Raw genomic sequence first — 57,671 nt, 5'->3', positions numbered from 1 at the left:
ATGCCGACATCGGAATAGTGGCCGGTTCGCCGCAACGGGTTGTTGATCAGTTCCAGTAATTCGTTTTTCAGATCGTTGATGGATTCGTAACGACGCTCGGGGTCGGACTCCAGCATCTTGGTGACAATCCGCGCGATCTGTGGATGCAGCGCCACCAAAGACTCACTCACCGCCGGAAATAGTGTGCCCCACTCGGCCTCCACGAGGTCGGCGGGATTGGTACCCGTCAGCAACTGAAACCAGATGGCTCCCAGCGAGTAGATATCCGAGCGAGCATCGATGGGCAGTTCGTAGATTCCCATCTGCTCAGGGCTCGAGTAGCCCGCAGTGGCCCCGATGGTGGCCTCCGCGGCCAAGGGCAGGACGACGGCGCGGTGGAAACCCGTCAGGCGCACCCGCTGATTGTCAGGCGCCACGACGATGCAGCGCGGGTGAAGGTCAAGGTGGAGTATCTGCCTTCGATGAAGCTGGCTGATCGATTGACAGAGCTGAATCATCCATTCCAGCGATTGCTGCACCGTCACCTGATTCTGGGTCATGTAGTAGCCCAGATCCCGGCCTTCCAATTGCTCGATGATCAGGTAGGCCCGTCCCTCGTTCTTGAAGATGTCCAGAGCCTTCACGACCGTGGGATAGCTGACCGAGCGCAGAATCAGGAACTCACCCTGATAGGGATTCCCGGCACTTTGCTCTGCCCACTCTCCGCCCTGTAGTTGCGTGAAGGCTTTCATCGCGTCCGGCTGTTCCTTCACGATCACCACGTAGTTGGTGACCGTGTCGATCGCCCGGTACATGTTCGAACCGTGCTTGAATTCCAGAAAACGTTCGACCCGATAGCGATCCGCCAGCATCGCGCCCGCATCAAGCGGCTGGAGTTGGTCAACAAGCATGGCATTCCGTCCTTTGATGGCTTGCAACGGGAAGGCGCACGGCGTTCACATTCCGGTCAGGCGCAGGGAAGTGTAGCGTCCCGAACGAACTTCGAATAGTTCCATAGGACGCCGGGCTTCGCCATCGCGATTGAGATGCAAGGGGCCTATCAGCCCTCGGTGACCGTTCTGCCCCAAACTGAGCAAGGCATTGCCCAGCGCGTCACGATGGGGCCCCACTCGGTCGAGGGCCTGGACGAGGTAGGCCAGGGCATCGTAGGTGAGGGAGGCCATCCAGCCCGGCTCGGTCTGGAAGCGATTGCGAAACTCCATTTCGTAATCGCTGGAACCGGCCATTCGGTGGTCCACGGCGTAAGGGACCAGGCACGTGAGGCCTTCGGCCGCCGCCCCCAGCCCGGCCAACCGTTCAGGCTGGTAAGCGAGCGGGCCCGCCAGCAGAGGGGCCTTGCTTCCTGCACTCGCGAGGTCTGATTTGATTCTCACGGCGTCCTCCAGATTGCCGGCCCACAACAGCACCGTCTTCGCCTGGGGCTTGAGCTGGCTGAGAATGCTCGCTGAATTCTGTGCTTCCCAACTCACCGTCTCATACCCCAGGCCCTTTTCGACGGCCCAGCGACTCACATGGGTTCCCATTGCGCTGCGTCCGCTCCGCTCGTCACCCGACTCGAGCAGGATTACCTTGTCGGCCCGCCACACCCGCTTGGCCTGGTCGATCCAAGCCGCTGCCCAGTCTGCTTCCCCACCGGCAAACCGCACCAAGGCTTTGGGAGCATCCAGGGCGTCCCAGGAGCCCGGCACCAGCGTGATGACGGGAACACCGCCGTCAGCGTAACGCTTCAAGGCCGCCTGGGTCGTCTGGGTGCCGAGATGCCCCAAAACACCTACCAGGCTTGGGTCGTGGCTGACCAGATCGGCCCCTTCCAGCGCCCGCAAGGTCGACCCAGCATCGTCCAGCAAGGTCAGTTGAATCTTGGGAAGACGTCCCCTGGCGTTGGCCTGTTGCTGGGCCAAAGCGGCCCCTCTCAGCATGTCCTGCGCGAGAGGAGAGCGCTGTCCGGAGAATGCCCCGGCGATCGCCACCTTCACGCTATCCGCCTTGGCCAGGCGCACGTGAGCATTTTGCAGGTAAATGCGGGCTTCGCCATCCGCAGGTGTCTGCTCGATGGCACGCCTGTAGGCATCGACCGCCTGAACGAACTGGCCGCGGGCAAAGGCCGCCTGGCCCTCTGCCTTGGCTGGACGGTCTCCCGGCATAAAACAGGTCTGGCCCTCGCTCGTGATGGGCTCGGGGCGAGAGTTCCACCATTGCCAGCTCAGCCAGCCAGACAGGGCGAGGCCGGCGGTCAGGACGGCGCCGAGGGCCAGCGGCGACACGCGTCGCAGCGAGAAATCGACCCGACCGGTGGGAACGGCCAGCACGGTGGCGGTGGCGGAGCGGTTGCCAGCCACCAGGCCTGCGGTGCGCCCTGCCGCCTTGACCTGATGGTATCCCGCTGCGTCGGTCATGATCGTGCCCGTGCCGTCTTGCGGCTTGAGCACGTGGGCCTTTTTCGAAATGTATTGCTTGCAGTTCGGGCAGAACTGCCTGGTCACTGAGGAGCGGTGTCCGCAATGGGGGCAATCGCGGACGAAATTGGTTTCATCCCCACCGATGGCCATCAACTGCCCCAGCATTTCATCCGCGCTGGCAAAGCGATTGTCCGGCTCCGGATCAAGCGCCTTGAGAATCAGCATCTCCATCTCAGGCGACACCGAAGCGTTCAAGGTGCTGACGGGCGGGAAGCTGAAGGGCGCCTCGTTTTGAGGGTCGCGTCCGGTCAGGAGGTAGTGCATGGTGGCGCCCAAGGCGTAAATGTCCGAGCGGGGGTCCACCTGTCCCCGATACTGCTCGGGCGGGGCATACCCTTGGGTGCCAATCATCGTGCCGCGGGTCACGGGATTGAAAAACCTCGCAATGCCGAAGTCCACCAGGTACGCCTTGCCCCAATGGGTCGTGATGATATTGGCGGGCTTCATGTCGCGGTAGATGATGGGAGGGTTCTGGTGGTGCAGGTAGGACAGCACGTCACAACATTGAATCGACCAATCGATGACCTCCTTCTCCGTGAAAGGGAGCCCGTTGTCGAGCAAGCGTTGCTCTAGATCCACCCCGTTGATGTATTCCATCACCAGATAGTGTCGGTTGGCCTCGGTGAAACGATCGTAGACTTCCGGGATACCCGGATGTTTGAAGGTGGCCAGTAAATCGGCTTCGCGGTGAAAGCTTTCGGTGGCCTGCGCCCGCTGTTCCGGATCGTTGAAATGGTCCAGCATTTCCTTGATCACGCAGGTCCGGGAAGAGAAGCGCGCATCGCTGGCCAGATAGACCGCTCCCATGCCCCCCTGCCCCAGCAGCTGCGTGATGCGGTAGCGGTTCTGCAGCACGCTGTCAGCTGGCAGCAGGCCACTGCCGACGGGGTGATCGGTGGCGGGCGAGGCCACCGGGGGCGGGGGGGCGTGGGTAGGAGCCGTGGCGTGGGAGAACAGCAGGGCCGTCGGATCACCCTTGAACGCGTGACCACAGGCCAGGCAGACGAGGCTTTTGGCCTCATTCTCGGCGTCGCATTCAGGACAATAAATGACGGGGGGCATCGGCATCACCTAAATTGCGCGCACGGCAAATTACCAGGACAAGAGGCGTTCAACCAGACGGAAATTGTCGCCGTCAGCGAGGTTGGGTTGTCCATCCCGGTCGCTGTCTTCATCCGTGAAGCAGGAGGTATCCCCCACCACAATCACCTTGCCGGCCTTGAAGGGACCACCCACCAGGAGCGATTGCGAGGCCGTTTGAGAGGACGATTGCAGCCGGAACGCGTCTTTGGAGGTTTCGGCCAACGATTGGAGCGGCCATAGCCCAAACACCGAACTGGCACCGTATACACGCCAGGAGCGAACTTCGGCCACGCTGGGATGCGAGCTCAGGAAGCGCTGCACGGTGATCCAGTTGGGATTCTTGGGATTGACGAAGTCGCGGACCAGATCAGGGGCCAGATGAGCGCCCAGTCCGTGCAGCAGGGTATTGGCGGCTGACGTGCGGAAACCTGCACTTCCTCCCCATTCCCCCAGCACAATCAGCTTGCCGCCTTGCGACACAAAGTCGGTCAGACGTTCGATCTCCTGGCGGGTCAGGTCGCGTGCCACGCCCGCCAGGACCCAGACCGTGGCCGGTTCCGCAGGGGCCTCCTTGATGGTCCAGCCACTCGCCGCCAGTTGCCGGCTCAACCCCCGAAACCGATCATTCCAAGCCAGACGCTGCGTCTCATTGGCTGCCAAACTCGTGTCCAGCGTGAGGGTCGCCGGGGCGGGAGACAGGCTGAAGTCCGCCACCGCCGGGACGGTTGCGCTGACGGCGATGGTCTGGTTGGCGAGCTGAAAGCGGGGCTTGCTCGCGGTGAGCCGCACCTGCCCTGGCGCGACGCCGGGCAGTTCGTATTCGCCCGTGGGGTCGGAGACGGCGCTGTTGAGTCCGTCACTGACCACCGCGCCTGCCACCCCTTGCCCATCAGCCACGACTCGCCCCCGCAGGCGTCCCGCCGCTTTCAGTTCGAACCGCTGCGTCAAAGTGTCCGTGCTGTTGGCTTTCAAGGTGAAAGGGTTCGAGATGACGGTTTGCAGCCCCGGCGTGGTGATCCAAAGCCTGTAATCGCTGCCCGGCAGGATGGGCGAGAGCGTCAATTGTCCGTTCGCTTTCGTGCCACCGGCCGCCAGGGAAGGCCCGAGCAGGCGGACCCAGGCCCCTTCCACGGGCTTGCCGGCAGCACGGACATCGATCAGCAACCCGCCCCCGTGTACCTCGAAGCCCAGGTCCGCGTAGACCGGGGCGACCGGTTGGGACGGGCGAAGCGGCTCTAGCGCGGCCACGCTGGGCGCCGGGGACGTCGGCGTGGGCCAGACGATCGGAGAGGGCCGGGTGTCCGGAAACGTACACGATTGGACCGTTGCCAGTGCCCACAGGCCGCCCAGCAGGAGTCGGGCCGTGGGGGTCAGCGGCACGGGCCGCGCGGCAGAGGTCTTGGGGCGAACGGACACGCAGAACCTGTTCATCGTGGGAGCGATGCTCCGCCGAAGCAACCAACGGCGGACGCTTCCAGCGCTCGCATTATACCCAGGCGAGCGCACCTTATTGGTCCGTTCGTTCCGTGACGGCGGCCTCGGCGTTCAAGGCACCGAAGCCAGTGTTGGCTTCCCAGCGTTGCGCCTGTCCCTCATTGGCGGTGGCGGCCAAGCGGGTTCTGACTTGGGGGGCCGATAGCTCGGGGAAGCGGGCCATCACGAGCGCCGCCGCGGCCGATACCAGTGGGGCGGCCATGGAGGTGCCGGCGAGGGTGCCGGTGCCATTGCCGGCGCGCGCACTGCTCGAACCGAAGGCCGGGTAGGTCGGCATCGTGGAGAGCAAGGGGCTGCCCTCTCGGCCACCGGTCTGCCCTCCCCCGGGAGCCACGATGACCAGCCCCTCTCCTCGGCAGGAATAATCGGCCACCTTGCCGGAGTCGGTGATGGAGCCGACCGCCACCACGCCTGGGTAGGCGGCTGGAAAATTGACCCGGCCGCCATCGTTGCCGGCCGCAATCACCGGGAGCGCCCCCTTGAGAATGGCATAGTTCAGCGCCTCCAGAAGGATGGGACTGGGTTCGGGACCGCCGATCGACAGATTCAGCACGCGTGCTCCCTGGTCGACCGCATCACGGATGCCTTTGGCGATGGTGGCGTCATCCGTCTCGCCACTCAGGGGCGTCACCTTGACGGGCAGGATCTTGCTCTCAGGCGCTCCGCCCGAAATCGACCCGTCGGGACGGGTCACAGCAGCGATCAGACCACTGACGTGGGTGCCGTGACCATGGCTGTCCATCCCGTCGAAGTTTTTGCCGTCGATCACGTCTTTCCGCCCCATGGCGGTGACCTCGTCAATCAGTGGGAGCAGGTTGGCCTTGAGATCAGGATGGTTCGGATCCACCCCCGAGTCGATCACGGCCACGGTCACCCCTTTGCCCCGAGAGGCCGCCCAGGCCTGGGGGAAACGAGCTCGACTCAGGTGCCACTGGGAGAGTGGGGGGCTTGCCTGCAAGCGAAAGGCCAGTCCGGGCGAGGCCGGGGGGGGGAGCAGCGAACGCCGTTGGTTGGGTTCCACACCGCGCACGAGCGACGACTGGCGAACCTGTTGGAAGGTTCCTGGGGGCGCCAGCCAGAGTTCGGCGTGGGGGGTCAGGGGGACCGACTGGGCCGGCGGTAGAGCCGTGCGTAGCGCCTGACGCTGCTGGGAGGTCGCGGTGGGCTGCCAGAAGACGACCGCTTCACGGACTGCTCCAGCCTCTGAATTCGACGCCGCGCCCACGGGGGAGCTCTGACAACCCAGCATCGGGGCGGTCAGGCCAACCATCAGGACGCAGGTGCGGAGTGCTTGGCTCCTGCCGGGATGATATCGCAAGGCGTGTGTCCTTTCCTCGAACCTGCCGGGGCGTAAGCCTCCCGCCACAGCATACCCATCTCCCAGACAGCAAGCACTTGTGAGGACTTGTGGCCTCGGTCAGGTTCCCCCATGCTCCCGGAGAAGGTGACTTTGCCACAAGGTGCGCTCGCCCTGGCCTGACCCTGAAAAGAGGAAGAGGGCCGTTCCGGGAGGAACGACCCTCGTTCGGTTTATCGGACTCCGACTAGACCGCGGAGGTTTCAGCCGGCACCACGGTGCCGTCTGAGGCGGCTTCGATGGTCACCGCTTCCGTCTTGCCCGCGGCGTCGGTCACGACGGCCGTCGGCGCACCTTCCTCGGGCAGGGTGACTTCGGCCGTCTCCTTGCCGTCTTCGGCCTTGGCGACTTCCTTCTTCTCGCTGCCGCTGAGCGTCAGGTTGATGGTCTTGAGGGTTTCTTCGCCCTTCTTGACCACCAGAGTGCCGGTGCCGCTCACGGCGCCGTCTGCCGAGATGGTCTTCTCCCAATCGGTGACCCGGGTCTTGCCGTTCGGCAGGGCCATTTCGGCGTGGAAGACGACCTTGTAGCTGCCATCTTCCTGCAGGGTCTTGCTGCGGTTCATGGTGTAGCTGCCGCCTTGCGGGCCCGTGTGCGAGAAGGTGGCGACCACGCTGGTCAGCACCTTGTCCTCGATGCGACGGGTCCGCTCCATGGTCCGCTTACCGGCCATGCTCTTGCCATTCGCGGTGCGATTGGTGTCGATGGTGACACTGGTGGTTTCCGTACCATCTCCATTGTCCACCCATTTAGCCGCCTTGACCGCTTCCTTCATCTTGCCACGGGCGTCGGCCATTTTCTCCAGGCGTGGCTTGGCTGACGCCTTGCGGGCTTCGAGACGTTGGTCCATCTTGGCCTTGACGTCGGCCTTCAACTTGGCCTTGAAAGCGGCCTTACGCAGGTCCGCCACGCGCTGCTGATGGCGCGCCAGGGCGGCGCCGGCCATCGCAGCCTTGACCAGTTCTGGCTTGTCCTTGGCGGCAGCGGCTTTGTCCTTGACGTCGTCGAGCATACCGGTGATGCCGACCTGGCCTTCCTTGGGCTTCTCAGCGCCCACCACGAGAACGCGGTACTTGGCGGCCTCACCCTCGTCAGCCAGCAACACCAGGTCTTCCGCTTCGCGTTCGGCGCTCAGCGCGGAGGCCAGCTCGGTGCCGGCGTCCGCCACGGCCTTCGGCGCGGCTGCGGGCGCGTTGGTGCCCGGCTTGGTCTCGGCGGCAGCGCCTGTGGTCGCTGTCCCGGAGGTGGCCGGCGCGGTGGTGTTCGCGGCCGGCGTGGACGGCTTGGCCGTCGAGGGCGACGAACTGGCGCTTCCCGTCTTGGCGTCGGTGGACGGCGTGGCGGGGGTCTGGCAACCAGCCAGCGTGGAGAGCGTGAGCGATGCCGCGAGCATCGCACCCATCAGTGGAAGTTGTTTGAACACGGGATTCCTCCTGGGGTTCTTGGTGGACCACCTCGTCGGCGGTGCCGGGTCGCAACGAGGTTCATGGTGACAGGCCACGATGACACGGGTGCTGACATGAATGCCGCTCGTTTTCAAAGTGGATCTTACAGGACCCCCTCCAATTGAGGGAGAGGATTCTGTTCTGCGACTGAAAAACGCCCTGCAATTCGGAGGCAGAGGGCCTCAGCGACGCGGAGCGGCTTCCGAAACCACCCGGTAGGTGAACGACACGATGTTCATGTTCGGCGCCTCCACCCCGGCCGGCAGGTTTTGCGGGAAACGGACGCCCCCCACGGTGTCATAGAGGGTCTGGTTGATCGGGCGCGTCAGGATTGGAAACGAGAAATTCTGGACCTGGCCCCAGCGATCAATCACGAAATCGCGAGACCAGCGCGCATTGCCGCGCAGGGCCACGGCCAGATTGGCTTCCCATTGGGGAGGGTCCTCGAAGTCTGAGGGTTTGCCGGGTTCCCGGATCAGGGTGAAAGGCAAGGTCAGTTGCAGCGTTTTGTTGTCTTTGATCGTCCACTCTCGTCCCTGCTGCAACTGGCGATCGCGCTCGTTGATGGTGCCGTCGGCGTTCGGTCGTCCCTGCCAGAGGACGAACTGGCCTGCTTCCTCATAGAGGGCGAAGTAGGTGGACCACACCGAATTGGGCACGGCCACGGGTTCGCGGTCCAAGATGGAACGCTCGTCGCGGACGAAGGGAAGGTACGCTCGCGGGTCTGGATAGGGAAACTGGAGCGGAGCCGGGCCGTTCACCAGGGGAGCGTCTTCGGGATTGCCGTTCGTGTCGATGACCAGGTAGTAAGCCCAGTTCGGGGAGGGCACCAGGCGATCGCCCTCCACGCTGAATTCCGCGATCAGCATCTTGGGTGGGGCCAGACCGGTCGCGTTGTAAGCGCAACCAGGGGCTGCCAGCAGGGCGGCCCCCAAACACGCGATGAGCGCCGGTAGACCGCCTGGCCCTGGAAAACGGCGGAAGTGGCTGTCACCGGGAACTCGCTGGAGGCAGGATGGAAGGGACACGGCGGGACCTCGTAGGGGTCAGAATCCTGGCAGGCTCGGCATCGCACCGAATGCGGCTCCGCCAGCACCTGAACGGCGATCGAAGGTGTTACTGGTGAAGTTGAGCGGTTGAGACGGGAAGGCCAGCATCGTGAGGGACACGGAATAAAAACTGGCCAGACGGTCGTACTGAGCCGTCAGGACGAAGTCGTGGAGGTCTTTGGTGATGCCGATCTGGGAAAACTTGTATTGCTTTTCCGTCAGGTCGTAATAACCGCCCAGCACGAATTGCACGTGGTTGGTCCAGTGATTGCCGAAGGTCATATACAGGCGATTGACCAGACTCTGCCAGAGCCCCTTGTCGAAATCGTAGGCCAGCTGGCTGTCGATCTGCCAACCGGGCTCGATCTTGTCGGCCCCGTAAGCCCCGCCAAATATTTCCGGGGTGGAGCGCAAGGTCAACGTCCCTTGCATGGGCAACCACTTGCCGGCGATACCGTAGGTCGGCAGCTTCGGTAACCAGGGCATGTCGAGCGTCTTGTGCTCGAATTTCAGCCCTCCTTCTTCATTCTCCTGAATGTCGTACTGGCCGTTCAGGGAAAGGCCCAGGGGCAGACCGAAGGGAGCCGTGCGCCAGGTCAACTCGGAGCTCAGGTTGTCGTAGAGCTTGTTGATGTAGTCATAGCCACCCCGGAACGCGAAGCGGAACCAGGGGTCGCGGGCAGCGTCCAGGGAGCCGGTCAGACGGGTTTGTTTCGACAGGGAGAGCCGGTCCAGGTTGAAGGGGGAGTTGTTGACGTACTTGTCGAGTCCCTTGGCAAACTGCTCCGCGACATCCGGCGTGATGTTGTTGGTGTAGTTCAGATTGGAACTGACCCCTTCGCCAAACTGGGTGGTCAGGCGCAAACGCTGGTCAATCGAGTATTGCGCGTCGCGCGTGCTGTAGAAGAACTGACGATAACCGGTCCCACCGAAATCGAGTTTGCTGTTGAGCCCGATGTCGTGTGACTTACTCCCGAGGCTGATTTCAGGATTGAAGCGGTTGATGTAGTCGCCGGGAAAGTTTTTGTCCAGTGGCTGGCCGACCCGCCCGGCCGGCAGCTTGAAGGAGGCGTACTCGAAGTAACGGCCGTACCCCACCCGCATCGTGACAGGTTGCCACTCGCTCAGGAACGGATCAGCCGTCAGCGTGAGTTCCGGCAACTTGTCGAATTTTCCGTAGCGTCGAATCTGCTCCTCGGCCTGGCTCGTCGCCTGCGTGGGGGTCAGGGAGGGCGCCGTGACCGGAGTGACGGTTGGTGCCTCCTGAGTCAGGTCCAGGAATTTTTGGGCCTGCACCTGCAGGGTGCCGATGCCCTTCAACTTATGGGTGAGGTCAAGTTGGGGTTCTGCCTGCTGGTCCCACGGGCTTGGCGTGGCCACAGGCGTGTTGGGCGCCGGAGAGGCGGTGGGGGGGGGAGACTCCCGGAACTGCACCCGGTAAGGCACATTCAGGGTGGCATTGGTCCCCTCTCCCAGGCGGGAGGAGGCGTTCAAGGCATTGGTGATGTTGGTGTTGGCCACCCCGGGTTCGTCCTTCACTTCGAAGGTGGGAATCGCGCCTGCCGGCAAAGCCTCTCCCCCTTCCGGGGTGACGGCTTTCACGCTACGGTTGACCTGCTGATTGCGGTCGAACTGTGAACTGAGCCTGAAGTCGGTGTTGAGCACGGAGAAACTCATGTTGCCCCGGGCCCGGTCCGAGTGGCTCTGCGAGAGCTTGTCCGTGTTGCTCTGATTGCCTCGCTGGCGGGTGCCGTCATAGCCCACGTCGTAATTCAGACCGAGGCCTTCGAGGCGGTCTTTCAGGCTGACGCGCGAACTCTGGCGGTTGACCCGGAAGTTGTGGGACATCGGGTCATAGATGTTGTGGTCTTCGAAGCGCCCGTCGAGTTCCACGTCGCCAAACAAGCGTTGCTTGTGCTCGATGCCCCACTGGCGGTCCTGGAAGGGTTGACCGTTGAGGCCAAACAGCGCATAGCCCTGCCTGATGGCGCGTTCCGCTTCGGCTTCGCCGAGGGTCTGGGTCGGCGGTAGAAAATTGCTGCGATCGGGGGTCAGCAGCCCATAGAAGAAGGCGTAGGTGGCGCCGTCGTAGCCCCAGGTCGCGGTATGCTCCACGCCGAGCCCGACGGGCTTTTTCTCGAACAGGTTGGCGGTGAGCCGTCCGGAGTTCAACCAGTACCCCTGGTTCAAGCTGGGAAGCGTGTAGGCGTAGGCCGAGCGGAGGTAGAACCCCTCCACCTCACTTCGGCCGATGTTCAGGTCGTTCTGCTCCCGCTTCAGGGGTATCACCCAGACCGGGAGCCAGAAGGTGTATCGACCGTTCAGGTAGACGCGGTTGTCCCAGGACACGATCTTCTCGCCGGCCTCGTACTGGATCAGCCTGGCCTCGACGTGATAATGCGGCACCTGCTCATCGGCCAACTCGGCACAGGTGCTGAAGACTGCGTGACTGGCCTCCCAGCGCGACTGCCCGGAGCCGTGCAGGTCTTTCGCTCGGATGTGGACGGTCTGTCCGGCAAATTCCGCCGGAGCCGCCACGTTCGCCGACTTGACGTCGGCTTCTTGGGTCTCGTAGTTGTACCGCAGCCCGGTCCCCGTGATCACCTGCCGCCGCGTGGCGTCCTTGGGGTCCGGTTGCACGAGGGTGAAGCGGGCATCCGTGAACACCACCTTGGCCTTGGCATCCACCGACAGTTCTTCACTGTCGATCAAGGTGGCCCCGTACTCGACGTGAACATTGCCGCGAAAACGGGTCAATCCCTTTTGGCGGTCGAACGAGAGGGTGTCACCGCGCACCTTGACCCGAGGCCCCTCAGGGGTCGGGGAAGACTCCGGTACTCCAGGCGCCGGCGTGCCGGGCACGATCGGTCGAACCGGCTCCGGGCTGCGCTGGGCATCCGGGCCGATGGCAGACTGAGCCGCCACCTGCTGCGGTGCGAAACCCAGCCACGCCAGTACGGTCGCGGTGAGCGCCCACCCTGTCCGATTCAGCGGTCGATCCGCCACAGCAGAAAGGCTCCCACGACCCCAAACAGGTAGTTCTGAATCCACGCGCCCGTGATGGGGTCCAACACGCCGTTGTTCCCCATAGAGCGCGCCACAGACATCACCACGTAGTAGATGAACACCAAGATGATGGAGAAGACCACCCCGATGTAGCCCCCCATCCGCGAAAACTGCGCGCCCAGGGGGGCCGCCAACATGGCAGAGAAAAAGGTGGCCAGGGGCAAGGAGAACTTCATATGATAGTCGACTTCCATGGCCTTGGTGTCCGTCCCCCCCCCGCGCAAGGTGTCGATTTCTGAAGCGAGTTCACTGCTGCTCTTCTCCTGCGGGCTTCGTTCCCCTGCGGCAAAGAAGGCGTCAGGATTGAGGGCCACGACGACGGATAACTCCGTGAAGGCCTCCTCGCGATCGACGGCTCCCCACTCGTCATAGTGGGAGATCACCCCGTTCTTGAGCAGCCAGGTATCGCCTACCCACTGGGCTTCGTTGGCAATCGTGACGGTCTGCCCACCCGTCCGCTTATCGAAAATGAAGACGTCATACATGTAATTGGTCCGCCGATCGACCTGGCGGACATAGAAATAGCGGTTCTCCTTGGCCCCCTTGAAGAAGATGTTCTCCTTCAAAACCGGCTTTCCCTGATGCAGGACCATCTCGCGAACCAGGTCGACGGTCTGACGGTTGGCCCAGGGCACGACAGCATCGTTCAGCCAGAAGGCCGCGTAACTCACCACCAACGAGACGCCCAGAATGGGCATCAGGATGCGGCGAAAGCTGATGCCGACCGAGCGCATGGCGGTGACTTCACTGTCTTTCGACAGCCGGCCGATCGCCAGCAAGGTCGAGAAGAGGTAGGCGACCGGGAAGGTCACCACGACGATGGCGGGCAGGTTGTATCCCAGCAACTTGGCCACCACTTCGACCGAAACCCCACTGTGGACGATGAGTTCGGCGTACAGGTAGAGCGTGTTCGCCAGCATGATCACGACAAAACCGATCACGCCCAGCAAAAAAGGGCGGATCAGTTCGGCAATGATGTAGCGGTCAAGCAGCAGCATGGGGGACCAAGGGCCCATTCTAAACACAATAGGTCCCGTCCGCCATGCGCAAGGAGCCGGAAATCACGGCGGTGTGCTGCCCATTTTCGAGCCGAAGCAGCAGTTCTCCGGCGGGCCCGAGACCCTCGCTTCGGCCGCGGAGGCCCTCCACCTCCACTTCGTGACCGAGGTGGGCGCACGCGGCCAACCAGTCACTTCGCACCCGTTCGGTGCCGAACATTTCCCAGGTGAGCAGCCGGTCATCCAGCGCGCTGAGAACCGCTACTGCCAGCTGTTTGGCTGAGGGGGGATCCGGGTGCAAGGCCTCCAGTCCGATACCACCGGGCACGTCGGGCGTGTGGAGGTTCACGCCGATGCCCACAATCGCCCGGCCCCGCACCACCTCGACCAGGACCCCTCCCAGCTTTCCCCGACGCGCCACCAGGTCGTTGACCCACTTCAGGCGAACCTCTTGGGTCCAGTGACGCAGGGCCTCGCAGACCGCCAACCCTGCAGCCAGAGGAAGTAACGTGGGGGGGGCCGGCAAATCGACCAGCACCGAAAGATACATGCCGACGTGGCGGGCAGAGCCCCAACTTCGTCCGCGCTGCCCATATCCCGCCGTCTGCTCATCGGCGAGGACAGCGGTGCCGGTCTCGATCTCGCCCAAGGCCAAACGTTTCAAGTGGGCGCTGGTTGAATCCACCGACTCCAGATGAATCAGGCGCTGTCGGCGCGAATCAGGCTCCGGCGGCACCCTACCAGCTCACGGCCGCAAGACGGGCCGTGGCCTCTTGTAAACGTTCCGGTGGAACGATCAGCGACATCCGGACGTACCCCTCACCGCAGGCCCCGAACGCGGTGCCCGGGGTGACCACCACACCGGCCTCATCAATCAGGCGAGAGGCAAAGGTGGCCGAGGTGTAGCCAGTCGGAACGGGCACCCAGACGTACATGGTGGCCCGTGGACGTTTCACGTCGAAGCCGATCCCCCGCAGGCCGTCCACCAGAATGTCGCGGCGGCTTCGATACATATCGACGATGGACTGCACCTCGCCCGCCGGCAGGCGCAATGCGGCCATGGCTGCGTGTTGGACCACCGGGAACAGGCCATAGTCCATGTTGCTCTTCACCTTGAGCAGGGCCTGAATCATGCGGGCATTGCCCACCACGAATCCCACGCGCCAGCCCGCCATCGAAAAGGTTTTGGAAAAGGTGTGGAACTCGACCCCATAGTCCCGTGCGCCCGGAATCTCCAGCAGCGAAGTGGGGCGAAACCCGTCAAAGGCCAGCTCAGCGTAGGCCATGTCGTGTACGAGCAGGGTTTCCGTGTCGCGTGCGAAGGTGACGGCCCGTTCGAACAAGCCTCGCTCAGCGGTCGCAGCCGTGGGGTTGTTCGGGTAATTGAAGAACATCAATCGGGCGCGCCGTGCCGCATCCATAGGAATCGCATCGAAGTCGACCTGCCAGTCCGTCTCTGCCGAGAGAGGCAACGTTTCGATATGGCCGCCGGCCAGAATGGTGCCGCGCGTGTGCACGGGATAAGAGGGGCTCGGGACCAGCGAGACGTCTCCCGGGTTGATGTACGCCAGCGCCAAGTGCGCCAACCCTTCTTTGGACCCGATGAGCGGTAAAACCTCGCGCTCAGGGTCCAAAGCAACCCCGTAGCGAGCCTGGTACCAGGCCGCGATGGCGGTTCGCAATTCCTGGCGCCCGTCGAAGGTCGGGTATCGGTGATTCGCAGGGTCCTGGAGGGCCAAGCCGGCGGCTTCGAGCACCGCGGGTGGGGTGGGGCGGTCGGGGTTGCCCATTCCGAGGTCGATCACATCGACCCCACGTTCCCGCGCTTGGGCTTTCAAAGCATCGAGCTGCGCGAAAATGTAGGGAGGAAGTGCTTGCAACCGCGCCGACTCGACGTAACGATCGTGGTCGCGCGACACGGTGGAGATGGGCTGTGGCATGGGTGCTCCTGGCTCGTCTTTGCGGCAGGCCCCCATTGGCCGCCGAGACATTTTGCGATCTTAGCCCAGCGGGATCGGCCTGTCAAACGCCAAAGATGACAATTCAAGCCGTGTTGCAGGCATCCGTGGGGCAAGCCAGGGCCGTCCGACCCAGGGCTCCGGGGGCCTGATGCGTGTGGTAGGATTCCCGTCATGACAGCCGCTCGTAGCTTGAGCGCCGGGTTGGCGTGGGCCTTGTTGGGCGTGGGAGTGACGCCAGGCGCTTACGCGGCGGTGGAAGAGACGCCTCGCTGGGTCGTCAACCGACGACCAGGAGGGGCCTTGCCTCCGCTGCCGCTGTCCCCTCCTGCGGGGTGGCGGCTGGGGCTGGTCACCACCGCGCCGCAAGGCTGGGGCCTCACGCTGGGCTACTTGCTGCCCGCCGAGCCGATGGCCCTTAAACTCGGCGCCAGTTGGGGCATCTGGGCTCCAAGCGGTTTCAATTGGAATCCTGCGGACCACTACCGCTTCAGTGCGGGTGCGCTGTACTACCTGGTGCCCGGGGGGCAGAGTGGTCCCTATGTCGAGCTGGGAGTGACAGGCGGGCGTTATCCCGCCCCGCGTGCGGACCTCCCCTGGCCTTTCGTGCCCCACGCCGCTCTTGGTGCCACCGGGCACTGGGGCGAGGCGCTGACGTGGGACCTGGCGTGCTTTGGCCTGCCCAATGGCTTGCTGGGGATCGAAGCGGGCGTGTTTCTGTAGGAGGCAGGTCTGAAATCGGGCCCGGTGAACGCCCCTGCACCCAACACGCTTGCCACGGATTCGAAAAAGTTTCGAAATAACTTGTGAACTTGTGTTTAAAGCACAGACATCGCGGGTACGCTATGACTTACGGCACAACAACGCGAGCAGAGGTGAAACGATGACACAAACGCTCGATCGCGCTTTGCATCCCGAGGCGATTCGCGCAGGGTTGCTTCAGCCTGGAGAGGTGTTCGAGACACTGATGCGATGCCGCAGTGTCCGATTTCGGGCCGAGGAATTGGCTCGCTTCCTTGCCAGGCCCCTCGATCAGGTGCTTCACGTCCTGAGCTACATGACCAGTTTGGGCTTGCTGGACGCCCGGCGTGACAATGGGGTGTGGACCTACCAACTTGCGCGTCTTGCTGAGCCTGCCTAGCTCGCCGCGCGTCGTTGAGATTGCGGGGGCATAATTTCCCCCGACCAAGGTTCGACGCCGTGGTCCCGGCGAACGTTGTAGTAGAAGCGCAGGACACCTTGCGCGGAGGTCGTGCCCCAGAACAGGGGAGCATCCGCCAGAACCGGTGCGGAACTATGTACCCCGTGAACGCGGGCGTCTGCCAGCGTCACCAGAGCTAGCTTGCCTGCGGTGACGCCTTTGGGCGAGCCCCAAGACAGCAGCAAGGTGCCCTTGTCGGGGGATACGGCACCTCGACGGGGAACCAGACCCTCAGGAAACGTGCCGTTCAGGGGCGCAGGGGGGCGGACGGGTTGGTAAGCATCGACCCCGTTCCACCAGTAGGTGGAGAGGGTCCAGCGGTCAGGCGAATTCTTGTCCAGTCCGGCCAGCCAAGTGAATCCCGCTTCCGTGTGCAGAGGCAGCAACCACTGATGGAATGGCACTGCCACTGGAAGACTGCGACCCGTGAGGGGATCCACCACCTCCCACGTGGGAGCACCCTTCGTATTCACGACTGGTTCGACCAGCAGCGCCTGAGGCCCGACCCAGCCCACCACCGTTCCCGCTCCCAGTGACTTGAACCGACGGCCCAGGTCGTGCGCCACCGTGCGGGTTTCCAGGTCGACCAGGCAACGCTCCGGGGGGCTGACACCAGGAGGCCTGTCGGATTCTACCCACAAGAAGCGCCCCATCGGCGACATTTGAGCCCTGGCGATGCGATGGTCGACCAGGCTACAGTCGGCGGCCATGTCGAAACCGCTGAAACTGAGCGGTTTCTTGTAATCCAAGCGTTCCGGCACACTCTGGAACAGGTCCCCGGCAAAACGTGAAAGCAGGCGCTGATCGTGGCTCATCTGGATCACGGTGCCACGGCTGTGGGGCAGGTGATGGAGGGTGAGGGTCAGTCCAGGCTGAGGTCGCGATGGGGAAAGTTGCATCAGCCATGCCGGGAGCGCCAACGCCAGCACGGCGCCGAATGCCAAGGCCAGCGGTAGCAACCATAGCAGGTGCCAGCGCCAAGAGCGCTGAGCCGCGACGGCCGGCCGTCCGGTGGGTACGGCCGGCGCCAGGTCGCTGGCTGGGACCTCTGCCAGCGGGCTGCTCGGAGGCAAGGTCTCCTCGGGCGGCTCGACTTCGGCTGCGGCTTCCCCACTGGCCAGCATCATCGGGAGAAGGTGCAACGGAATCGCCACGTCCAGTGAGGGCGGCGCTGTATAGGGGCTGACTCCCAGGGCCTGCAACAGCCGCCGGCCTTCGTCACTCAGTGTCAAGACCCTGGGGGTACCCAAGACACGCTCGAGATAACCCGCTGTCACCAACCATCCCAGGGCGTCGAGCGCTGCCGTTGGCCCCACGGTCCTGCCCAGCAGGCGGCTCACCAGGGTCGAGGAGAGTTGCGGGCGCGCGGACAGGAGCAGGCCCGCGGCCAGTATGAAACGGGATGCCGGGACGGGGCGTAGCCCTCGCCAAAAGCGGAGCGCCCGCTGAAGGTCTTGACCGAGGCCCAAAAATTTCCCCAGCCAAGCCGGCAGGCGGCGTCGACGGGACGGCCGGAGCCGCGCCCCCAATGCCTGAACCAAGGCCAGCCCCGTGCAACTGGCCAGCCAACCTTGGAAGGCCACCCCGAGTGGCCAGGGGCCTAACTGCCAAAGCGCCCCGATGACAAGGGCGCAAAGCAGCAGCCACAGGCCTGCCCGGCGCCCCCGCAGGCGCAGGTGCCGCAACTCCTCTTCACGTAACTGTTCGGCCCGTTTGACCAGGTGGCGAGCCAGAACCCGCCGGTCGACCGGCCGAATCGCCAGCAGCGGATGACGCGTTTGGATCACGGCTCGCCCTCGGGTGGAGCGGGCCACACCACCCATTCAGGTGAGACGCGCCGCAATGCGGGAGCAAACCGGTCAGCCAACGCTTCCCAGATCGGGGCCACCCGGCGGGTGGGCGGAGTCAGAAACCTCTTTTCCCAGGCGTCGCGGGCCGGAAATCGGGGTTGGCGGTCGAGCGCGAAGGCGTAAAAGTTCTCGATGGCTTCCTCCGCGAAGCGAATCTCTGCACGACGCGCCTGGGTGCGCTTCAGGCGATCGACGAAGGACGCCAGCAAATCCGGGGAAGCCTCGAGCAGGCGCGCAGGCCTGACGTGGGCTTGCCAAAGACGCAGGAAGATCAGGTGTGATTCCACCTGGCGCGACGTCAAACCTTGTTGAGCCAGTTCCTGGAGGAACTGTCCCAGCAGGGTGCGCGGCGGGAGTTGATTGGACATGGATTCGGACAGAGAAACTCGCCTCCTGACCTGGACAGTATATCGTTTTCACGTGCCTGAATGTGTTTGACACGCTTGCGGGCTGCCCCTACGATCGGGCTCCTGCAGGAGGAGTGGCATGGCTTCGCTCGAATGGTCTGATTTCATCACCGAGGTCCAGCAGCTTGGCGCCGAGGGGCTGACGGAGGATCGTCTCTTCGATATGGTCTGTCGGCTCCGCGTCGACGCGACCCTGCTGGATCCGCACATCCAGTTCTCCACTGAAAATTACGCGCGCCATGTCATCTATCGGGACGAGGCCGTCGAGGTCATCTGTCTGTGCTGGATGCCAGGACAGGGCACGCCGGTTCACAACCACGGCCGCTCGTTTGGGGTCGTGTGCGTCCATGAGGGGATCCTGGCGTGTACAGGCTTCCGGCGACTCGACTCCGCCGGGGAGCCTGGCCGGGCGGAACTCGAGGCCACCACGCTTGTGTATGCGACCTCCGGGACGCGGCTGTTGGACCGAGTCGGCAGTACCCATCGCCTGTCCAATCCGGCGCACCTGAATGAGCCCGCCGTCTCGTTGCATTTTTATGCGGGTCCGCTCGATTGGATGGAAGTTTTCGACTTGCGTTCGGGAACGGTCGAAGTGCGCCCCATGTTCGGTGAACCGGTCGGCCCTGGCGAACCAGACCCGGGTCTGACCGCTTCGTGACAAGCCGCTGGTTGCCGATCTGGCAGGATTTGTGGGAGACGGCGGCCGCTCACGGGGCACGCCAGGGTCGCACCCCTGCGGCCTGCCTCTGGGGAGAGGCAGGTTGCCGAGCGCTGCTTTGGCATCGGGTGGCCCATTGGCTCTGGCAAAATGATCTCCGCGGTCTCGCGCGTGGCCTGGCCCATCGCGCGCGGATGCGAACCGGCGTCGAGATTCACCCCGCCGCACGAGTGGGGCGTCGCTGCCTGTTGCTGGGATCCGGCATCGTGGTGGGAGAGTTGGCCATGCTCGGGGACGATTGCGTGCTGCACGCGGGGGTCGTGCTCACCTCGGGGGGCTTGACGCCCCTGGAGCTTGCCCGTTCGGATGCAGCGCTACTGCCTGGTCGCGGTCACCCTTCGATCGGGAACCGCGTGCGACTCGAAGCAGGCGTCCTGGTGGCCGGTGACGTGTTTGTCGGGAACGACGCGGTGTTGCAAGTTGGTGCCGTGGTGACGCGGGATGTGCCGGACGCGGCCGTGGCCCTCGGACCACCGTGTCGTTTGATGCCGCAGGCCGACCTTCATGCCGATCCTGAAGTCAGGGCCATCCGCGACATGGCCAACCGTCTGCTCGCCCTGGAAGAGCAGGTTCAGGTTCTGGCGTTTCAACTCAAACGTCAGGGCGGGCCATCTTGGGAACCCAGGAATGCGGCCACCTACGGCCCCATCACCGCCGTGGACAGGTTGGTCGACAGCAGCGGGCTGCCCTGACGGACCTGACTTCAGCGACGGGGCATCGGCTTGCCCGGCAAAGCCTTGGGTAGCCGGATCCGCTGAGAGGCCCGTCGCATGCACCACTGCAAGAGGCGCATGCCGTCGGAGCCCAGTGGCCCTGCTGGCCTGGCCCCGTCGCCGGAGGCAAACAGATGAGGAAACTGCTGCTGCGGGGCGTGGTGACTCACAGGTTTGCCTCTGAGTGGGGGCCCTCACACTGACCGGCGGGCGGCAGTCCGGGCCTCTGGCGACATGGTGACAAAGGTCTATCCCAGCTGGCGTGAGGACGCTTGCGGAGGAAGCGAAACCTTAGCCCAGACTTGGGGCCGCCTTAACCATTCGGGCCCTCCCCGCGTCGCCGCTGACGGCTCTGTGTGACCATCTCCACGTACCGTCCGGAAGCCTGGCTGACCCAGCTGAGGCGCTCTGCCGGGGGCCAGCCAAGGCGATCGCCCAACATCTCGCCCATCAATCCCGCCACCTCCTCGACAGCCCCCAGGCCTTGCGCGGGATCGGTCAGAAAAAGTCGCGTGCGTCGCTGCAAGAAATCCTCCGGCCGCGCGGCACACTCGTGACGTACGGCGTAGGCCACTTCCACGCACCAGTGCGGATGGCTGTCCGGCAAGCCGCTCAGCGGCTTCGCCAGGCTGGGAGTCTCCAGCACAAGGGCGCGCAGGGCGGGCCAGTTGGAACCGTAGCGACGGGCCAGGCAGCGCACCGCCGAAGGGTCAAGGCCGGGCGGAGGATCTGCGGCGGCCTGATCGACCCAGGCGTCCAAGCTGTGCGCCCCGAGGTCACTGCCTGAGATGGCCTGTGATTCGATTCGGCTGGGCATCCATGTCAACGAAGGAGTCGGTCGCTTCGCGAAAACCCGGTCGATGCTCTGGCGCGCCATTGTCCGGAACGAGGTCAATTTGCCCCCGGCGATCGCCAACAGGCCGGATGATGTCTCGATCACCTCGTGTTCACGCGACACCGCCGAGGCAGACAAGCCTTGCCGGGATGGGGCGATCAGGGGACGCCAACCGGCGAAGGAGGCGATCACGTCGTTCGCCGTCAAGTGGCTGCCGAAAGTCGCGTTGGTCGCGGCCAGGATGTACGCCACTTCGGCTGGCGTGGCGTCGCAATCGTCGTCGAGGTAACGTTCGTCCGTCGGCGTGACCGGATCCGTGTCCGTCGTGCCCAGCAAGGTGCAGCCCTCCCAGGGAATGGCGAACAGCAGTCGCTTTTTCCTCTCGGCGGGGTCGACCGACCTCATCAACACGGCGTGGCGGCTGAGCTGTGCGGGGATCAGCAGGTGGACTCCCTTGGTGGGCCGCAACCGGGGTTCGCAGCGCGGGTCATCCAGTTTTAGCGCGGTGTCCAACCAAGGGCCCACGGCCAGCAGCACCTGATGCGCGCGTACGGTCAAGCTTTCCTGGCCACCAGGCCAGGTGTCCCGCACTTCGATTCCATTCACTTGGCCCGATTCGTCCTTGCAGAATCCCGACAGCGCGACGTAGTTGAGGCATACGGCGCCTTCGGCGACGGCTGACTTCAACGTCTCGATCACCAGTCGGGCATCCTCCGTCAGGCCGTCCAGATAACGATACACTTCGGTCAGACGTGGGTTCTTCAGCGCCGGTTCAGCTGTTTGGGCCTCGGTCGCAGACAGTCGACGATGCCAGGGACCTCTCAGATACGTGACGTGAGAGAGGAGATCATAGAGGGTGAGCCCTGCTCGCATGAGCCAACCGCGATCGACCCCGCCGGAGAGAATCGGCAACAGGAAGTCCAGGGGCTTCGCCACGTGGGCGGCATCCAGGAAGAGGCGATTGCGCTGGGCCAGAGATTCGTAGACCAGGCGAATATCGCCCATTTCCAGGTATCTCAGGCCGCCGTGCAGCAATTTGGAAGACTTGGAGCTCGCGCCATTCGCGAAATCCGCCTTCTCGACCAGCGCGACCCGCAGGCCGCGTTGAGCCGCGTCCCAAGCGGCAGCGGCGCCCACGATCCCGCCCCCCACCACCACGAGGTCGAAGGTCTCACGGGAGAGCCTGTTAAGGATTTGAGGACGGTCCAGGGCGGAAAATCGGTTCATCGGTGGGTCAAGGCTCGGCAGACAGCGGATAGCCCTATCATACACCCCGCTCCGGCCACCCTCGCAGACATCAGAGGTCCAACTCCAGCATCTCGGACGCATCCCGAGCTGCGCTCCTCACCTCGGGGTTGGCATCCTCCAGCAGGGGGCGCACATGTTTCAGCGTGCTGGGGTCTCCCAGCAGGCCCAGGCCGCGAATGGCACACATACGGACCCAATCCGAGGGGTCTTTGAGCGCTCGCAGCAGGCATGGCAGGCCACGGCGATCGGCAATCCGACCGAGGGCATAGGCGACCTCTCCACGAATCCAGGGGTTGGCGTCCTCACTGACTTCCATCAGAGGGCCGACGGCCCTGACGTCGCCGATCGCCCCCAGCGCCTCCGCCGTGTCGCGCCGAACCCGCTCCGACTCATCGGCCGCGCCGAGCAGCAAAGGGGCCGACCGCGTCAGGTCACCCAGCGCGCGAAGCGTTCCGGCGAGTTCGGACGACACCGGGCTGGAACCGCGTAAAAGGGTAAACAGGACCGGCCACGCACTCGCCTCGGAGAGACGGGCCAGGGCCTCGGCGGCCCGCAAGCGGACGTCTTCATCCGCGTGGGACAGGTGGGACATCAACACGGGGATGGCCTCTTTTTCACCGAGGTGCCCGAGGGCCCGACACAACCTGGCCAGCCGACTCGGCGGTTGGTCTCGCTGTGCCAGTTCCAGCAGAGGCTGCAAGCTCATCGGGTCAGCCATTTCCATCAAGGCATCAATGCAAGCATCGGTCAGGGCTTGGTCGCCCGCCGGATGGCTGACGCCCGCGAGCAAGGCACGCCTGGATTCCTCGCCAGGCAGAGAGCCCAGCGCCCAGGCCGCATCGATTTGGGCGCGCGGCGAACCCGACTCGAGCAATTCCCGCAAGACGGGCGCCGCTGACTCTCCCAGCCGTAACAGAGCGTGCGCCGCTCGTCGGCCGATGCCACGCGTGTGTCCCAGGTAGCGTGCCAGCAGTTCGACGGCTTCGGTCGGGCGGCGTTCCAGAATCCAGTCGATCAGCGTGGCGAATGCTTCCTCGTCGTGACGATCAGCGGCTTCCCGGAGCGCCACCTCCAGCCTTCCAGCGGGTAATCCTGAGGGATCTCCGGGGAGTTTCATGCCGTCCCTCCCTGGCACGGATGGCCGGATACCCAATGCAACTCGCGCGCGAACGCCCGGGAGAAGGCCAGGGCAAATCGTGACGCCAAGGTCTCACACGTGGGGGGCGGTTGAACCAGAAAATCCGCCACGGAGGCCATCACGTCTGCCGCGAGTCCACAGGGGTGCAGCCGCTGGAAGGCGCTCACATCGTTCGAGACGTTCAGCGCGATGCCGTGATAGGTCACCCAGTGCTTCACCGCGACTCCCACACTGGCCAGTTTCCGCTCGCGATACCAGACGCCGCTAAAACCGTCTCGCCTTCCGGTTTGCAAATTCAGCTCCAGCAGGGTGTCGATCACCGCTTGTTCCAGGTTCCTGAGGAAGCGATGCAGGTCGCGTTCGTGAGGCGCCAGGGCCAGCAGGGGGTAGCAAACCAATTGCCCCGGGGCGTGATAGGTCGCGTCGCCACCACGTTCAACTTCGACCACGTCGACGTCTCCCGCATCCAGCACGTTCTGGCGGGCCTCCTTGCGCCTTCCCAAGGTAATCACGGGGGGATGTTCGAGCATCAAGAGGGTTTCGGGCTGGCTGCCCCGGTAAATCTCCGCAAGCAGGGTTTGCTGCAGCAACCACGCCTCGTGATAGGGCACCGTGCCCAACCAGTACACCGCGGTGGCCGCGGGGCCGTTCGGCGGCGGGGCGTCTGGCGAGGTTGGCATCACACTGATTCACCGTAAGAACAACACGCCGCATGATACCAGGGTTTCCAACCAAGTAGTGGCCGACTGTGGCGGTCGGGTATATGAGGGGGGCGCGGGCTGGTCGGCGCCCTGTCAGGACAGTCATGAGCGAGTCGGATCCACTCCAACCATTAGGCTACAAGGCGATCGCGCAGGTGGATGCGTCGCCGGGACCGTGGCGCGTCCTCGTTCCGCTGCAGGGCGGAAAGCGAATCGGGGTGCGCGAGTACTTGTCTGCTTGGGACCTGGATCCCCTGCGTTTGGTGCTGGTCCGGCAGATTTGGAACAGTCTCGCGGATCCAGCTTGCGTGCTGGCCGGCCCCATCCGACGAACCCGCACGGGCTCGATGGTCTTGCAAAGTGATTGGGTGGATGGTCCGAGCGTCGAGGAACTTGCGCCTCTCCCCGTCTCGCGCGTCCGCGAAATCCTCGAACAGCTGGCCCGCGTGCTCGACGCCCTGCACGCACTAGGTTGGTACCACGGACATCTGGCCGCCCACGCCGTCCGATTCACGGCTGAGGGGATGCCCGTCGTGCTGAACTGGTGGTGCTGCCTGCCAGAGGGGAGTGAGGTGGGGACGCTTGTCGAAGCGCTTCGCCCTGACACGCCTCCTGAGGCCTTACGAGGGGAACCACTCAGTTATCGCACGGACATGTGGGGGCTCGGTGTTCTGGGATGGACTTTGCTGACCGGGAGTCACCCCTTTGCTTCGGTTCGTGACGATGCGCTGGCCGGGTGCCTGCTGGCTGGGCCGCCTCCGGCGACTGAACTCCGTGGCACCGGTGAGGCGCAGGAACTCTTGCGGCTACTGCAGCGGTTGCTGTCCCCCGAGCCCGCTGCCCGTCAGCAGGCCTGGGAAACTTTCCTGGCGCCCCCTTCAGGCAAGCAGAAACAGGAGCGAAGTCTGACGGTCGATTTTCGGGCGTCGATGCCTCGTTCGCTTCAGGCCTCGGCCTCGGCAGGTTGGGATGCCATCCAGGTGGCAACGACGTCTCGTGGGGCCCTGCTGGAGGCTCGTGCGCCGACGGGGGGAGGGAAGTCTCGCCTGTTGCGTGTCCTGCGGGCAGACTGCCTGCGGGAAGGCATTCCAAGCGTGTGGTTCCAGGCCACGCCTTCACAGGTTCCACTGGTGGCCTGGCGGCAAATCTTGCTGGCCCTCCGCGCGGCTCTGAGCTCCAGGGACGAATCAGCCGCGGCACTCTGCAGTGACGCGTTGGCCGCCTTGGACCAGCGATGCCAGGACCCCCTGGTGCCGCTTCGCCTGGATGAGCGCCCCCTGGACCACCTGGTGGCCGCCGGGAACGGTCTGTTCGATGCCTTGGCGCAGCGAGGGCCGCTGGTCTGCTTCATCGACGGTTGGGAGGCCCTGGACGAGCCCAGCCAGAGCCTGCTGCGTGCCGTGCTGCGGGTGGAGCGTCCCGGACTGGTGTGGGTGGTATCAACCCGGGCTGGTTTGGGGGATTTGCCTGCTCGCAGCCTGCCCGTGAAGGCGCCGGATGACCACGACTTTGAAGACTGGCTGGCCGCCATTTTTCAACTTCCCCGCGTGCCTTCTCGTTTTGCCGCGGCCTTGCGCCGCCACTCAGGCGGAGATTATCAGCGAGCGGCTGACCTGCTCGCTCAGCTCACGTCGAAGCGCGTGATCGTGGAGACCCCTGGAGGCTGGCGTCTTCCGGAAACCCTCTGGCCACAGGTCCTGGATGCCTCTGCGGAGCGAGAATCCTCCGGGGAGGCTGATTCTGTGGCGGATGGGAGGGACATCATTTGCTTGGTGGCCCTGACCCACCCCGATGGGCTGCTGGATTGGGCTGGCCTGCTCGCTGCCGAGGCCCCGGAGCAGGCCCTCCGCCATCTCTCCGCGCTCTTGGGGCTGGGCCGCGCGCGCTTGTATCCAGCCGGCATCCTCCTCGCGAACGATGAACTTGCGTGGGGCCGCGAGCACCTGGCTCCGGCGACACGTCAGGCTCACCATCAGCGCCTGGCGAACTATGTGGAACTCTCACCGGTTGCCCCCTGGTGGCCGGTGACCTCGCGCAGTCTGCGTCTGGCCTACCACGAATCAGCAGCCGGAGTGGACGCTTCGAAACAATGGCATGACGCCGGATGGTATGCCCTGAGCCTCGGAGCAACCAGCACGGCCGAGACTTGTTTTTTGGCGTTGCTGGGTGGCCTCCACACGGCGATGGTGGCCATCGCCGTCCAGGAGGATGCGCTTGAAGGGTTGGCCTGGGTCGCTGCCCAGAAGGCTGACTGGCAGGCTGCGCGGGGCCAGCTCGAGCGGGCGATCGCCCTCAACGCCGGACGGCCTGGTAACACGCGAGACCTGCAACTCGCTTTGGCCATCTGCTTGCATCGGAGCGGCGGATTGCGGGAACGGGAACGCGCGCGTGAGAGCCTGGAGGTCCTGTGTGCGGAATCATCCCTCGAAAGCTTGCGCTGGGGACGGTTTCGACCTCGCCTCGAGCTCGCCACCATCCTGCTGGGGGAGCATCGCCTGCAGGAGGCAGAGGCGGTCCTGCATTCCCTGCGCGCGGAGCAAGTTGCCGTGCCTGGGGACATCGGGGCCTGGTTGGCAGCCGCCACTGCCCTGTTGCGCTGCCAGACGGTGAAGGATTGGCAAACGCCCCTGTTCGAGGAGGCCGTGACGGCCCTGCTGGACTGCCCCGATGCGCTCTCCAGTTTGAAATACGACATGTTGACTCAGCTTGTGGCACTGGCCTGGTCCCTGGGACGTTGGCGGGAATTGCGCCAGGTCATGCCAGACTGGCTTCTGCTGAGTGAGCGTAGGGAATCTGAGGAACAGCTGGCCGGCAGGCGCTTGCGCCATGCGCTCGTGCTCGCTGAATGTGGTTCGCTGGACCAGGCCTTGGAGGTATTGCCTCGCGCGGCGCTCGACCAGGCAGACAATGGGCTGCTGCTCCAACAGTCCCAAGCCCTGCAGGGCTGGGTCCTGGTGGAGCAGGGCCGCCTGGAGGAAGCCTTTGCGTTGCTGGAGCGCCTGCTGGAGGCGTATGGGGCGAGCCCAACGTCGGAACTGGAATGGCCGCTTTCCCGTCTCGCCCACGCGGCCTGTCGCGTGGGCCTGCAGGAAGAGCTGCAAGCGTGTCTCGACCGCCTGGCGGTCCATTGGGCCCCGGGCCAGCCGGATACGGCTGAATGGTTCCTGGCCCGGTCTCACCTCAGGCTTTCCCGGGGCGAGTGGGAGGCGGCCCGGGCTGATGCCTTGCGAGCCTTGCCCGCGAATTCGAATCTTGCGGCCCAAACCGAGGCACGCCTGCAACTTGCCAGCATCCGCCTGGCGGTCGGTGACGCCTCGGGGGCTGCGGACGCCTTGGCTGGGCTGGGCGAACCCTTGAAGTCGGCCGGGGCGAGACGAGCGCTCGCCTATCTGGAATGCCTCCAAGGCGAATGCTCGCTTCTGCGAGGCGGCTCGGATGCGGCGCGCCATTTTCAACTGGCTCGCCACCACGCCGACGAGATGGGATTGCCCTGGTTGACAGCGCGGGCCCTGGACGGTTCCGGTCGTTGCAACCCGCTGGCAGAAGCGGCTATTGCCAATTTCCAGGATGCGCAGCGGCTCCTGCGTCGGATGTTGGGGACCTTACCGGCTGACCGTCGGGCTCAGGTGGCTTCTCAGGAGGGGGTCAAAACCGTTCTCGAACGGGTCTGGGCGGGCGGTGGGACCTTGCTGCTCAGTGCTGAGGCCCATCAGGACATGTTGCAGCGATTTGGGCAGATCACGTCGGACTTGTCAGGCGTCACCTCTCACTATGGCCTGATGATTCGTGCTTGGGGAGCCAAGCGGGAGCAGCTCGCCACCTTCAATCGGATGGTGGCGTCCATCAACGCCTCCCTGGTGGTCGATGATGTGGCCCAGGCGGTGTTGCGCGTGGCGCTGGAGCTCACCGGAGCGGAGCGGGCCTTTGCCTTGCTGAAGTCCCAGGGCCGTTACGAGGACCTGCTGGTGCGAGCAGGTCTGGACCGGGGCGGGCGTGACATCCGAAATCAGCCCCTGTCCATGAGTGTGTGTCTCCGGGTGGCGGCCCGCCGGGAACCGGCTGCCCTGATCGAAGGTCAAAAATTGGAGGATTTTGAACCAGGAAAGTCGGTGGCGGCTTTGAACCTGAAGGCCGTCATGGTGGCTCCCATGATCGCAAAGGGACGGTGCTTGGGGGTGCTCTATGTCGACAGTCAGGCGGCTCGGGTGGCCTACTCGCTGCAGGACCTGGACCAGCTGGCGCTGGTCGCGTCTCACGCCTCGACGGCCTTCGAGAACGCCACGTTGTATGAAGGCATCGCGCGCCATACCGAGGAACTCGAAAAGCAATTGAGGGCCGTGCGTCAGGCCGACAGGGTCGCCAACCTGGATGCGCTGACTGGCCTGCGAAATCGGCGGGCCTTCCTGGCGACCGCAGACCGCGAACTGGCCCTGGCGCGCAGGCAGAATCGCGCCCTTGCACTCCTGTGCTTCGAAGTAGACCACTTTCAGGAAACCAGGGAGCAATTTGGCCCGGCCGTTGGGGATCAAATCCTGCAACGCGTCGGGCAGGTCCTGGCCGATGCGGCTCGTGAAACTGATCTGGTGGCCCGACTTGGGGGAGAGGCGTTTGTGGTTCTCTGTCCCGAGACGCCGGGGACGGACGCCCTGAACCTGGCGCATCGGGCCTCCGCCCAGATTCGCGCGTCGCACGAGCGCCAGTCGCCAGACGACCCACTTCCGCCCGTGAAGGTGTCGTGTGGCGTGGCAGACTGGCGGCCTGCGGATGGCACCATCAATGTCGTGCTGGCCAGGGCGCAAGAGGCCTTGCAGCGGGCCAGGCTGGAGGGGACCCCCGAGCCTGGTACCTGACTGGTGGAGGGAGGACTGGGGCGACATCTGGCCTCTGCGTTCGAGGCGCGGAACGTCGTCTCAGCGCTTGGCCAGAGCGGGTTGGTTGAGGGTGTGGACGGCCTCGCCGACGGCGTGTTTGACCGCTTCCATGAAGGCCTCGGGCAAGGTGGGGTGGGCGTGAATGGTCAGGCCGATGTCGTCGGTGAAGGCCCCCATCTCAAGGGCCAAGGTGGCCTCTGCGACGAGGTCGGAGGCCTGTGGCCCCACGATCCCTACTCCCAGCAAACGGTGGGTCTCGGCATGCACCAGCACCTTGACAAACCCCTCGGTTTCTCCAGTCGTCATGGCTCGCCCGGAGGCCCCAAACGGAAACTTTCCGGTCAGAACGGGAAGCTTCTGATTCGCCGCCTCAGCCGGCGAGAGTCCCACGGTCGCGATCTCGGGATCCGTGAAGATGACGGCAGGGATGGCTTGCGCGTCCCACTGAGCCGGATGCCCGGCGATCACCTCCGCCACAATTTCAGCCTCCATCGACGCCTTGTGCGCCAGCATGGGCTGCCCGGCCACGTCGCCAATCGCGTAAATGCCGGCTACATTCGTTTTCAGCTGCGCATCCACCCGGACGAATCCTCGTTCCACGGCGACCCCGACCGTTTCCAGGCCCAGGTTCTCGCTGTTGGGGCGACGGCCCACCGTCACCAACACCTTGTCAGCGCTCAAGGTTTCGCGCTGGCCCTGGCGTTCAACCGTGACGAGCGCCCCGGCTCCATCTGGCGCCCAGCCCGCTGCTTTCGCGTCTGTCAGGACCGTGACGCCCAGTGCGGCGAGTTTCTTGGCCACAACGGCTACCAGTTCTGGATCTTGGCCCGGGAGCAACTGGCTGCCAGCTTCGACGATGGTCACGGCAGCCCCCATCTTGGCGTAGGCCTGGCCCAGTTCCAATCCGATGTAACCGCCCCCGATGACCAGCAAGCGGCCCGGCACCTCTGGCAGGGAAAGCGCTTCGGTGGAACTCAGGATGGGACCGCCGAAGGGGAATCCGGGCACCTCGATCGGTCTGGAGCCGGTTGCGAGGACCATGTGAGGGGCCTGCACGCGAATGGGGCCACTCGCCGTCTCCACTTCCAGTTCCCGCGGTGACACAAAGCGCGCCGCTCCCTGCAAGAGGTCCACCTTGTTCCCTTTGAGAAGTCCCGATACGCCGCCCGTCAGTTTCTTGACGATTCCGTCTTTCCAGGATTGCAAACGGGCAAAGTCCAGATGGACGCTTTCCACCACGATGCCCATCGCGTCCGCTTTTTTGGTCTTTTCCAGGGTCTTTGCCGCGTGGATGATGGCCTTGGATGGGATGCATCCCACGTTCAAGCAAACTCCCCCCACCGACCCTTTTTCGATCACCAGCGCCTTGAGGCCCAACTGTCCCAGTCGGATTCCGCAGGCGTATCCGCCCGGTCCAGCGCCGATCACGACAGCATCATATTGTCTGGTTTCCATGCGAAAACTCCTTCGGAGCAGGGGTTGCGCGCGCACGGCCCGGCGAGGTTGCGCGGCGGGGAGAGTCGGTGACGATTCAGAGCGTCATCAACAGGGTTTCGGGGTCCTTCAGGTAGCCGATCACGGCATTCAGGAACAGGACAGCCTCCGCGCCGTCATTCACGCGGTGGTCGAAGGACAGTCCGAGATACATCATGTCCCGCGCGGCCAACGTGCCATCCTCCAGCACAACCGCCCGCTTCTGCATGTTGTTCACCCCGAGGATGGCCACCTCCGGATGGTTGATGATCGGAGTGGCAAACAGACCGCCGATGGAACCCACGTTCGAGATCGTGAAGGTGCTTCCCGAGAGTTCCTCTGCCGTGGCCTTTCCGGCACGCGTTCGAGCCGCGATGTCTGCCATGTCGCGAGCAATCTCCAAGAGGCTCTTGCGGTCCGCATGGCGGATGACCGGGACGAGCAACCCGTTATCGGTCGCCGCCGCGAAGCCGATGTGATAGTCGCGCTTGATCACAATTTCCTGAGTCGTGTCGTCCAGGCTGGCGTTGAAGCTCGGAAACTGTTTGAGCGCTGCAATCACGGCCTTGATGAAAAACGGCATGTAGCTCAGTTTGACGCCCAATGCCTCGGCGCGAGGCTTCATGCGCTGGCGCAAGCCCACCAAGGCCGTCATGTCGACCTCGTCGAAGGTCGTGACGTGCGGGGCGGTGAAGGCCGACTGCACCATTTTCTCGGCGATCTTGCGACGCAATCCACGCAAGGGGCGACGCTCGTCGCCCGGGCCGGCGGCGATGGAGATGGCAGGTGACGTCGCTGCCACGGCCACAGGAATGGCAGGAACCGAGGCGACCGGAGCGAGTGTTGGCCCTGCTGCGAAGGCCTGGACGTCATCGCGGGTCACCCGCCCGTGAGGGCCGGAACCTGGGACCAGTTGAAGGTCCACCCCCAGGTCACGCGCCAACTTCCGCGTGGCCGGCGCCGCCAAGGCCCTCTCTCCGGACGGTCGCTCCAGCACCGCGGTGCCGGCCTTGACCGACCCGTGCCCATTGCTCGAGCCTGACGCCACGGCCACGACGACTTCCTGTTTGGCCGGCGCGTCGACTTCCGTCACGGGGAGCGCCGCAGCTCCGACCGACCCCTCCGACACGATCAGAACCAACGCCTGACCCACCGGGCAGATCTGACCCTCTGTCCAGAACCGTCGGGCCACCGTCCCGGACTTGGGACTGGGAATTTCCACCGTCGCCTTGTCCGTCATGATCTCCACAATCGGTTCGTCTTCTTTGATGGCTTGCCCTTCCGCGACCAGCCACTTGACAATCTCGCCCTCCACGACGCCTTCACCAATGTCAGGCAGCCGGAATTCGAATTGGCCGGGTTGGATCTCGACGAGGGTGACGTGACTCATGGGCGACTCCTTCAATCAGACGGCGAGAACCCGCGTGAACGCAGCGAGGATTCGCGCTGTGTCCGGCAGGTATTCGTGTTCGAGTGTGTAGGGAAAGGGCGTATCGTATCCGGTGACGCGGAGCACGGGCGCTTCAAGATGCCAGAAGGCGTGTTCCGTGATCAGGGCCGCAAGTTCCGCGCCGAATCCCAGGGTCCGGGGCGCTTCATGCACGATCACGCAGCGCCTCGTCTTGCGGACGGAGGTGAGCACGGCGTCGATATCGAGGGGAATCAGGGTACGCAGGTCGAGGATTTCCGGGTCCATTCCGCGCTTTTCGGCTTCGACAGCAGCCTCCAGCACGGTGTGCGTGACGGCTCCATAAGTCAGCACCGTCAGGCCGCGTCCTTCTCGGAGGCAGGCGGCTTTACCAATGGGCGTGAGGTAGTCGTCTTCAGGGACGTCAGCCCGGGCCGCGCGATACACCCGTTTGGGCTCCATGAAAATGACGGGGTCATCGCTTCGGATGGCCGATGCCAGCAGGCCCTTGGCATCGACCGGATTGGACGGGCACACAACCACCAGCCCAGCGGTATGGGCAAAATAGGTCTCGTTGTGTTGGGAGTGGTAATGTCCCCCCTTGATGCCGCCCCCAACGGGCATGCGGACCACCACAGGGCAGGGATACTGACCACCTGAGCGGAATCGGAACTTGGCCAGTTCGTTGGTCAGTTGGTCAAAGGCGGGGTAGGCGAAATCTGCGAACTGAATCTCAGGCACCGGGCGCAGACCGTAGAGCGCCATGCCGATGGCGGCCCCAATGATTCCATTCTCGGCCAGCGGCGTGTCGAGCACCCGCCCACTCCCGAACTCTTCCTGCAAGCCCGTGGTGGCGCGGAACACACCGCCGAAGCGCCCCACGTCCTCCCCGAGCACGACCACCCGTTCGTCCCGACGCATCTCTCGCCGCAAGGCGTCATTGACGGCTTGGATGATGTTCATCGTCGGCATGCGCGATACTCCTCCGGAGGGGTCAGGGATGGGCCACGGCGGGGGATTTCCGCGCCTCGAGCATCCCCTTGATGAACAGTTCGCCGGCTCGGTAGGAACTCCGCACGAGCGGACCTGAAGCCACGTAGCGAAACCCGAGGCGTTTGCCCAGGTCCTCGTAGGCGGCGAATACCTCCGGGCGCACGTACTCTACCACAGGGAGATGCTTGGCCGTCGGCTGCAGGTACTGGCCAAAGGTCACAATTTCGCAGTCGACCGCGCGCAGGTCTCGCAAGGCCTCCGCCACTTCCGCCTCTGTCTCACCGAGGCCGATCATCAACGACGTCTTGGTCGCAATCGCGGGGGCATGCTCCTTGACCACCCGAAGCACGTCCAGTGACTGCTGGTAGTTCGCGCGTGGGTCGCGCACACGGGGCGTGAGACGCGCGACCGTTTCCACGTTGTGGGCGATCACGTCAGGCCCCGCGTCGGCCACCAGGCGGATCAATCCCCGCTCGCCACGAAAGTCAGGAATGAGCACCTCGACCAGCATGTCGGGGCGCCGCGCTTTCACCTCCCTGATCACCGCGGCGAAATGTCCCGCCCCTTGGTCGGGCAGGTCGTCACGGTCGACCGAAGTGATCACCACGTAGTCCAGTTCGAGTTGCGCCAGCATCCCTGCCACCTTGATGGGCTCCTCGGGATCGATCGGGCGTCCGACCCGATTGGTTTTGACGGCGCAAAAACGGCATCCGCGGGTGCAGGTGTCTCCCATCACCATGATGGTGGCGGTACCGCCTCCCCAGCACTCCGCCACGTTGGGACAGCGTGCCTCCTCGCAGACCGTGGCGAGACCCAGTTGGCGAAGGCGCCCCTTGATGAACTGGTAGCGTTCTCCGGCAGGAGGACGAACCTTGAGCCAGGCTGGTTTGGGGGCTGAGGTGGTCATAGACGGGTTCCGCAGGGGCACGGCGACAGCCAAGGCGTCGCACGGTGCTTCAGGACTGAATGTTCCAGCTTACGCCTGGGTTGCAAGCCCCGTCAAGTGGCCCTTTTCAGCCTCCGGAGAGCATTTGGAGCACCTCTGCTCCCTGCCTGCCCTGCGCTGTGAGGGCAGAGACCCAGGTGTCGATGATGCGAGCAGTGGCGCCCCAGATCAGGTGGGGCCCCGCTTGATAGAAGATGATCTGCCGGGCCGGCGTGCCCGCGTCGCGGGACCACCAGGTTTCCTGACGTTGCGCCGGATCCAGGAAGGTCCGCCAGGGAACGGAGAAAACCTCCGCCACCTCATCGTGCTGGATCGCAAACGGATACGCCGCTGGAATCACCGCGACCACGGGCGTGATCCGGACGGCCTTGAGGGTGCTGACGTCATCCAGGCAGCCGATCACATCGACGTGGGCGGCCGCCAGACCCAGTTCTTCCTCGGCTTCTCTCAGGGCCGTGTCTTCCGGTCTCAGTTCCCCTGGCTCGATTCGACCACCCGGAAAGCTGATCTCTCCAGGGTGGGTGTTCAACCTCTCGCTTCGCCGGGTGAACACCACCTGCCAACCGTTGGCCCCCGGCCAGAGGGCGACCAGCACGCAGGCCGGGCGGACACCCTCTGGAAGCGTGCGACGGTCGTGTTGTGCGAACCAGTTTCGGAGGGGGACGAGTGAGGTCTGCATCCGTTCTGATCACTCTGTGACAGAGATCCTATATCCAACGTGGGGGCCCGATTAGTATGAAATTGCTGGCATCGCCAGTGGTCCGAAAGGACCGGTCTACCACACACCGGTACCCTATCCCCCCCAAGGCAAGCTCCTCGTCGGCCAAGCGACGGGGGGCTTGCCGTTTGTGGGGGTAGACGCAGTGAAAGCGCCCCGGACGCGTGGCGCGCGGGGCGCTTTGAGAGGGCGGTTCAGTGTTTGCCGGCGCGCTGGCGGGCTTGCACGATGTGTTCCGTGCCGCTCCACCACGCCCGGTCGATCGGGCCCATTGACACGTAGTCAGCCGCTGGCGATTGCGCGCCGGGCGCGAGAAAGGCGTACTGCTCGCGCAAAACGAAAAGACGTTCCGGCTCGAACAGGCCTGATTCCTCGTCTGGTTCGGTCAGTGTCGCTTGCCGGCGGTTGGCATCCCAACTGGGCCAGGGGCCAAACCCCCGCAATTCCGCGGACCGATGAGGCTGGCTGGTCGCCACCAACTGGTCGGCGTGGTTTCGATGCAGCACCAGCACGCGCCCATCTTGCATCCTGATGTTGAGTTCTTGGAGGGCGGAGCCGTGTTGTTCAGCCATGGGGTCGAACTTCCTTCCTGTCACTGTGACAAGGGCCAGCGTGATGCTGGTTCCCGCTGGCGTTCATTCTATCCCGGCGATCGCCGTCCCTCAAGCGGGCGACCTGAACAGGAACGGTCCCCAACCCAGCGAAGCTCGTGTTAAGGTGTGGGTAGTCGAAGGCGTTCCCTGACCGGACATTCCGGGAATTCGATCAGGAGGCATGAAGCGATGACTTCAGCGACCGATGCACAACAGCTGACCAACCGCTTGCCAGCGCAATATCGGGGCCGCAAGGACCTGCTGGGGCAAGCGCGCCTGAGGCTGGCGAAGGCCGCCTCGGGCCTCCGAATTTCTGAAGGATTTCAGGAATGGATCTTCACGCCGAACAAGGTGATCCAAACCTACTCCCCCGTGCGACTCGATAGTGGAGAGATCACGGTCTTTCCAGGCTATCGGGTTCAACACTCCAATGTCCTCGGCCCCTACTATGGCGGGGTGCGCTTCCATCCTGAAGTCGACCTTGACGGGGTGACGGCGCTCGCCTTGTTGATGAGCTGGCAGTGCGCCTTGCTCGGCATCCCTTTTGGAGGAGCCAAAGGCGGCGTGACGGCTGACCCTTATCAGATGTCGCAGGGGGAACTGGAGCGTCTGACCCGGCGCTATACCTCCGACATGGTGACGGTCTTCGACCCGAAAAAAGACATCCCGCGGCCTGATATCAGCACCAGTGGCCGGGAGATGGCCTGGATGATGGACACCCTGAGCGTCAACCGTGGCTATGCCTTGCCGGCGGCCGTGACAGGCAAGCCGCTGGTCATTGGTGGCACCCAATTGGCCGGTGACTCGGCGGGTAAGGGGGCCTATTTCCTGCTCAAGGACTTCCTGCGAGGGCGTGGCGAGGACGTGCGTGGAAAGCGGGTGGTGATTGAAGGCTTCGGCAAGCTGGGGCGGGTGCTGTCCCAGCTGCTATATCGCGATGGTGCCATCATTGTGGGGGTCAGCGATCGCAGCGGCGCCTGGTATTCGCCGGAAGGATTCGACGTCCACGCGCTGCTGCGCCACGTCGACGCGCACCGCCTGCTGGAGGGCGTCGAGGCGGCCGTTCGGATGTCGGAAGAGGAACTGTTGCAACTCGATTGCGACATTCTTGTGCCGGCCTCCCTGTCCGCTCAGGTGACGCGCAGCAATGCGGGACTGATCCGGGCGGGCGTCATTCTCGAGTGTGCCAACATGCCCGTCACCCCTGAGGCGGACCGGCTCCTCGCCGAACGTGGAATTGTGGTGCTCCCGGACCTCATCGCGAATGCGGGAGGAGTCTTGGTCGGCTACTTCGAATGGGTTCAGGACAACAATCAGTTGTTCTGGACGGAGGAAGAAGTGACGGGCCGCCTGCGTGATCTCGTGCTCCGCACCTGGCAACAAGTGGCCTCCCGGGCTGAACGTGACGGCCTGAGCTACCGTGAGGCGGCCCATACGATCGCGCTTGAGCGCCTGTTCGAGGCGGCCTCTTTGCGCGGGTTCTATCCCTAGCCCACAGGGTCCCGGCCCGTTGTCTCTGCCCCGCGGCGAGTTTGATTGACGCTGACTGGCCCCTGCCTTTGGGAAGGTCCGCTCAAGGTTGAACGGTGCGCGCGGGAGGGAGTGGCCGCGCCACCATGAGCCCCACCTGTCGCGCGATGCCGCTGGTGTAGTCCATCAGGTTCTTTCGGCTGACCTGGACGACCTCACCGGGCTGGGGAGCGTGGAGCAAACGAACCTCGCCATCCTCCCCCCGTTCGATCAGCCCGGTATGCACGACATCGAGTCCATCGATGTCCGTCGCGAAGGCCACAATGTCACCCGATTGCAACAGGGGCATCACGCTGCTGAGTTTTGCCTTGGGAATGACCCAACGCGCCTGCTGGCTCAGGCGGCTTTCGACTCCCTGGATGGCAGCGAACGTCGCATCCGAAGCCAGATTTCGATAGGCTGCGCGGTGCGTGGACATGAAGTTCAGGGGCCGCCGGTCTTCGACACCGCCCAAACTGGCCGTGAGGTCTTGAACGATCCCGCGTCGATCATTGTCACGAAGCCATTCGCTGAAGTAATGCAAGCGACTGACGTAGCCTCGCTGATGCCCGTCACGATACCGGACCCGCTCAAGTTCTCGTTTGAATGCACTCCAGGAGCGTTCTCCCAGATCCTCCGCTCGGGCGATCGCCAGGGCGGTTTCAACCAAGGTGACGCAATCGAACCCATCGAACCGTGCCACCACCGGTTCGTCCTGGTGGGAGGGCTGGAAAGTATTCAGGCTACCAGCGAGATAGGGTTGTCCGAGCAGAGCACGTCCCACCTGATGGGTGCGGCGGCCCACGTTGGTCTCACGCGGCAAGTTGGCGACCAGTTTGGCCCACTGGCCCTGTTCGGGAGGCAAGGGGGCTGGAAAGGCCAGACTGGTCGTCGGCAGCGCGAGGATCGAAAGCAAGGCGCACAGTGAGGCAAGGCGTGACATGAGGGTAGGTTCCACGACGCTTCTGAGGTGATTCAGCGAATCAGGCGAATCCGATGGTTATCGAGGTCGACCACGTACAGACTACCATCCGGGCCCAGCGCCAAGCCTGAGGGCGTGTTGAACCTGGCGGCACTGCCTTGGCCGTCCGCAAAGCCCATCAGCGAACCAGCCAGGGTGCTGACGAGGCCGTCGGCGCTGATGACCCGGATCCGATCATTTCCGACATCCGAGATGTACAGACTGCCATCGGGTGCCAGCGCCAGTCCGTTTGGCAGAGCGAATTGTGCCTGTGCGATAGGCCCGTCGCGCAGCCCCATTTCGCCTCGCGTCAAGGATGTGACCGTCCCATCCGGGGCGATCGCCCGCAACCGGTCGTTGTAGGTATCCGCCACGATCAAGCCGCCATCCGGTCGCCAAACCAGGTCAAACGGGCTGTAGAATTGTGCCATTGTCCCCGGCCCGTCGAGGTAACCTTCCTGGGATCCCGCCAGCGTCGAGACGATTCCCTGGGGACTGATCTTGCGAATGCGGTTGTTCAAGCTGTCGGCCACAAACACGGTGCCATCGGGCGCTACCGACAATCCAACGGGCGCATCGAACTTGGCGATGAGGCCCGGGCCGTCGGCAAAGCCTGCATTGGAACCGGCCAGCGTGGACACCATGCCATCGGGCGAGATTTTTCGGATGCGGCAGGCATTGGTGTCGGTGACGTAAAGGCTGCCGTCAGGCCCGAAGGCCAGCCGCGATGGCGTCACGAAGCTGGCTGAGAGGCGGGGGCCATCCACACTGCCCAGGGTGCCACCAGCCCAGACCGAGACCTGGCCTTCCGGGCTGATTCGACAAATCCGGCGATTGTTGGTGTCTGTCACGTACAGGTTTCCATCCGGACCGAGCGCGATACCCTCCGGGCTGAAGAATCTGGCCGTCTGGGCCGGGCCCACCGCTGTCCCCGGGGCGGAACCCGCCAACGTGGTGACCTTGCCGAGCGGTGCCTTCCAGAGGACCGGGGCAGCAGGGGTGGTGGTGGCCGCCGGTGTCGGTCTGGGGGTAGGTTCCGTGCTGGTCACTGGCTTTGGAAGCGTGATCGCACCGGTCGCGACGGGGACTTGTCCCGCCGCTGATTGCTCCCCGCCGGGCACGTCTGAATTTTTGGCGTCGATCGGGGCAGTCGCAACTGGCGCGTCGCGGGAGACGGACTGGGCAGCGGGGGGAGGCGTGGGGCTTCCCGCTGGCTGCGCGGGTCGTTGCGACAGATCATTTTTAAGTTCATCGAGCGATTTTTGGACGCTCCGCAATTCATTGCGCATGTCAGCCAGGCTGTCCTCGAGGCCTTCGATACGACTGACCAGCTCGCTGATGCGGCGCAACACCGCCCTGCGGTCCGTGAGGTCCGGTATATCTTCCGGTCGCAGGTTGTCCCGCGTGGTTTCCACGGCCGTTCGAAAATCGGCCGGGTTGAAGGCCCCCAGGTCCTGTCCCGCGATCCCCCTCAGGACGCCCGCTGCGACCAGGGTGGAGGCCGCTTCGATGTTCGAGGCGACCACCATGGCCGTCGGGCGCACGATCGTCTGCAGCGCAGCGGTGCGCCCTGATTCGGTGGGAATTTCCGCCACCACCACGAAGGTGTAGTCCGGGGGGACCTTGGCGATGGTAAATTCTCCCTTGGCATTGGTGACAGCCTCGGGTAAACCCAGGATGCGCTGACCGGCTGCATCAGCCAGGTACACGCGAGCGCCAGCCACCAGCCTTTCCTCGAGGTTTGGGGCTTGAAATAGCCGGCGCGGGAACTTCTCTGGCGCCGAGATGCGCTCGGCCCCCGCGTCACCCGGGGCGAGGCGGCCCATCGCCGACCTCGCTTGCACGGCCGTCGGCCTGTCCCCCCGGTCGGAAATGATGCCGGCCGACCGCTCTGAAATGATGCCGGCGGTCCGCTCAGAAATCAGACTGACTCCCGCCGTGGGTTTCAGGGAGGCGGGCACTCGCACCGCGCCCGTGACGGTTCGCAGGGTGGCGCCATCCAAGCCGATCAACCCCCCCGCCTTGGGCGGCTTGGCGGCCGCCACCTTGCTGGTCGTCAGGTCAGGACGAGGGCCGACCTGGGAGGCGATACACGCCGACAGCAAGCTCGCCGTGAGGGATAGCGCGATTCGCTCGATATGGCTGGTCAAGGCGGGCCCTTTCAGGATGTGGCCGTCATCGCTCTGTCACCGTGGTCACTCGGGTCGCCGACGCGACATCAAACCCATACCCCGTATTCCCGCCATCCGCCTCACTCAACCGACGAGAGCAGAACACCTGTCAACGGCGCCAGGCCAAACATCAGGCCAGCCGTCTTCTCCTCCGCGTGACCAGCAGGCTCCACCCCACCATGGTCGCCGCACTGACCGCGGCCACGGCAAGACCCCAGTCAAGTCCTCCCGGCGAATAGCGCACGGTGACCAGGCCTCCCCGACCGGCGGGGATCATGACGCCCGGAATGCTTCCATCCAGAGCCACCACAGGCAGGACCTCACCCCCGAGTTGGGCTCGCCAGGCATCGCCTCCCCCCCGCATCACGCCGATGATGGCGGGGGCAGTGCCTGGAGCAACGTCAAACGTCACCACGTTCCGCCGGTGGGATATCAGGCGCGTTTCACGGGAGGCGAAGGTCGTGACGCCTTTCACGATCCGGCCTTGGTCGGAATCCACGGCGGGCCAGCCGCGGGCATCAGCCAGTGCGACGTCCCAGGCAAGGTGGTCCCGAAATGGAACTCCCTGAATGGCGCCGAAACATCGGAGCAATGGCTTGGGAGGGCCAGGACGATGCCAGATCTGTCCGTCAGGTGCGGATGCCACGTGTTCCCATCCCAGTTGCTGCAGCCTGCGGGTCGAGGTCGGCGTGAGGCGGGCCACGACCAGACCGTCGATGCCACCTCGGTCCAGCAGGCCACCCGGCGTGAGGCCCCGGGTGAACATCCAGCTGATCCGATGTGCCTGCATCTGCCCCACCAGGCTGAACCCATAAGCATATTGCGTGCCCCGGGGACCCACGGCTGAGTAACCGTTGACGAATTCAATCCCTGCCAGCGCGGGCAAGGTTCCGATCAGCGCGATCTGGCCGAAGGGCGTTTGCTGACCTTCTTTGGGATAGAGGTCCGCCAACTCGCCGATCAAGAGATATCGCCGCGTCGTCTGAAAGGCAGGGTGCCTCTGAAGGGTTGGCGCCATCCGCCAGGTCGGGACATCTTGGGCTACCGGGAGGTGGAGATGGGTGAGCACGATGACCGACGCGCAGCCGGCAAGTGGAAACCAGCGGGCCCAGTGGCGGCCTCGGCGGGCGGCCGGTTCGCTGACGGCCCAGAGTACACCAACCGCGGCGATGCCCCAGGCCAGACTGGCAGGGGCCCCGACGGTAACCCCCGCGAAGAGCTGGCAACCATACAGGGCGAGTAATCCCCACAGCGCGGGACTCTCCAGCCAGTCGTTCTGATTCCAGCTAGCTGGGCTGCGCTCCCAGTGCCACATGAGCCAATGCGACGCGGTCAGCAGCATCGCCACGTGCGCCAGAGGCAACCAACGATAGCTCCAGCGTGTGAAGTCGGGGCTCGGTGCGCAGGCCAACACCAGAGCCACCGCCAGCAGTAACAGGGGCCAGGCAACGTGGGGAAGACTGCCCCGCGGCCGTCTCAGGCAAGCCGTCAGGACCACAGCAGCGGGAATGAACCCATTCGACAATTCAACGGCGGGGCGGTACGCGTCTGCTGGCCTGATGTAGTCCGGGGACGGGAACGTGGGCAACAGGAAGCCAGGCAGAGCGGCGAGTGGAACCGAGCGAAACCAATCGAAGGTGAGGGGAATATCTGCGCGCGTTGAATCCGCGAAATGGTGCCCCAGCGTCAACCATGCGGGGGCAGCAAGTCCCAATCCGAACAGCCAGGTTTGGGCCAAGGTCAACGTTGAGCCGTTGACGCAGCCACGGTGGCAGGCGCGTGCCCACAGCCAAATGGTGAGCACCCCACTCATGGCGACCAGGTAGCGCTCTCCCGCCGTGACCACCAGCATCACTCCCAAAGCGGACGCAATGGCATAACGCCGACGGTCCGGGAAGCGCAGCGCCAAGAGCGCGGCCGCCCAGAACCACATCATCGAGGCAAAACCAGCCTGGTAGGGGAACCAATCGATGGCCGCCCAGTTCAAATTCCAGCCATTCAAGGCCACGGCCACAGCTGCCATCGCAGCCAGGGGGCGGGAGATTCCCTCCAGGCGCAAGGCACAGAATGCGCCCAGGGTCGTCAGCAGTAACCAGTAGCTGCCATAGAGAGCGGCCACCTCGGGCATGTTGCGCCCCAGCGCCAGAGCCAGTGCTTGCCCTGTCAGCACCAACGGCGAGAACAGCCCCGGCGTGTATTCTCCCAGCAGCGAGGTCCCGTGTCGGTTGTAGGGCGTGAGGATCGGCCACTCGCCCTGGTGAAATGAGCGCTCGATGTCAGAGAAGAGAGGTACCCACAGGCTCTGCGCATCGTCGTGCCAGAAAAATCCGGCGTCCCGCCAGGTCATGAACAGGCAGAATGCCAGCACGATTGAGGCCACCGTCAGCCCTGCGCCGATGTCCGCGCTGCGTTCACCCCAATTGGGTCGTTTCATTCGTGCCGCCCCCTCCGACCGGGAACCTCCGCGAACAGTCTACCGTCCCCCTCACCCTGCACGCGAGCCGCCTGCTATTCTCCCCGCGGAATGCTGGATGGGCGAATCGCCAGGATGGCGGGCCTCGCGCTCCGGCGGGCACGGGCCTGGGACCAGGCATGATATGCTGACGGCGTCTGTCTCCGGCTTTTTTTGGGACTCACTTCGTGCCCTTGCCTTCCCCGGTCGATGAGGCCATCCGCGTCCGCTACGCCGAAACCGATGCCCAAGGCATCGTGTATCACGCCAACCATGTCATCTATTTCGAAGTGGGGCGTGGGGCGTTCTTGCGAGCTCAGGGCTTCGACTACAACGCGTTCGAGGCTGGCGGCCACGTCATGGTCGTGGCGGAGCTGACGGTGAAGTACAAGGCCCCGGCGCGTTACGACGACGCGCTGGTGGTGAGGACCTGGCTGTCCGAGGTGGGGTGGACCAGCCTGGTGTTCAGCTACAGTCTGTTGAAAGGTGATACGACCATCGCGGAGGGACGCTCCGTTCACGTCTGCCTCGACCGCGCTGGTCGCCCCGTGGCCATTCCGAGTGATCTGCGTGCGGCCGTGGGGGCCGTTTCTGGCTAACGCACGATGTCGAGCGGTCCCTTTGTCTTACTCGCCATCGCGGACCGCGCCCTGCGTGCCCAGGTGGCGCGACGCTTGCATGACGCGCTCCCGTGCGAATTACGTGAGGCCCTGACGGGGCCCGACGCCCTGAACGGGGCGTTGCAGCGTATTCCTGATCTGGCCGTTATCACGACGGACCTACCCGGACTCGATGGCCTGGCTGTCTGCCATCGACTGCGTGCCCAGGAAGGCCTCGGCGACTTGCCGATCCTCATGTTGGGGCCTCGGGGCGAGCAGGACCGCAAATACCAGGCCTTCTATGTCGGGGCCAGCGATTACATGGAGCTACCGCTCGATGGGGTGGAATTCACCTATCGGGTGCGCGTGCAACTGCGCGCCTGGCTGAGGAGACGCGATACGCAACGGTCGCTGCGGCGTGGAGACATCGCGTTTGACGAGGCCCAGCGCGCCGTCCAATTCGAAGGACGCTCGATCGCGCTGACCGGGTCCGAATTCGAGATTCTGAAACTGCTGGTCAGCGAAGCTGGCTGTGTGATCGGGGTCGACCGCATCCTGCAGGACGGCCTGCGCCGCGCCGTCGGGTCGAGTGGCCGGCAACTCGTACACACGCACATTCGTAACTTGCGAAAAAAACTGGAGTCCTCACCAGAACAGCCGAAGCGCCTGATCCGGCGTGCCCTTGGATACGTCTGGGTGGAGGCGCCAGCTGAATCCACCCTCACTCTCTGACGCAGAGATTTTGACAGGCCCAGAAGCCTCCCTCGGGGCTCAGTGGGTCGTCCAGGTAAATACAATTGGGACAGTGATGCTCCGCGACTGCCGAGGAGCCGGTCTGGTCAGGCCCCTCGGAGGGGGTGTCCGAGAGCGTGGGACCGGACTGTTCCTCGGCAGGCACTCGCAACCCCTCTATGGCCTGTCCGCCGCCGGGTCGGTCGCGATGGTCAGGCTTCCTGCCGTTGTGTCCACCTGCACGCGGCAGGCGGGTGAGTGGCCGGATGAGGTCTGGGATCCTTGCAGCACCCCGACGTAGCCGTGATCCTCGGGGTGCATATCGGTGTCTTTGGTGGTCAGGTCCGAGCGGATTTCTCCGCTGACGGTGTGATAGGCCACTTCACCCATCCAGCGCGGGGAGACGGCCAGCGCGACGTGCCCCGTTCCGGACAGCACCTGGAGGTCTCCCTTGACTCCGCGGCATTGAAACCGACCGTGATGAGAGCGCAGAAAGGCATCGCCATCCAGCCCGTTCACCTCCACATCTCCCAGTTCATTGCCCGCGTCCACGCGTCCGCTGACTCCAGCCAACTGGATCGGGCCGCTCCGTGTGAACAAGTTCAATCGACCATCGGTGCCGGTGGCCACGATTGGTCCGGTCTCCTGCTTGACCTCGAGCGCCGTCTCAGGTGGCAAGATGACCCGCCAGTCCACCTCGATGTGCGGTGCCGCTGCGCTCAGGACGGCCGGGTATTGGCTGCTGGCGGCCGGGAAAGCCACCGTCGCGGAGGCCCCCCCCGTCTCGCTGGCATCCAGGTCCAGACGACCGCTGGCAAAGATCTTCTGCTCACGTGCATCCAGGGCCTGGCTGGCCCGCAGCGTGACTTGCAGGACGGCCACATTTTTCTCCCAGCGGCTGACCAGGACGCGGCCGCGCACGTTCTCGACGCGCAAGCGGTACGGCCCTTCGGCAGGCCAGACCAGTTGTCGTTCAAAGACAACCGGGGCCGGCTGGGTGATGCCTGCTCCCGCCCCACGTCCTGCCGCGAGCGACGGGGGCGTGGCTGCTTCCACGCTTGGCGTCAGGAGCGGAAAACCTAGTCCCACAGCGATGCATAGCCACAAACGGAAGGTGGTTGGCACGGTTTCCTCCGATCAGCTTTCACGCAAGCGGGGGTCCAGAACAGCGTAAGAGGCGTCGACCAGCGCGTTGACGGCGATGATGATGGTGGCCGCGAACAGAACCGTCCCCATGATCATCGGGACATCGAGCGTGTCGATGGCACGATAGGCCTGATTTCCGATACCCGGCCAGGCGAAGATACTTTCGGTCAGCAACGCTCCCCCGAGCAGACCGGCGAAATCGAGCCCGAGCAGGGTGACCAGAGGCAAGGCAGCGTTGCGCAGGGCGTGATCCAACACCACCCGCGTTTCAGAGAGCCCCCTTGCCCTTGCGGCCCTGACATAATCCTTGCGCAGTTCCTCTCCCAGCGTTTGTCTCAACACGCGGGCATAGCTCGCGGCTCCGGCGAGCCCGAGCGTCAGGGAGGGGAGAACAAGATGCCAGAGCGTGTCCGCACCGCCGAGTGGGAAGACGGGGAAACGATAAGCCAATAGCAACAGCAAAAGCATGCCGATCCAGAAACTGGGGACGGAGTAACCGGCGATGGCGAAGGTGGAAGCGAGTCGATCCCACACGGTGGCCGGGCGAACGGCCGCCAAGATCCCCAGCACTCCCCCCAGCAGAAGATAGACACAGATGGCGCCCAATGCGAGCATCAGCGTGGCGGGAAAACGTTCCAAGATGGCGGGGAGTACCGCCTGGTCCGTGATGTAGGATGTGCCGAAGTCGCCGTGAAGGGCCTGCCAGATGTAGCGACCAAACCGCAACCAGACGGGATCATCCAGGCCCAGTTGAGCCTGAATGCGCGCGACGGTCGCAGGATCGGCCTGTGGACCCGCAATCATCCGGGCAGGATTCCCTGGCACCAGGTAGGTGAGCCCGAAGGTGAGTGCGGCGACGGCCAACCAGACCGCGAAGCCACCGACCAAGCGTGCCAGGACGCGTTGCAGCATGTTCAGTTCAACTCCACACCCGTCAAATCCAGTCCCCAAACCGGATGCAGGCCATAACCCCTGACGCGCGGACCTGTCAGATGACACTTGATCGGGTGATACAGCGGCACCACCGGGGCGTCTTCGATGATCAGTGCCTCCGCCCGTCGAAAGCTCTCCCAACGCGCACGTGGGCTGGCAGTCCTCTCGGCGAGGTCAAACAGACGATCGACCTCTGGGTTACGGTAGAACGAATCGTTCAGCGAGTCCACCTCTCGGATGTTCTTGCTGTGGTAGAGCGTTACCAGGAAGTTGCTGGGATCGGGATAGTCTTGAGACCAGTTTCCACTGCCGATCTGAACCTGTCCCCGCGTTGACTTCGCTTGCAGATAGGTGGGAAAGGCCATGGGCTTGATGGTCACGTTGACCCCGATGCGCGCGAGGTCTTGCTGAATGGCCTGGGCCACCTTTCGCTGGGTGTCATTGGCCACGCAGCCGTAAGTCACGGCAAAGCCACTCGGGTAGCCGGCTTTCACCAGGGCGCGTCGCGACTCCGCCGGGTCATGGGACAAGCCCCGAAAGTCCGGGTCATAGCCGGGGATTCCAGGCGGAAGAATCCCGGCGGCGGGCGTTCCTCTTCCGTTGACCAGTTGCACGATGCGTTGCTTGTCGATCGCCTGGGCGATGGCGCGTCGAACCTCACGCCGGTCGAAAGGGGGCATCTCGGCGTTGATGGTCACGTATTGCACGGCGGCATCATTGCCCCTGAACATCCGGCACCCGGCTGGCGTCTGCTGCGACAGTCGCACGAAGTCTGCCGCCGGGATGTTTCTGAGAGCCCCGATGACATCCAGTTCGCCCCGTTCAAATTTCAGGACTTCGATGTTTTCGTGGACGCCGAGACCTACCTCGACGCGCTGGATGGGAGCTGGGAGTCGAGTTGGGGGTGGACTGGCCGGCGGGGGAGAATGGCGGACAAACACCATTTTTTCACCACGGCGCCAAGAAAGCAGGCGGAAGGGGCCGGTGCCAACCGGTTTTCGCTGCGCGTCCTTGGCCGCCACGTCTTCGGGCAGCACCGAGGCAAAGGGCATGGCCAGTTTGTGGAGGAAGATCGGGTCTGGTGTCTTCAGCACGATGCGCACGGTGCGATCGTCTGGCGCCGATATCCCTGTGGCGGCTAACGCCTTCCCGGTCAGGCAAGCGTCCGCCCCTTCGATGCCGGTGTAGAAAGTGGCACCGGGCGACCGGGTCGAGGGGGCCAGCAAGCGGTTGAGACTGGCCACCACATCGCGTGACCTGACGGGCCGTCCATCGTGAAAGTGAGCACGTTTCAGGGTGAACACATAGGTGCGGGGATCGGGTTGCCTCCAGGAGGAGGCCAAGGCTGGTTCGATGTGTTGGTCGTTGCCAAAGGTGACCAGGCTTTCGAACAGCAAATGCTCGAGCGACCAGGTGGGAACGTCGTAACCGACAGCCGGGTCAAGTGAATGGGGGTCGTCTTGCAGCGCGACGCGAAAGGTCCCTCGGGTCGCGGCTGTCTCCAGCCCGCAACCAGGTAGCCAGAGCAGGCAAAGGACTGGCAAGCTCCACCGAGGAGGCTTGCACCGGAGACCCATGGACTTCCAAGGCATGCGCGGACGCCTTTCTCGGGACAAGCGGCACCCCGTCTCAGGGACGAAGAAGCAGAACCAACAACCGTCAGGATGGCCCTCTGTCGCGGCGTGAGATGGGCCGAATTGTACCACGGTCGGCATGGCCCGGCATGGTAGAATTCCCGCGTGGCTGGCCCATCTCTTCCAAAGGAGAGACGCATGAATCCATCCGTGCCAATCCCGTCCCTGGGTCCGGAACTGACGGCTGAGATTGAGGCTGAACTCACTCGCGCGAATGCGGCACACTCCCGCCTCTTCCCGGGCGACTCGACCGTTCGCCAGCCCGTTCACACGGTCTATGGTGGGGCCCAGTTATGGCGCTCTGATTCCGTGGTGAAAATGGCGGAGCGAGCGCGGGCCGCGATGCGCGAATACGCCCCCAATGCGGTGGTTTTTGCAAAGGCCATCGACCTTCCCGGGGCGGACTCCTTGCCTGACGACCTGGCCAGCGCGGCGGCGCTGGAGGCGGCCGTGGCGGCCAACCCGAACGCGGCTCGGCAAACCCACCGCGCAGCTTGGCTGGCCTGGACCATCTATCGGCGCGTCTGGGAGAAACTCGAACGCGAGGCCGTGGAGGATTTTCGGATCGACTTTGAAGACGGCTACGGCATCCGCCCGGATGTGGAAGAGGACCTTCAGGCCGTGGCGGCTGCCGAAGAAACGGCCAAAGGTTTGGCGGCTAACACGTTACCCCCGTTTTTGGGCATTCGCATCAAGCCGTTCAACGCGGAGTTGCAGCACCGCTCCATCAGGACCCTCGACCTGTTTCTGTCCACCTTGGTCCGGACCTCCGGTGGCGTGCTTCCGGCCAATTTTGTCGTCACGTTGCCGAAGGTCGTCTCCGTGGCTCAGGTCACCGCCTTTGTGCGGGTGTTGAGTGAACTGGAAAGGGCGCTGGACCTGGCGCAGGGCAGCTTGCGTTGTGAACTGATGGTCGAGACGCCGCAATCCATCTTGGGTCCTGATGGACACTCGCCGCTGCCCGCCATGGTGCGGGAAACGGCCGGGCGTTGTGTGGGAGCGCACTTTGGAACCTATGACTACACGGCGGGCTGTAACGTGACGGCGGCCGAGCAACGCATGGACCATCCAGTGTGCGATTTCGCCCGTCATGTGATGCAGGTGACCCTGGCTGGAACGGGGGTCAATCTGTCAGATGGCGCCACCAATGTCATGCCGGTGGCCCCGCATCGCGGGGATTCCCTCAGCCTGGAGCAGCTGGCGGAAAACCGGAGCACGGTGCATCGGGCCTGGCGCCTTCACGTCTCGCACGTGCGCCATTCACTTGCCCATGCCTACTATCAAGGTTGGGATCTCCACCCGGCGCAATTGCCCACGCGCTACGCGGCGGTGTATGCCTTTTTTCTCGAGGGTCTGGAAGCGGCGAGTGTGCGACTCAAAAACTTCATCGAGAAGGCGGCGCAGGCCACGCTGGTCGGAGACGTGTTCGACGATGCGGCAACCGGGCAAGGGCTGTTGAATTTCTTTCTGCGCGGCATCAATTGTGGCGCCATCGAGGAAGGGGAAGCCCTTCAGACCGGTCTGACGCTGGAAGAATTGCGGGGACGTTCGTTCGTCAAGATTCTCGACAACCGCCGCGCCCACCCCTCCGGATGACTCCGTCACGTCGAGAGACGACCAAGGAAAATTGAGGCGAGACATGCGTACTAGGAGGCCAGTGCGGTGGGTACAACATACGCGCCGGGGGGGGCCCGGTCCCATTGACGGAGCATCGATGTCACCGCGCCCATTGCCGTCCTCGTACCGCCTGCTTCTGCTGATGCTGCTGCTCTGCGGTAGCCAGATACCGAGACCTGTCTCGGCGGCTCCCCTGCAAGTGGCTGTCGAGCAGGCCGTCGGCGCACCCGGTCTCAACAGTCCGGCGCCGAGTTCAAGACGCCCCAGTAAGATCGACCTGTTGCGCCGTCTCGCGGAGAGTGGAAACCCCGAGGCGCAGTTCAACCTGGCACTTCTCCACGACCAGGGGGAGGAATTGCCGGAAAACAATGAGGAGGCGCTGAAGTGGTATCGGAAGGCCGCTGACCAGGGGTTCACGCGGGCCCAATTCAACTTGGCCATCATGTATGACGAGGGCGAAGGCGTCTCGGAAGACAATGCCGAGGCGGTCAAGTGGTACACGAAAGCGGCCAATCAAGGCGACCCTGCGGCCATGTTCAATTTGGGCATCATGCACGCACGTGGCGAGGGGGTGCCCGCGAACAAGGCGGAGGCACGCAGCTGGTTCCTCAAGGCGGCGGAAGCCGGTGACGTGTCGGCGATGTTCAATTTGGCCCTGATTTTTGATGAGGGAGACGATGTCCAAGAGGATAACGTCCAGGCCCTCAAGTGGTATCGCAAGGCCGCTGAGCGGGGACACCCCAAGGCGCAACTCAACCTCGGTCTGATGTATGACGAGGGAGAGGGCATCAACGAAGACAACGCCGAGGCCGTCAAGTGGTATCGCCGTTCGGCGGAGCAAGGGAATGCCAAGGCGCAATTCAATCTGGGATTGATGTTGGCCAAGGGAGAAGGCGTCAAGCCGGACAAGGGCGAGGCCGCTCGCTGGTATACCCGGGCTGCGCAACAGGGCGATGTTTCGGCGCAATACAACCTGGCCCTGGCCTTTGAAGAAGGCGACGGCGTGCCCAAGGACATGGTCAGCGCCTTTGTCTGGTATCAACTGGCTGCGGACCGCGGCGATGAAGATGCCCGCAACAATCTGGCCGCCCTGAAACTCCGCATGTCGCCGAAACAGCTCGCCGATGCCGACAAACGCCTGCTGACCCAGCGGAAAGGGTCTCAGCCCTGAGGGCACCGACGGCTCGGCGATTCACGCGCGACCGCAGAGCAGTGCTCTTCGTGGGTGATGGTCTCGGGGGTCAGCTGCCCCTGTAGGTGGTGTATCCATAGGGGCTCAGCAACAGCGGCACGTGATAGTGACCGCCGGTGTCTTCCATGAAGAAGACGATCTCGACGTAGGGATAAAAGCCGGTCGTGCCCTGGGAGCGGAAATGCTCGGCGGTGTCGAAACGCAGGCGATAGGTGCCGGAGTCGAAACGAGCGCCCTCCGTCCCGAAGGCGCGCACGCGCCCGTCCGCATCGGTGCTGTGGCAACAGATGGAAACGGGTCCCGCCTCGCCCAGGCGGTCGAGAGACACGGGGATGCCGGCCGCGGGACGACCTGACGTGGTGTCCAGAACGTGGGTCGAAAGCGTGCAGGCAGTCTTCACGTGAACAATTTCTCCAGGCGCAGTCGGGTGATTCGATGCTGTTCGGTGGCGGCCAGGGGACGTTCTATTTCAAGCGGATTGTCCAGACGGGTTCGCAGCAATTCAAGCATTTCGCCGGCCGTCTTGCCCGTGGCGCAGACAATGAAGATGTGACCGAAGCGCGCCTCATAGTCGTGATTGCCCGCTGCCAGCGCTTCCAGGGTCACCTGGTCCGCACAGCGGGTTCCCCCCTGCTCCGATTCCGCCCAGTTGGCTGTATCGGCAAATTTTGTCCGCAAGGATGCCACGTCGCCGATGCGTGGGTGGTGGGAAAAGGCCTCCAGCCAGTCGCTCTCCCCACATCGAGCCCAACTGCTATCGGCCTGCGCGAGCAGGGCGGGCAGGTCGGCAAAGGGCCGCGCCTGAACCATCGCTTGGACCCAAGTGGTGGCCCCGCAGCAGCGCTGCAACGCTTCAATAGCCGCCTGCCGGGGCGCCGCGTTGAACTCGTCCAAGGTCAAACCCTTTCCTCCGTTGCGTGGCCGAACAGGCGCAGCCGACTCACGCCGCCATCGGGAAAGATGTTCAAGCGGATGTGGCTGTAAGGGCCACCAGGAAGGAGTTCTTGCGTGAACACGTGGACCTGGTCCGCTTGCAATGCTGTCGGTTTCAACAGGGGCCGCCAGTCTATCGAGAGGCTCGCGAGGAATTCAGCCGGGGCGTCATGGGGCAGACTGGCGCCCTCGATCGCGCATTGGTCGGGGAAATTTCCCTTGAAATGATGGGTGTCCACTTCGGCCCTGGTGATCCGCCCAGGGCGCCCCAGTCTCAGCACCACCCAATCGTGTCCAGGGCCGCGTCGACGTTTGGTTTCCCACCCGTCACCCATGTGAACGCCCCGGCCCGGCATGATCAGGTTGTTGCGATGACTGAAGAACATATCACTGGCCAGCAGCGCGACCCCCCCGTGCTCCACGGCCGCGAGGTCCAAGGGAGCGCCAGATGCCAGCAGCGTGGCCCAGTCCGGTCGGGCTTCCCCGTGCACGCGAAAGCGGGCGACGCCCCCGTCCGGGTAAATTCGCAGTCTGACGTGGGTGAAACGACGGGTGTCCGACACCGCGAAGAGGTTCTGGCTGCCGCCATCGAGGCGGGACATCGGCACGAGTTCCTGCCAATCCGCCTGCGTCACCAGGGCTTCACCGGAGGCCTCGGGGGAGGCCACGCAAGCATCCACGGCCGCCGCTTCCGGAAAGTTGCCCAGGAAGTGCTGCGTGTCGATATCGAAGCCGGCAATCCGTCCGGGCACACCCAGGCGTATCACACAGAAATCGTGACCGGGCCCCCGCTTTCGACGGGTTTCCCAGCCATCCATCCATTTCCCGCGTTCCGTGTACTTGTCCGGGATGAAGATCGCGCGACCCGCTTTGAGCAGGTTTTCTTTCTCGGCGAAGAATTCATCGTTGGCAAACAGCGCGGCTCCGCCCAGGCGCTCGGCTGCCAGATCGATCAGGTCGGTGAATTCCGAGGGCATCTGACCTCCTTGCTGGAATCGGTGTCCCGCATTCACGGCCTCAACAAGCGTCCAATCGGATGTTCGACGCACGCGCCGTCGTGATAGATCCGGCGACCACGCAACCAGGTCGCGTCGACCCTTCCACGCAATTCTCTACCCAGATAAGGCGTGGTCGGATGCCGATGGAACAGCCGGTCGGCCTGCACCAAGACGGGGGCATCAGGCTGCCAGGCCACCAGATCCGCATCCAGCCCGGGGGCGATCGCCCCCTTCCGGCGGCCTTGTCGACAAAATGCGGCGGGGCGCGCTGCCAGCCAGTCATATACCTGAGGCAGGGCGATGCCCCGCGCCTGTGCGGCCGTCCAGACCGCCATCAAGCTGAATTGCAAGCTGGCGATTCCGCCCCAGGCCGCCTGGAAATCCCCGAGCTCTCGTTGCTTCAGGGCTGGGGTGCAGGGCGAGTGGTCACACGCCACGAAATCGATCACACCCTCCTGCAGGGCCTGCCACAGGCGCTCGCGATTGCTCGCTTCGCGAATGGGCGGGATGCATTTGAACTCCGTCGCGCCGTCCGGGATCTCCTCTGCAGCAAAGGTCAGGTAATGGGGACAGGTTTCGACGCTCAGCGGCGCGCCGACCTCGCGGGCCTTCGCGATCACCGGCAGGGCATCAGCCGCTGACAGATGAACGATATGAACGCGGCAACCCGTCTCCAGGCAAAGGCGGGCCAGCACGGCGATCGCCGCCACCTCCATGGCGGCCGGACGCGACGCCAGGAACGTGGCGTAGTCGCGAGAAGCCGTCACCGCGGCGGGACCTGCCGACTCCAGCTCCGCGTGCACCAGCAATGGAACTCCCAAGGGAGCCAGTTCGCGCATCGCCGCCCTCAGAACCACTTCCGACGACGCGGGGAATTCCTCGATGCCAGAATCGCACATGAAGGCCTTGAAACCTAGCACGCCGGCCTCCGCCATGGGCCCCAGCTGTTCCAGATTGCCAGGCACGACGCCGCCCCAAAGACCCACATCGACCCAGCAATGGTCTTGTGCAGCGGCTTGCTTGGCTTGCAGGCCCGCCAGCGTCGTGGTCACAGGAATGCTGTTGAGGGGCATATCGACCAGCGTGGTGATGCCGCCGGCCGCGGCGGCGCGGGTTCCGCAGGCAAAGCCTTCCCATTCGGTGCGCCCTGGTTCGTTCAGATGGACGTGCGTGTCCACGACCCCAGGCGTCAGGACGGCATCCCCGACGTCATACACCGGGAGATCGGTGGGAACCTCCTCGGCGTCGCGGATGGCCGCAATGCGTTCACCTGTGACCAACACGGCGCCCGATCGCCATCCCTCAGGCGTGAGGATGCGGCGCGACAGAATGGCGTGCGACTCACTCCGGGCGGAGTCGGCGTCGAGATTTACTGAAAAAGACAAGCGGCTTATCCTTTTCTTAACGTCACTTCCGCGGCGCGTGGCCGACAAGCATGTCAGTACCCGCCCCGGAGGTTCCCTATGCGCTCGCTGGCCTCACTCACCCTCTTCCTGACGTCCAGCCTTTGCTTGACCGCTTGTGGCCGCCCGGCGCCCGCGCCGATTGTCCGACTTCCCCAAGCCGGTAAGCGCCTGGCACCGCAGCAGCCCGTTTCCGTCTCTGCCGTGGCGCCCGACCAACCACGCCTTCTGGCCGAAGACCATCGCCGCGCGAAGCAATGGGCCGCCGACGCCGTGCGTGTGATGGGGGTCTACAGCACCTCCGGCGGGCTGGCGCCGTGGACGGCCTCCGCCAACGTGTACACCTCGCCGTCTCGCGCCGCGAGTGGCAACCCCGCTGTGTTCGTGGCGCGCCATTTCGGATTTCAGGCGATCGCCCAGTATTCCGAGGTGGCCGATTACCCGCAACTGGCCGGCCAACTTGCCGCCTTGCCCGATGAGATGCCCGTGAATGCGGCCAGCGCGATCACGGCTGCGCGACAAGCTCCCTTGCCCTCGTCGACACCAGTAGGGAGCCTTCCCCGGGCTTTCACCCCCTCGCGGGCCATCTTGCTGGGCAGCCAGGGAGGGGCTCCGGAATGGCGACTCTACGATGGCGGCGTGCGCGTCACGGTGGATGCTCGCAGCAAGACGCTGTCACCGGCCGTCGCAGTCGGGAATCCGATCGACCCGCTGGCCCAAGGCATCGACGTTGACATCCAACGAGCCGCTGCCGCGTATCTCCCCTCGGGCCTGCTGGGCCCCACAGAACGTCGGGAGCCCCAAGCCTCGCGCTGATGGGGCCGCCTTGCGGAGCGAGGCATTTCAGGCCCTGTGCGTGCTGGCTTCTTGTCAGGATCGCGGTGGAGGGTTTTTAGGTTTCCCACCCAAGAAGCCGAGCAGCGCATCCTTCAAGTTCCCCGTCGCCTGCTTGATGCCCGCAAAGGCCTCCTGCACGGCCGCGTCCGCTGCCGACACTTCTGCTTGAACACCGGCTTGAGAAAGCGGTGCTGATTGGGCCTTCGGAAATCGCGCGCTGCCGATATCAGGCAAGCTCCCGGTGGCTGGCCGAGCGGCGGGTGAACCCGTCGACGGGTCGGCTGCAGCCTTTGGTGCTGGAATCAACTGGGCGAGGAGGGGATTGTCCTTGAACACCACGTGGAGGTTGGTCAGAGGGAAGAACTGGCCGCGCAGCTTCTCTAGCTGGCAGTGTTCCTCCAGGTATCGGCCGCGCGCGACCTCCGGGTAACTCAGCGCCCCCTCCAGCGCCTGCTTCAGCGTCTCCAGTCCCTGTTTGGCCTGGTTCCACTGGTAGAGGGCGACTTGCACCTGCCTTAGGGCGTTTGGTTCGCGTCCCAGCATGGTCGCCACCTGCTGGGTGAAGCCGGCCTCGCCGCTGCTGATACCCTGACACAGGCGGGACGCTTCTTGGGGGCGCTGCAAGATATCCACCGCACGTTGCAGCACCCGCAGGCGAGGTTCGAGTTTGCCGAGCAGGAGATCCCCGTTTTCAACCTCAGTCTGCACCTGCGCGGTCAATTGGACCGGGTCCAGGCTTCCCGATGCCAGGCGCCGCGTGCCCGACAAACGTTGGAGCGGGGCGGTGCGGGACGACTGGAAGGTGTCCAAACCAGCAGACTCCGGCGACAGGCGTCCTGTCCCTCCGGGTTTGGACTTCTCCGATTTCGGGTTTTCCTTATGGTAGGAGTCCACGCACGCTCCCCCAGTCCCCCTTGACTTGCGGGTGTACTGGGGTCATACCCATCTGGTTGGCGGATGAACCGAGTCGTTGCCGGACCGGGCCCGCTGCCCCAGCGCTCCCACCTTCTGTAAGGCCCTTCGTGAAGCACCCCCTGTCCCGCCTGATTGCTCGCTACGGCCGTGAACGTGGAACCTATCTGTTTGGCGAATATGCGGCGATGTCCTCCCTGGGGTTCGTCGCCTACGCCCGGCGACATTCGCCGCTGATGCTGGCAAGCTTGGAAGCTCAGCTGGCGCCGCTGAACCTGTGGCCTGAGCATCCCTGGTCGTTGGAGACCCCGGATGAGGAGATTCCGGCGGAGACGGGAATCTGGGACACTCCCCCGCTTCCGACCCTGGACGGATTGGCTCACCTGGTCGAAAAGCCGCTGCTCTGGGCCGCTGGCAGTGATCTGTTCGACCAGGAGGCTCGCTGGGCGGAACAGGCGCAGGCCCCTACGGGAGCCTGGTTTGAGGCCTCCCGGTTGAAATTGTCCGAGCAGGCGGGATTCCTGCTGCCCTCGCTGGCCACGCGTCTCGATGGCAACCTGGCGACCCACGCCTACCAGATCCGGATCTGGGGCCGCACGGTGGCGGAGGGGGTAGCTTATCCTGGCCTGGATTGTATTCTGGCCGACCTGGATGGCCCGCGCCCCCCGGTGCCCCTGGGATGGCAGATGCAACCCACGGGCCTGGGCTGGTCCGCCTGGATGCCGGTCGGCCCTCATTCCGTGCCCCCAGAGGGCCTGGAACGATTGCATTGGCTGGCCTGGGTCGAGCGCCACGTGAGTCACGTGGTGCGAAATTCGCTCGACGCTCTCCTGACGGAGGAGGCATTGGTGCCGCTCTTGTTGGAGGCGAGTCGAGCAGGCTACCAGCGTGAACTGGAACGTTATGTGTCCGTGCCGGAGTTGCTGCGCGTCTTCCGGACCCTGTTGCGTCAGGGGTTACCGCTACGCCCTCTGCCGCAGATGCTCGAGGCTCTGCAGCAGGCCGTCCTGAGTGGCTTGGCTGCGCGAACGATGTTGCCACCCGACATGGAGCGTCTGGGCCGGCGTTTGCCATTCTTCTCCACCCAACAACTCGTTCGGATCGTTCGGGTCGCGCTGGCCCTGCCCCCGGATGGCGAGATCGAATGAGCCTCTGACTGGTTTACAAAGGTTCTTCAATCGAGGACATTGGGGAATACGCTCGGGTCGGGTGAGATCGGCCGGCAAGGAGACAAGGTGTCAGCATCGGGCCAACTGGTAAGCACTGCCGAATTGCCCTGCGAGGCACCTGCCATGGCGGCGACCGGTCGCTATCTGGCGGCGGTGCCGGTCCTGGCGGACTTGCTGCGCGAGGAACTGGCCCCTCGCTTATCGCGAAGCACCACGGATGGTGAATTTCGGGCGCTGCGCAGGGACGCCCTCCAAGCGGTGGTGACTCGCCAACGCGAGGCCAAGCATCCATACAAAGTGATCCATTTTGCGGAGGAGCAAGTGCCCTGCAAGATGGAGGGATGCCGGGAGTCGGTGGTGGGGGTCTACGTGGAAATCGTCAATCCGGTGACCCGCGCCGACCTCAAGATTCCGGCCCGGATCGCGCACAATCTGACCCATCACGCGAGCGGCCTCGCGCTGGAGCCCCTGAGGAACATGGGGAACAGTCCCTTCGGGGATGCCGAGGTCCAGCTGGATGCCGCGGCGGTTCGAAAAATCCTGACCCAGCTTGACGTGCCAGGGGAGGTCCTTGACGAACTGGCGCAGTGGGAACGTGTGTACCCGGTTCCTCGGCGAACGCCCGAGCCTTACGTGCCGCTCGAACCGACGCCGCAGGAGCAGTCGGCAGGCATTCACCCGCTGTTCAACGTGCTGGCTCACCTCGTGGAATACGGCTGTGCAGACATTCATATCAAGGCGGGACATCCGCCGTGTGGTGTGTTGCGCGGGCAGGTGACTCCCTTTGAGGATTTTGGGGTGCTGACGCCGGAGACGACGCGCTATTACGTCGAGTCGCTCATGTCGGAGAAGCAGCGTCGTATTTTTGACGAATCACGGGAGATGGACCTTGCCTTCCCCGTTCCGGGTATCGGTCGTTTTCGCTGCAACATCTACCAGGCCCAAGGGGCAGCCGGGATGGTGTTGCGGGTGATTGCCAATGAGATCTTGCCGGCCGAGGTGCTTGGCCTGCCTGCCGTTCTGAAGAAGACCGTTTTCGAACGTCAGGGGTTGATTCTGATCACCGGTCAGACGGGTTCCGGGAAAACCACCAGCCTGGCAGCGTTGATTGACTTCGCTAATGGCAATCGGCGGATCCATGTCTTGACGCTTGAGAACCCGGTCGAATTCGTCTACGAGCCGAAGCAGGCCATCTTCACCCAGCGGGAGATGGAGGTCGATTCGATGAGCTTTTCGAATGCGATGCGCGGGGCCTTGAGGCAGAAGCCTGACATCATCCTGATCGGGGAGATGCGGGATGCCGAGACCATCACGTCGGGCCTGAAGGCGGCAGAGACGGGCCACCTGGTCATGAGCACCCTGCATACCAATGACGCCATTCAGACCATCAACCGGTTGATCAACACCTTTCCTCCTCACGAACAGGAGGGTGTGCGCCTCCAACTGGCCAGTGCGCTGAAGGCCAGCGTGGCCCAGCGCCTGATTCCCAGGGCTGACAAGCCAGGGCGGGTGGCTTCGCTCGAGATCTTTCTGGTCACCCCCAATGCGCGAGGGGAAAATACCAAAGCCCATATCCAGAAGGGCAACACCGATGCGCTTTACCAGATTCTCCGCACCAGCGAATACGACGGCATGCAGAGCCAGAACCAGGCCCTGTTCAAGCACTACTGCAATGCCGTCATCTCAGCGGACGATGCCCTGGCCAACTCCGACAACCCGGATGAACTGGTCCGTCTGATGCGTGAACACGC

The 57,671-nt window shown here is 64.1% G+C and carries 46 protein-coding genes (1 of these 46 running past the window's edge); 13 read left to right on the top strand and 33 right to left on the bottom strand.

The window, feature by feature from the left end; translation table 11 throughout:
• The 10 genes from VKP62_03555 to VKP62_03510 form a co-directional block, all read right to left on the bottom strand.
• A protein-coding gene (locus VKP62_03555; protein ID MEB3196259.1) for a Stp1/IreP family PP2C-type Ser/Thr phosphatase crosses the window boundary here: on the bottom strand, positions 1-890 show its 5' portion. The gene continues 751 nt to the left of window position 1, outside the view; only the first 890 of its 1,641 coding nucleotides appear in the window; it begins with the start codon at positions 888-890; its stop codon lies off the left edge, out of view.
• Positions 891-935: 45 nt separating this feature from the next.
• A complete protein-coding gene (locus VKP62_03550) occupies positions 936-3,521 on the bottom strand; it encodes an ABC transporter substrate-binding protein (protein ID MEB3196258.1) in 2,586 nt (861 codons plus the stop codon).
• Between the two features lie 30 nt (positions 3,522-3,551).
• Positions 3,552-4,958, bottom strand: coding sequence for a DUF4350 domain-containing protein (locus tag VKP62_03545; GenBank protein ID MEB3196257.1), 1,407 nt, complete (start codon positions 4,956-4,958; stop codon positions 3,552-3,554).
• Between the two features lie 91 nt (positions 4,959-5,049).
• Positions 5,050-6,261, bottom strand: a complete 1,212-nt coding sequence (locus tag VKP62_03540) for a S8 family serine peptidase (protein MEB3196256.1) — start codon at positions 6,259-6,261, stop codon at positions 5,050-5,052.
• A gap of 319 nt (positions 6,262-6,580) precedes the next feature.
• A complete protein-coding gene (locus VKP62_03535; protein ID MEB3196255.1) occupies positions 6,581-7,816 on the bottom strand; it encodes a hypothetical protein in 1,236 nt (411 codons plus the stop codon).
• A 204-nt stretch (positions 7,817-8,020) separates the two neighbouring features.
• Positions 8,021-8,866, bottom strand: a complete 846-nt coding sequence (locus tag VKP62_03530; protein ID MEB3196254.1) for a hypothetical protein — start codon at positions 8,864-8,866, stop codon at positions 8,021-8,023.
• 18 nt (positions 8,867-8,884) lie between these two features.
• On the bottom strand, positions 8,885-11,893 hold the full coding sequence (locus VKP62_03525) for an LptA/OstA family protein (GenBank protein MEB3196253.1): 3,009 nt from the start codon (positions 11,891-11,893) through the stop codon (positions 8,885-8,887).
• Positions 11,875-12,969 carry an LptF/LptG family permease gene (locus VKP62_03520; protein MEB3196252.1) on the bottom strand — a complete coding sequence of 365 codons (1,095 nt, stop codon included), beginning with the start codon at positions 12,967-12,969 and terminating at the stop codon, positions 11,875-11,877. Before VKP62_03520 ends, VKP62_03525 begins: the two co-directional genes overlap by 19 nt.
• A gap of 1 nt (position 12,970) precedes the next feature.
• A complete protein-coding gene (locus VKP62_03515) occupies positions 12,971-13,687 on the bottom strand; it encodes a biotin--[acetyl-CoA-carboxylase] ligase (protein MEB3196251.1) in 717 nt (238 codons plus the stop codon).
• A 1-nt stretch (position 13,688) separates the two neighbouring features.
• Entirely contained in the window at positions 13,689-14,891 is a 1,203-nt protein-coding gene (locus VKP62_03510; GenBank protein MEB3196250.1) for an LL-diaminopimelate aminotransferase, read from the bottom strand.
• Positions 14,892-15,083: 192 nt separating this feature from the next.
• On the opposite strand from VKP62_03510, the gene VKP62_03505 reads away from it, so the two are divergent.
• Both VKP62_03505 and VKP62_03500 read left to right on the top strand, forming a co-directional pair.
• A complete protein-coding gene (locus VKP62_03505; GenBank protein MEB3196249.1) occupies positions 15,084-15,632 on the top strand; it encodes a hypothetical protein in 549 nt (182 codons plus the stop codon).
• 160 nt (positions 15,633-15,792) lie between these two features.
• Complete coding sequence (locus tag VKP62_03500) at positions 15,793-16,050, top strand: hypothetical protein (protein ID MEB3196248.1); 258 nt, start codon at positions 15,793-15,795, stop codon at positions 16,048-16,050.
• Here the strand turns inward: VKP62_03500 and VKP62_03495 are convergent.
• Entirely contained in the window at positions 16,047-17,897 is a 1,851-nt protein-coding gene (locus VKP62_03495; GenBank protein ID MEB3196247.1) for a hypothetical protein, read from the bottom strand. The genes VKP62_03500 and VKP62_03495 overlap by 4 nt on opposite strands.
• Complete coding sequence (locus tag VKP62_03490; protein MEB3196246.1) at positions 17,894-18,328, bottom strand: hypothetical protein; 435 nt, start codon at positions 18,326-18,328, stop codon at positions 17,894-17,896. Before VKP62_03490 ends, VKP62_03495 begins: the two co-directional genes overlap by 4 nt.
• A 118-nt stretch (positions 18,329-18,446) precedes the next feature.
• Here VKP62_03490 and VKP62_03485 point away from each other — a divergent pair, with 118 nt between their 5' ends.
• The gene (locus VKP62_03485) at positions 18,447-19,025 is read left to right on the top strand and encodes a cysteine dioxygenase family protein (protein ID MEB3196245.1); all 579 of its coding nucleotides are present in this window, start codon (positions 18,447-18,449) and stop codon (positions 19,023-19,025) included.
• Complete coding sequence (locus VKP62_03480; protein ID MEB3196244.1) at positions 19,022-19,777, top strand: hypothetical protein; 756 nt, start codon at positions 19,022-19,024, stop codon at positions 19,775-19,777. The genes VKP62_03485 and VKP62_03480 overlap by 4 nt, the downstream gene beginning before the upstream one ends.
• 11 nt (positions 19,778-19,788) lie before the next feature.
• On the opposite strand, the gene VKP62_03475 is transcribed toward VKP62_03480, so the two are convergent.
• The 4 genes from VKP62_03475 to lipB form a co-directional block, all read right to left on the bottom strand.
• On the bottom strand, positions 19,789-19,968 hold the full coding sequence (locus VKP62_03475; GenBank protein MEB3196243.1) for a hypothetical protein: 180 nt from the start codon (positions 19,966-19,968) through the stop codon (positions 19,789-19,791).
• 143 nt (positions 19,969-20,111) lie between these two features.
• On the bottom strand, positions 20,112-21,860 hold the full coding sequence (locus VKP62_03470; GenBank protein ID MEB3196242.1) for a glycerol-3-phosphate dehydrogenase/oxidase: 1,749 nt from the start codon (positions 21,858-21,860) through the stop codon (positions 20,112-20,114).
• Positions 21,861-21,930: 70 nt separating this feature from the next.
• Complete coding sequence (locus VKP62_03465) at positions 21,931-22,998, bottom strand: HEAT repeat domain-containing protein (protein MEB3196241.1); 1,068 nt, start codon at positions 22,996-22,998, stop codon at positions 21,931-21,933.
• Positions 22,995-23,699 (bottom strand): lipoyl(octanoyl) transferase LipB, encoded by a 705-nt coding sequence (lipB, locus tag VKP62_03460; GenBank protein ID MEB3196240.1) that lies wholly within the window; start codon positions 23,697-23,699, stop codon positions 22,995-22,997. Before lipB ends, VKP62_03465 begins: the two co-directional genes overlap by 4 nt.
• A 125-nt stretch (positions 23,700-23,824) precedes the next feature.
• Here lipB and VKP62_03455 point away from each other — a divergent pair, with 125 nt between their 5' ends.
• Entirely contained in the window at positions 23,825-28,570 is a 4,746-nt protein-coding gene (locus VKP62_03455; protein ID MEB3196239.1) for a diguanylate cyclase, read from the top strand.
• Between the two features lie 60 nt (positions 28,571-28,630).
• Here the strand turns inward: VKP62_03455 and lpdA are convergent, their stop codons facing one another.
• The 6 genes from lpdA to VKP62_03425 form a co-directional block, all read right to left on the bottom strand.
• Positions 28,631-30,046, bottom strand: a complete 1,416-nt coding sequence (lpdA, locus tag VKP62_03450) for a dihydrolipoyl dehydrogenase (GenBank protein ID MEB3196238.1) — start codon at positions 30,044-30,046, stop codon at positions 28,631-28,633.
• 76 nt (positions 30,047-30,122) lie between these two features.
• Positions 30,123-31,454: a dihydrolipoamide acetyltransferase family protein gene (locus tag VKP62_03445; protein MEB3196237.1), complete on the bottom strand. Its 1,332-nt coding sequence runs from the start codon at positions 31,452-31,454 to the stop codon at positions 30,123-30,125.
• Between the two features lie 15 nt (positions 31,455-31,469).
• Entirely contained in the window at positions 31,470-32,444 is a 975-nt protein-coding gene (locus tag VKP62_03440) for an alpha-ketoacid dehydrogenase subunit beta (GenBank protein MEB3196236.1), read from the bottom strand.
• A 22-nt stretch (positions 32,445-32,466) separates the two neighbouring features.
• Positions 32,467-33,372, bottom strand: coding sequence for a lipoyl synthase (gene lipA, locus VKP62_03435; protein ID MEB3196235.1), 906 nt, complete (start codon positions 33,370-33,372; stop codon positions 32,467-32,469).
• A 106-nt stretch (positions 33,373-33,478) separates the two neighbouring features.
• Complete coding sequence (locus VKP62_03430) at positions 33,479-34,090, bottom strand: CoA pyrophosphatase (GenBank protein MEB3196234.1); 612 nt, start codon at positions 34,088-34,090, stop codon at positions 33,479-33,481.
• A 233-nt stretch (positions 34,091-34,323) separates the two neighbouring features.
• The gene (locus VKP62_03425) at positions 34,324-34,701 is read right to left on the bottom strand and encodes a hypothetical protein (GenBank protein MEB3196233.1); all 378 of its coding nucleotides are present in this window, start codon (positions 34,699-34,701) and stop codon (positions 34,324-34,326) included.
• A 210-nt stretch (positions 34,702-34,911) separates the two neighbouring features.
• Here VKP62_03425 and VKP62_03420 point away from each other — a divergent pair, with 210 nt between their 5' ends.
• Positions 34,912-36,213, top strand: coding sequence for a Glu/Leu/Phe/Val dehydrogenase (locus VKP62_03420; GenBank protein ID MEB3196232.1), 1,302 nt, complete (start codon positions 34,912-34,914; stop codon positions 36,211-36,213).
• An 82-nt stretch (positions 36,214-36,295) separates the two neighbouring features.
• Here VKP62_03420 and VKP62_03415 read toward each other — a convergent pair whose 3' ends face one another.
• The 3 genes from VKP62_03415 to VKP62_03405 form a co-directional block, all read right to left on the bottom strand.
• Positions 36,296-37,174: an N-acetylmuramoyl-L-alanine amidase-like domain-containing protein gene (locus VKP62_03415; protein ID MEB3196231.1), complete on the bottom strand. Its 879-nt coding sequence runs from the start codon at positions 37,172-37,174 to the stop codon at positions 36,296-36,298.
• A 32-nt stretch (positions 37,175-37,206) separates the two neighbouring features.
• Positions 37,207-39,342, bottom strand: coding sequence for an NHL repeat-containing protein (locus VKP62_03410; protein MEB3196230.1), 2,136 nt, complete (start codon positions 39,340-39,342; stop codon positions 37,207-37,209).
• Between the two features lie 151 nt (positions 39,343-39,493).
• Positions 39,494-41,797 (bottom strand): hypothetical protein, encoded by a 2,304-nt coding sequence (locus tag VKP62_03405; GenBank protein MEB3196229.1) that lies wholly within the window; start codon positions 41,795-41,797, stop codon positions 39,494-39,496.
• 206 nt (positions 41,798-42,003) lie between these two features.
• Between VKP62_03405 and VKP62_03400 the strand changes: the two genes are divergently transcribed.
• Together VKP62_03400 and VKP62_03395 are read left to right on the top strand one after the other, a co-directional pair.
• Positions 42,004-42,414: a thioesterase family protein gene (locus VKP62_03400; GenBank protein MEB3196228.1), complete on the top strand. Its 411-nt coding sequence runs from the start codon at positions 42,004-42,006 to the stop codon at positions 42,412-42,414.
• Between the two features lie 6 nt (positions 42,415-42,420).
• A complete protein-coding gene (locus VKP62_03395; protein MEB3196227.1) occupies positions 42,421-43,146 on the top strand; it encodes a response regulator transcription factor in 726 nt (241 codons plus the stop codon).
• A 177-nt stretch (positions 43,147-43,323) separates the two neighbouring features.
• Here the strand turns inward: VKP62_03395 and VKP62_03390 are convergent, their stop codons facing one another.
• Genes VKP62_03390 through VKP62_03380 form a run of 3 tightly spaced genes read right to left on the bottom strand, consistent with a single transcriptional unit; the run spans position 43,324 to position 46,769 of the window.
• On the bottom strand, positions 43,324-44,271 hold the full coding sequence (locus VKP62_03390; protein ID MEB3196226.1) for a hypothetical protein: 948 nt from the start codon (positions 44,269-44,271) through the stop codon (positions 43,324-43,326).
• A gap of 12 nt (positions 44,272-44,283) precedes the next feature.
• Complete coding sequence (locus VKP62_03385) at positions 44,284-45,204, bottom strand: ABC transporter permease (protein MEB3196225.1); 921 nt, start codon at positions 45,202-45,204, stop codon at positions 44,284-44,286.
• A 2-nt stretch (positions 45,205-45,206) separates the two neighbouring features.
• Complete coding sequence (locus VKP62_03380) at positions 45,207-46,769, bottom strand: ABC transporter substrate-binding protein (GenBank protein ID MEB3196224.1); 1,563 nt, start codon at positions 46,767-46,769, stop codon at positions 45,207-45,209.
• A 228-nt stretch (positions 46,770-46,997) separates the two neighbouring features.
• Between VKP62_03380 and VKP62_03375 the strand changes: the two genes are divergently transcribed.
• Together VKP62_03375 and VKP62_03370 are read left to right on the top strand one after the other, a co-directional pair.
• Complete coding sequence (locus tag VKP62_03375; GenBank protein MEB3196223.1) at positions 46,998-48,455, top strand: phosphoenolpyruvate kinase; 1,458 nt, start codon at positions 46,998-47,000, stop codon at positions 48,453-48,455.
• 118 nt (positions 48,456-48,573) lie between these two features.
• Complete coding sequence (locus VKP62_03370; protein ID MEB3196222.1) at positions 48,574-49,647, top strand: tetratricopeptide repeat protein; 1,074 nt, start codon at positions 48,574-48,576, stop codon at positions 49,645-49,647.
• Positions 49,648-49,717: 70 nt separating this feature from the next.
• Here VKP62_03370 and uraH read toward each other — a convergent pair whose 3' ends face one another.
• The 4 genes from uraH to allB are packed head-to-tail and all read right to left on the bottom strand — an operon-like array spanning position 49,718 to position 52,984.
• A complete protein-coding gene (gene uraH / locus VKP62_03365) occupies positions 49,718-50,068 on the bottom strand; it encodes a hydroxyisourate hydrolase (protein MEB3196221.1) in 351 nt (116 codons plus the stop codon).
• A complete protein-coding gene (gene uraD, locus VKP62_03360) occupies positions 50,065-50,562 on the bottom strand; it encodes a 2-oxo-4-hydroxy-4-carboxy-5-ureidoimidazoline decarboxylase (protein ID MEB3196220.1) in 498 nt (165 codons plus the stop codon). The genes uraH and uraD overlap by 4 nt, the downstream gene beginning before the upstream one ends.
• 2 nt (positions 50,563-50,564) lie before the next feature.
• Positions 50,565-51,578 (bottom strand): allantoicase, encoded by a 1,014-nt coding sequence (alc, locus tag VKP62_03355; GenBank protein MEB3196219.1) that lies wholly within the window; start codon positions 51,576-51,578, stop codon positions 50,565-50,567.
• Positions 51,579-51,610: 32 nt separating this feature from the next.
• Positions 51,611-52,984 (bottom strand): allantoinase AllB, encoded by a 1,374-nt coding sequence (gene allB / locus VKP62_03350; GenBank protein ID MEB3196218.1) that lies wholly within the window; start codon positions 52,982-52,984, stop codon positions 51,611-51,613.
• Between the two features lie 78 nt (positions 52,985-53,062).
• Between allB and VKP62_03345 the strand changes: the two genes are divergently transcribed.
• On the top strand, positions 53,063-53,818 hold the full coding sequence (locus tag VKP62_03345; protein MEB3196217.1) for a hypothetical protein: 756 nt from the start codon (positions 53,063-53,065) through the stop codon (positions 53,816-53,818).
• A 54-nt stretch (positions 53,819-53,872) separates the two neighbouring features.
• Here VKP62_03345 and VKP62_03340 read toward each other — a convergent pair whose 3' ends face one another.
• The gene (locus tag VKP62_03340) at positions 53,873-54,733 is read right to left on the bottom strand and encodes a hypothetical protein (GenBank protein ID MEB3196216.1); all 861 of its coding nucleotides are present in this window, start codon (positions 54,731-54,733) and stop codon (positions 53,873-53,875) included.
• A 128-nt stretch (positions 54,734-54,861) separates the two neighbouring features.
• Here VKP62_03340 and VKP62_03335 point away from each other — a divergent pair, with 128 nt between their 5' ends.
• Together VKP62_03335 and VKP62_03330 are read left to right on the top strand one after the other, a co-directional pair.
• The gene (locus VKP62_03335) at positions 54,862-55,899 is read left to right on the top strand and encodes an FHIPEP family type III secretion protein (GenBank protein ID MEB3196215.1); all 1,038 of its coding nucleotides are present in this window, start codon (positions 54,862-54,864) and stop codon (positions 55,897-55,899) included.
• A gap of 87 nt (positions 55,900-55,986) precedes the next feature.
• Positions 55,987-57,671, top strand: a 1,685-nt coding sequence (locus VKP62_03330) for a PilT/PilU family type 4a pilus ATPase (GenBank protein MEB3196214.1), incomplete at its 3' end; no start/stop codon positions are given.

This window comes from Candidatus Sericytochromatia bacterium (assembly GCA_035285325.1).
In the GTDB taxonomy this organism is placed as follows: Bacteria; Cyanobacteriota; Sericytochromatia; order S15B-MN24; family JAQBPE01; genus JAYKJB01.
Note: the sequence above shows the minus strand (reverse complement) of the source record. Positions and strands in the feature narration are given on the sequence as shown.

Coding starts and splice junctions, on each gene's coding strand:
- VKP62_03550 (MEB3196258.1), bottom strand. CDS start 3,521: ATGCCCCCCGTCATTTATTGTCCTGAATGCGACGCCGAGAATGAGGCC.
- VKP62_03520 (MEB3196252.1), bottom strand. CDS start 12,969: ATGGGCCCTTGGTCCCCCATGCTGCTGCTTGACCGCTACATCATTGCC.
- VKP62_03510 (MEB3196250.1), bottom strand. CDS start 14,891: ATGCCACAGCCCATCTCCACCGTGTCGCGCGACCACGATCGTTACGTC.
- VKP62_03505 (MEB3196249.1), top strand. CDS start 15,084: ATGACAGCCGCTCGTAGCTTGAGCGCCGGGTTGGCGTGGGCCTTGTTG.
- VKP62_03500 (MEB3196248.1), top strand. CDS start 15,793: ATGACACAAACGCTCGATCGCGCTTTGCATCCCGAGGCGATTCGCGCA.
- VKP62_03490 (MEB3196246.1), bottom strand. CDS start 18,328: ATGTCCAATCAACTCCCGCCGCGCACCCTGCTGGGACAGTTCCTCCAG.
- VKP62_03485 (MEB3196245.1), top strand. CDS start 18,447: ATGGCTTCGCTCGAATGGTCTGATTTCATCACCGAGGTCCAGCAGCTT.
- VKP62_03470 (MEB3196242.1), bottom strand. CDS start 21,860: ATGAACCGATTTTCCGCCCTGGACCGTCCTCAAATCCTTAACAGGCTC.
- VKP62_03465 (MEB3196241.1), bottom strand. CDS start 22,998: ATGAAACTCCCCGGAGATCCCTCAGGATTACCCGCTGGAAGGCTGGAG.
- lipB (MEB3196240.1), bottom strand. CDS start 23,699: ATGCCAACCTCGCCAGACGCCCCGCCGCCGAACGGCCCCGCGGCCACC.
- VKP62_03455 (MEB3196239.1), top strand. CDS start 23,825: ATGAGCGAGTCGGATCCACTCCAACCATTAGGCTACAAGGCGATCGCG.
- lpdA (MEB3196238.1), bottom strand. CDS start 30,046: ATGGAAACCAGACAATATGATGCTGTCGTGATCGGCGCTGGACCGGGC.
- VKP62_03445 (MEB3196237.1), bottom strand. CDS start 31,454: ATGAGTCACGTCACCCTCGTCGAGATCCAACCCGGCCAATTCGAATTC.
- VKP62_03440 (MEB3196236.1), bottom strand. CDS start 32,444: ATGCCGACGATGAACATCATCCAAGCCGTCAATGACGCCTTGCGGCGA.
- lipA (MEB3196235.1), bottom strand. CDS start 33,372: ATGACCACCTCAGCCCCCAAACCAGCCTGGCTCAAGGTTCGTCCTCCT.
- VKP62_03430 (MEB3196234.1), bottom strand. CDS start 34,090: ATGCAGACCTCACTCGTCCCCCTCCGAAACTGGTTCGCACAACACGAC.
- VKP62_03425 (MEB3196233.1), bottom strand. CDS start 34,701: ATGGCTGAACAACACGGCTCCGCCCTCCAAGAACTCAACATCAGGATG.
- VKP62_03420 (MEB3196232.1), top strand. CDS start 34,912: ATGACTTCAGCGACCGATGCACAACAGCTGACCAACCGCTTGCCAGCG.
- VKP62_03415 (MEB3196231.1), bottom strand. CDS start 37,174: ATGTCACGCCTTGCCTCACTGTGCGCCTTGCTTTCGATCCTCGCGCTG.
- VKP62_03405 (MEB3196229.1), bottom strand. CDS start 41,797: ATGAAACGACCCAATTGGGGTGAACGCAGCGCGGACATCGGCGCAGGG.
- VKP62_03395 (MEB3196227.1), top strand. CDS start 42,421: ATGTCGAGCGGTCCCTTTGTCTTACTCGCCATCGCGGACCGCGCCCTG.
- VKP62_03385 (MEB3196225.1), bottom strand. CDS start 45,204: ATGCTGCAACGCGTCCTGGCACGCTTGGTCGGTGGCTTCGCGGTCTGG.
- VKP62_03375 (MEB3196223.1), top strand. CDS start 46,998: ATGAATCCATCCGTGCCAATCCCGTCCCTGGGTCCGGAACTGACGGCT.
- VKP62_03370 (MEB3196222.1), top strand. CDS start 48,574: ATGTCACCGCGCCCATTGCCGTCCTCGTACCGCCTGCTTCTGCTGATG.
- alc (MEB3196219.1), bottom strand. CDS start 51,578: ATGCCCTCGGAATTCACCGACCTGATCGATCTGGCAGCCGAGCGCCTG.
- VKP62_03345 (MEB3196217.1), top strand. CDS start 53,063: ATGCGCTCGCTGGCCTCACTCACCCTCTTCCTGACGTCCAGCCTTTGC.